We start from the raw sequence: 57,671 nt of genomic DNA, 5'->3' as shown, positions 1-57,671 counted from the left end.
CGTTGCCGCCGGCCCCGCCGTCACGGCGTTGCTCCCGCAGCTGCTGTCCGTTGAGGCGTGGGGCGGCGCAACCTACGATGTCGCCCTCCGCTTCCTCGGTGAGGACCCCTGGGACCGGCTCGCCGCGCTGCGCAAGGCGATGCCGAACGTGTGCATCCAGATGCTCCTTCGCGGCCGCAACACGGTTGGCTACACGCCGTACCCCGAAGAAGTGACGGAGGCCTTCGTGAACGAGGCCGCCGCCACCGGCATCGACATCTTCCGTATCTTTGACGCCTTGAACGACGTCAGCCAGATGGCCCCGGCCATCCGGGCGGTCCGCGCCACCGGCACCGCCGTCGCCGAAGTGGCGCTCTGCTACACCGGCGACATGCTGGACCCGGAAGAGAAGCTGTACACCCTTGACTACTACTTGGAGTTGGCGCAGAAGATCGTGGACGCCGGCGCCCATATCCTGGCCATCAAGGACATGGCGGGCCTGCTCCGCCCTGCGGCCGCGGCAAAGCTCGTGGCCGCCTTGCGGGAACGGTTCGACCTGCCCGTCCACCTGCACACGCACGACACGGCGGGCGGCCAGCTGGCCACCCTGCTCGCCGCTGTCGACGCCGGTGTGGACGCCGTGGATGTCGCAGCGGCATCGCTGGCCGGCACCACCAGCCAGCCCTCGGCGTCGGCCCTTGTAGCGGCCCTGGCCCACACGCCGCGCGACACCGGCATCAGCCTGGACGCGGTCAGCTCGCTGGAACCGTATTGGGAAGCGGTGCGCCGCGTGTATGCCCCGTTCGAGTCCGGCCTGCCGGGCCCCACCGGCCGCGTATACAAGCACGAAATCCCCGGCGGCCAGTTGTCCAACCTCCGCCAGCAGGCCATGGCGTTGGGCCTGGGGGAGCGCTTCGAAGCGATCGAGGACATGTACACGGCCGCGGACCGGATCCTGGGCCACTTGGTGAAGGTGACGCCGTCCTCGAAGGTGGTGGGTGACCTCGCGCTCCACCTGGTGGGCCTCAACGCCGATCCCGCGGATTTTGAAGCGAATCCACAGAATTACGACATCCCCGACTCCGTCATCGGTTTCCTGTCCGGCGAGCTCGGTGATCCTCCGGGAGGCTGGCCCGAGCCCTTCCGCACCAAGGCCCTGCAGGGCAGGAGCGTAAAGGTCCGCGATGCCGAGCTCAGCGCCGAGGACAGCGCGGCCCTGAAGTCCGATTCGAAGACCCGCCAGCACACGCTGAACCGGTTGCTTTTCGACGGACCCACCAAGGACTACCTCAAGAGCGTGGACACGTACGGCAACATCTCCGTGCTGGACACCCGGGACTACCTCTACGGACTCCAGCGCGGCACCGAGCACGAAATCCAGCTGGAACGCGGAGTCCGCCTCATCGCCTCCCTGGAAGCCGTCTCGGAGCCGGACGAGAAGGGCATGCGCACGGTCATGTGCACCCTCAACGGCCAGTCCCGGCCGGTCGTGGTGCGGGACCGTTCCGTGGTCAGCAACGTCAAGGCGGCCGAGAAAGCCGATCCCGGCCAGCCGGGCCAGGTGGCCGCACCCTTCGCCGGCGCCGTCACTGTCACCGTCAAGCCCGGCGACACCGTCAAGCCCGGAGACACCGTGGCAACGATCGAAGCGATGAAGATGGAAGCTTCCATCACGACGCCGGTAGCCGGCAAGGTGGCCAGGCTCGCCATCTCCGCCGTCGAGCAGGTCCAAGGCGGGGATCTGCTGCTGGTGATCGAGGAGTAGACGGGCCACAGCCAGGTAAACGAAGGGGGCCTCCCGGCAACGGGAGGCCCCCTTCGTCTGCTGGCGCCTTGCTACGAACGCGGCGCGGAGTACATTTCCTCGATGACCGTTTCGAAGTCCTTTATCACCTGGGCCCGCTTCACCTTCATGGAAGGGGTCAGGTGCCCGGAAGCCTCGGTGAAGTCCGCCGGAACGATCCGGAAGGACTTGATGGCTTCGGCCTGCGAGACCGACGTGTTTGCCGCGGTGATCAGGTCCTGCACCGCCGCCTTCACTACCGGATTGCCCGCGGCCTGCTCGAGCGTCGTGTCCGCTGGAAGGCCGTGGCGCTGGAGCCAGCCCGGCAGTGCTTCCTGGTCCAGGGTCACCAAGGCGCCGATGAAGGGCCTGTTGTCGCCCACCACCAGGACCTGGGAGACCAGGGCGTCGGCGCGGATCTGGTCCTCCAGGAGGGCCGGGATCACGTTCTTGCCGCCGGCGGTAACGATGATCTCCTTCTTCCGCCCGGTGATCCACACGAAGCCTTCCTCGTCCAGCCGGCCGATGTCTCCGGTGTGGAACCAGCCGTCGGTGAACGCCTCGCCGGTGAGGTCCTCCCGTCGGTAGTAGCCCCGCATGACGCAGACGCCCTTGGCCAGGATCTCGCCGTCGTCGGCGATCTTGACCGCGTTGCCCGGCAGCGGCTTGCCCACCGATCCGATCTTGATCCGTGACGGCGTGTTGACCGTGATGGGAGCGGTGGTCTCGGTGAGGCCGTATCCCTCCAGCACCTGCAGCCCGATTCCTTGGAAGAAATGACCCAGCCGCTCGCCCAGGGGGCCGCCGCCGGACACGGCGTGCGCGACGTGTCCGCCCATTGCCGCCCGCAACTTGCCGTACACCAGTTTGTCGAACAGGGCGTGGCGCAACTTCAGGCCCAGCCCCACCCGTCCGTCCTGGCGTGCCTTGGAGAACGCAATGGCGGTGTCGGCTGCCCGGTGGAAGATGGCGCCCTTGCCGCCGTCCTCCGCTTTGGTCAGTGCGGAGTTGTAGACCTTCTCGAAGACCCTCGGTACCGCCAGGATGAAGGTGGGCTCGTAGCTCTGCAGGTCGCCCAGGAGGTTCTTGATGTCGGGGGTGTGGGCCACGGTGGTGCCGGCGGCCATCGCAAGCACGGAAATGAAGCGGGCGAACACGTGGGCCATCGGCAGGAACATGATGGTCTTGGCGTTCTCGTGGACGATGTCGCCGATGATGGCCAGGGCGTTGTCCGAGAGCTCCACGAAGTTCCCGTGCGTCAGCTCGCAGCCCTTGGGCCGTCCCGTGGTTCCGGAGGTGTAGATGATGGTGGCGACGTCGCCAAGGTTCGCTGCGCTGCGTCGCTTTTCGAGTTCTTCATCGCTGACGTCCCGGCCGGCATCGCGGAGCGCGTCCAGTCCCTGGCCCTCAAGCTGCCAGACGTGCTGCACGTCGGTGAGCCCCTCAGCCGTAACGGCCTGGCGGATGACGTTCTCGTGGTGCGCGGATTCGCCGAAAGCGGCCACAGCGCCCGAATCCCCGAGGTTCCAGGCGACCTGGGACGGGGACGACGTTTCATAGATGGGGACCGACACTGCACCGGCGAACCAGATGGAGAAGTCGACCAGTGCCCACTCGTAACGGGTGCGGGACATGATGCCCACGCGGTCGCCTGCAGCAACGCCGCTGGCGATCAGGCCCTTGGCCAAGGCTCTGACATCTGCCAGGAAGTCCGTGGCGGCAACGTTCTGCCACGCGCCCCCGGCATCCAGGCGCGAAAACAGTGCCGGATTGCTGGCCTTGCCTGCCTGCCGCAACACCAGGTCGGTGATGTTGGATTCGGGTGGGACAACAACCAGGGGCGGAACACTGAATTCGCGCACTATAGCTCCTTTGATATCTGAAGTCCCGCGCAGGGGGTTGCCTAAAGACTAATACCCCGGGCGGGACTGTGCAGTACATAAACCTACTGGCGAGTAACTTAGCCGTCAATGAGAGCCGTGTGCGGCCGCGTATGTCAAGACAATTCCGGTGCCCGCCTAGAATGGTGGACTATGTACGGAGCGTTGCCCGGCGATCAGGCCGGCCCCCTTGGAAGACCGGCTCCCTGGCGGCGCCGTCCCGCCATCCAGCGCGCCGGACGGTTGCACGGCGGCGGCGTCCGCGGGCACCTCCGCCTTGGCCGCAAGGGATTGGCCATCGGGATCGATATCGGGGGGACCAAGGTCGCCGCGGGCGTTGTGGACGCCGAAGGCCGGATTCTCAGCGAAGCGCGCCGGTCCACGCCTGGCACCGACCCGCGGGCGGTGGAGCAGGTCATTGTCGAACTCGTCGAGGAACTGGGCCGGGGCCACCGCATCTGGTCGGTGGGAATCGGCGCCGCAGGGTGGATGGACCTGGCCGGCGGAACCGTCCTCTTCAGTCCGCATCTGGCCTGGCGCAACGAGCCTCTCCGCGAGAACCTGCAACGGCTCCTTCGCCGTCCCGTACTCCTGACCAACGACGCCGATGCTGCGGCGTGGGCGGAATGGCGCTTCGGTGCCGGCCAAGGGGAGGACCGCCTGGTGTGCATCACCCTTGGGACTGGACTCGGCGGGGCCATGGTGATGGACGGCAGGGTGGAACGCGGCCGCTTCGGAGTTGCCGGCGAGTTTGGCCACCAGATCATCATGCCCGGCGGCCACCGGTGCGAGTGCGGCAACCGCGGATGCTGGGAACAATACGCATCGGGCAACGCCCTGGGCCGGGAGGCCCGGCTCCTCGCCCGGGCAAATTCGCCCGTAGCCCAGGACCTGCTGGCGGCTGTGGGCGGCCGTCCGGAAGCAATCACGGGTGCCATCGTCACGGAACTGGCCCTGGCAGGCGACCGTGCCTCGCGCGAACTGATCGAGGAAGTGGGCGAATGGCTTGGCCTGGGACTGGCCAACCTGGCCGCAGCCCTCGATCCAGGCATGTTCGTCATCGGCGGGGGCTTGTGCTCTGCGGGTGACCTGCTGGTGCAGCCGGCCCGCAAGGCGTTCTCCCGGAACCTCACCGGCCGTGGCTTCCGGCCGGAAGCGGCCATCGAACTGGCGGCCCTGGGTCCCAATGCCGGCCTGATCGGCGCAGCCGACCTCTCCCGCGTCAGCAGCCGCGTCAGCAGCTGACCTGGCCGGGGAGCCCTGCTAGACCCTCGCGCCGTCGTCGTCGCCGTTCTTTTCCTGCGGCAGCTTCATGATCAGGTAAACGGTCGCGAGCACGAAGACGGCAACAATGCCGACGATCGCCAGCAGGGGTGCCGACCGCCAGAACATTGCCGACAACAGCAGCGCCACCGGTCCGCCCACGGCTCCCAGCCACGCCAGCATGGTCAGCGGATCGGTGCCGGCCAGGCTGGGCGGCTCCTCGGGCACGAACTCACCGCCGTCGTCGTCAACCTCATAGTCGCGGGGTCCCTCGGACGGGCCGGCAGGCTCCGTGCCCGTCCCGCCGGCGGCTGCCGCCTGGCGCTCCGCCGCCGGCATCCCTGCCAGCCCCAGGGGGTCGAAGTCCTGGAACGACGGCGGCTGGTGGGTTTCCGGCGCTCCGGACACCTTCCCGGACGGTGGCAGCTGGCCGCCTGCCGGGGTATCAGGGCGCGTTGCCACGGTGTCCGATTCGAGCCGTGCCACCAGGTCCAGCCAGACGGCGTCATCCTGGCTGGCCCCCGGATCCGGCTGGCCCGGGTCATGCCTGTTCATGGCGGCCCTCCTGCCCAGCAGCGGCGGGACTGGCCGGGGGCGCGGCGTTCAGGACCCGCCGAATGAAATCCACCGAGCCCTCGAAAATCAGATCTGCGTCGTTGTCCAGGGTGGCGACGTGGTAACTGTTTTCCAGCCGGACCACGTCCAGGGGTGCGTTCGCCAGCCCGCGCCGAAGGACAGCCATGCTGGCATCGGACACCACATGGTCCACGGTTGACCGGTACACCTGGACCGGGGCGGTGATCCGGGGGAGGAGCCGGACGGTGTCCTTGAACATCTTGTTGAGTTCGTGGGCGGCGGCCACCGGGGTGCGTGCGTAGGCGCCCTCATCCACGCCGGCTTTGAGGATGTCGTTGCCGATGGACGGGGTGCTCTTCAGGACCAGCTTCAGGATGCCCGCCAGCGGCGCGCGGGGGTCGTCGACCACCAGGCCGGGGTTCACCAGGACCACTCCCGCCACCGGCCTGGTTGCGGCAATCCTCAGCGCCAGGGCACCGCCCATGCTCAGCCCGGCAGCGAAAACCCGGTCGCACTGGGAGTCCAGCTCGAGGAACGCTTCATCGAGGGCGCTGTGCCATTGCTGCCAGCGGGTCCGGGAGAGGTCCTGCCACGTCGTGCCGTGGCCCGGAAGCAGCGGCATCCGGACGGCGAACCCAGCCTCGGCGAACGCCGTGGCCCAGGCGCGCAAACCATGCGGGCTTCCCGTGAAGCCATGGGACAGGACGATTCCGGTGCGGGGACCCTCGCCGCTGAAGGCACTGGAGAAGGGGCTGTGGTCGGGGCCGGAGGTCATGGGGTCTCCAAGGTACTGGTGCGGCGGGCGTGGGCGGCGACGAATGCTTCCGATTTCTCGAAGATCGCGGGCGCGTCCACGTCCAGAGTAGCCACATGTCCGCTGCTGGCAAGCTCCACCACCTCGGCGAGGTTTCCCCGCAGCCCTTTCTCCAGGAGGGCCAGGGATGATGGCGGGACCACGGCGTCCGTCCGCGATTTGAAGACCTGGACCGGGGCGTCCACTTTCGGCAGCCCGCGGATTGCGGCACCAAAGAGCTTCTTGAGCTCATGCACGGCCGCCAACGGAGTCCGCGAATAGTCGCCGTCGTCCGTTGCCGCCGCCGTAGGTTGGTCCTCCTGGATGGGAATCGTGGTCCGCTGGAAGTACTTGAGGACACCGATCACGCGCACCCGGCGGTCATAGAAGCTCAGGCCCGGGTTGACGATGGTGACCCCCGCAGCGTGGTGGCGGGAGGCCGCAAGCAGGGCGATCGCGCCGCCCATGGAGAGGCCGGCGGTAAACGTCATTTCCGTCCGCGCGGAAAGATCCAGGAAGGCTTCCTCGTAACTGCGGTACCAGTCCTGCCACCCCGTTCGGGCGAGCTGGCGCCAGTGGGTCCCATGTCCCGGCAACAGGGGAACGGACACCGCGTATCCCTGGTCCGCCAGGTGGGTTGCCCACGGCAGCACGCTTAGCGGGCTGCCGGTGAACCCGTGGCAGATGGCGATGCCAATCCGCGCATTGGGGCCGTGACCTGGATAGCTGAAAGCGGCCGGACGGGGCGGGGTGCTGCTTTCAGTCATGACTCCATCGTGTCACTGTTCCTGCCAAATCTCACTAGAGTAGGGTTGCATTGAATCGCTGGCCAGGCCCGACGCCGGGGCTGGAAGCCGCCTTCCGGAGAGGTTCGCCACGTGTTCTATTGGGTCATGAAAAGGATCTTCCTCGGTCCGGTGATCAAGATGCTTTTCCGGCCGTGGGTCAAGGGCCTGGACAACATCCCTGCGCAGGGGGCCGCCATTATCGCCTCCAACCACCTGTCATTCTCGGATTCCATCTTCATGCCGCTCATGGTCCGCCGCCCGGTGGTGTTCCTGGCAAAGTCGGAATACTTCACGGGAACCGGGATCAAGGGCAGGTTGACGGCGGCGTTCTTCCGCCTGACCAACCAGCTGCCCATGGACCGGTCCGGCGGTGCGGCCTCGGCGGCGTCCCTGAACGCCGGGATGGACGTGCTCACCTCCGGCGGCTTGCTGGGCATCTACCCCGAGGGCACGCGCAGCCCGGACGCCCGGTTGTACCGCGGGAAAGTGGGTGTTGCCCGGCTGGCGCTGCAGGCGGGAGTTCCCGTCATTCCGGTGGCCATGATCGGCACCGACAAAGTCCAGCCCATCGGCAAGCGGCTGCCCAACATCCGCAGGATCGGCATGATTTTCGGCGAGCCGCTGGATTTCAGCCAATACCGCGACCAGGCGGAAGACCGCACCGTGCAGCGGCTTGTCACCGACGAGATCATGACCAACCTGATGCGGCTGTCCGGCCAGGAGTACGTGGACGAGTACGCCGCCGTGGTCAAGCTGCGGCTTGCCGGCAAGCCCGTGAAACCCCAGGCGGCAGCCGAGCCACTGGCCGCGCCGGTCGCCGCCGACGGCGAGTTCGTCCAAGGCAGCGGCCCGATGGCCCCGGTGGAAGGCACTCCGGCCCCGGAGGACGACGCCGGGACATCCGCCGCCAAGTAACAGCACTGGGCTTTCCTGTGCTGTTATGACGCCGGTGCCGGGCTGAGTGACGACGCTGTGCCCGCCGGTCCCGCCCGGACGCTAGTCTTAGATGGTGACTGAGCTATCCGCAAAACCTGCCTTTTCGCTGTCCAGTACCGCCCAGAGCGGGGCGGCCAACTATCCCGGACTCGACAATTGGCGGGACCTTCCCATCTCGCAGCAGCCCAGCTGGCAGGACCGCGGCGTCTTCGAGGCCTCGGTAAAGGAACTTTCCGTCCTCCCCCCGCTGGTTTTCGCCGGTGAAGTGGACGTGCTGCGCGAGCGGCTCGCCGCCGCGGCCCAGGGCAAGGCCTTCCTGCTGCAGGGCGGCGACTGCGCCGAAACGTTCGAGGCCGCCACGGCGGACAAGATCAGCGCCCGCGTCAAGACCATTCTGCAGATGGCGGTGGTGCTCACATACGGGGCGGCAATGCCGGTCATCAAGATGGGCAGGATGGCGGGCCAGTTCGCCAAGCCCCGTTCCTCAAACGACGAAACCCGCGACGGCGTCACGCTTCCCGCCTACCGCGGCGACATTGTCAACGGCTACGATTTCACGCCCGAGTCCCGCGGCCATGACGCCGCCAGGATGCTCCGCGCCTACCACACCTCGGCGTCCACCTTGAACCTCATCCGGGCCTTCACCCAGGGTGGATTCGCGGACCTCCGCTCGGTACACCAGTGGAACAAGGGGTTCACCGAAAACCCGGCCCACGCGCGCTACGAGTCACTGGCCCGGGACATCGACCGCGCCATCAAATTCATGGACTCCTGCGGCGCCGACTTCGAAGCCCTCAAGCGGGTGGAGTTCTTCGCCAGCCACGAGGCATTGCTGCTTGATTACGAGCGCGCCCTGACGCGCATCGACTCCCGCACCGGTTTCCCCTACGACACCTCGGCCCACTTCTTGTGGATCGGGGAGCGCACCCGGGAACTGGACCACGCACACGTCGACTTCCTCTCGCGGGTGCGCAACCCCATCGGGGTCAAGCTCGGCCCGTCCACCACTGGTGATGACGCCCTGCGCCTGATCGACAAGCTGGACCCTGACCGCGAGCCCGGCCGCCTGACCTTCATCACCCGCATGGGTGCCGGCAACATCCGCGAGAAGCTGCCTGCCGTCGTCGAGAAGGTCACAGCGTCCGGTGCCCAGGTGCTGTGGGTCACCGACCCCATGCACGGCAACACCGTCACGTCGCCCAACGGCTACAAGACGCGCAATTTCGACGACGTCATCGACGAAGTGCGCGGCTTCTTCGAAGTGCACCACGGGTTGGGCACGGTACCGGGCGGCCTGCACGTGGAGATGACCGGCGACGATGTGGCCGAGTGCCTGGGCGGCGCGGACCCGATCGACCAGGATGCCTTCCTGGACCGCTATGAATCCGTGTGCGATCCCCGCCTGAACCATATGCAGTCGCTGGAAATGGCGTTCCTCGTCGCCGGGGCCCTCGCCAAGAACTAGGCCAGGTTGGGGCCGGCACTGCCGGCCCCAACCTCCTACACCACGGTGATGGTGATGACGGAACCCTCCGGGACCTTCCGGTTAACCGGTTCCTGGTCCCGGACGGTGCCGAAGAAGCCGCCGAGGATGTTGTTGACCCGGACCTGGAAGCCCAGCGCTTCCAAGGCCTTCCGCGCGTCTGCAGCCTGCTTGCCGATGAAGCTGGGGACATCCACCATCTTTGGCCCCTTGGAAAGGGTCAGGGTGACCGTCCCGCCGCGGGTCAGTGTCCCGGTGGCCGGAGTCTGGCTGACCACGGCGCCCTCGGGAACGGATTTGTCGAACACCGCATCGGGTGATGTGTCGGCAGTGAGCCCCGCGGCCTTAATTGCGGCGACGGCGTCGTCCTTGGCTTTGCCCACGACGGAGGGAACGGGGATCGGCTGCGGTCCCTTGGATACCACCATCTCCACAGGCGTGCCGTGCCGGGCTGGAGTGCCGGCCGCCGGATTTTGCGAGAGCACCGTGCCGGCCGCGGTTTGGTCGTCATACTGTTCGTTGACCGGGCCCAGCGCCATTTGGGCTGCGTTGAGGGCGTTCTTCGCGTCCGTCAGGGTTCCGCCCGTGAGTTTGGGCAGGGGGAAGAGCTGCGGTCCCTTCGAGACCAGCAGGGAGACCGGTTGGAATTTCCGGATCTCCGTTCCGGCGGACGGATCGCTGCCCACCACCAGCCCGGTGGGCACCTGGTCATCGAAGACATCGCTGGTGGTGGAATGGAAACCCACCCCGTTGAGCAGCTGCTGGGCCTGCGCCACCGTTTTATTGGCGACGGCCGGCACCTCGGCCGCGGCGCCTGGTCCCATGCCGAAAAACCATCCGGCGCCCGTGGCCAGCAGGGCGGCAACAATAAGCACGACAATCCACACGATGCCGCGTCGGCGGGGGTTGCCCTCCCGGAGTGTCCGCGCCGGAGTGGCGGCCGCCCGCGCGCGGACCTTTTCGTCCTCCCTGTCCGACCGGCGCTGCGCCCGCTTGCTGAGCCGGGGCGGCGGCGCAGTCCAGGCGTCGTCGGCGTCGTCGGCGTCGTCGGGAAGTGCGAGGTCCGGCCGCCTGGAGTGGAACATCAGGGCTTCCGTAGCAGCCCCGCCGTCCGTGCTGTCCTGCTGCAGCGGTTGCCGTCCGGGGGGATAGCCGGGGGCAGCCGGCCGTGCGGGGGGGATCAGCGTTGTGGGATTGCTGGCGCGGGCCAGGACCTCGGTCTGGTGCTGGGCCGTTGCTGCTGCAGCTGCGGGCGGCTGCAGGTCAAGTTCGGCATCCGTGAGGTTGGTCCGGATGTGGCGCAGCTCCTGGAGCAGCGCATTGCCGTCGACCGGCCGGTTTTCCGGATCATTGGCGGTGCACCACTGCACCAGCTCATCGACTTCCGCTGCGAGGCCGGGAACCAAGGCCGACGGCGGCCCGACCGTTCCGTTGACATGCTGGTAGGCGACCTGGATGGGGACGTCACCCTCGAACGGCTGCCGCCCCGTCAGCATTTCGTACAACATGATGCCCACGGAATAGACATCGCTGCGCTCGTCCGCCGGTTGGCCCAGGACCAGCTCGGGGGAGATATAGGCGACGGTGCCGATCAGCGCACCGGTGCTGGTGGAACTGGTGACCGCGCGGGCCAGGCCGAAATCGCCAATCTTTATCCTGCCGTCATCGGCGATCAGGACATTCTCCGGCTTGACGTCCCGGTGGATGAAGCCTGCTGCGTGCGCGGCTCCCAGGCCCTCCACCACGGGGTCGATCAGGGCCAGCGCCAGCCGCGGCGAGAGGGCGCCCCGTTCCCTGAGGACGTCCCGAAGCGTGTGGCCCTTGATGTACTCCATGACGAGGTAGGCGGTGTTGCCGTCGTTGCCCTGGTCCAGGACACCCACCACGTGCGGGTGCGAGAGGCGCGCGGCGGCCTTCGCTTCGCGGCCAAGCCTGCCAAGGAAGCTTTCGTCGGCGGCGAGGTGCGGGTGGAGCACCTTGAGCGCCACTTCGCGGTCCAGCCTCTGGTCGACGGCCAGGTAGACGGTGGACATTCCGCCGCGGGCGAGTCTGGAGGCCACTGCGTAGCGGTTGTCCACCAGTGTCCCTGCAAGGGGGTCTGTCACGTGTTCCTGCACCTTACGATCCTAATCCCGCGGCAAAAGGCATCCGAAACGGAAGCGGGTCCGAACCGGTAACGGTTCGGACCCGCGGTGTTTCATCCGGAGCCGGTGATGCCCGGGGGCTCAGCTGTAGTTTTTCTGGTTTGCCTTGATAGCGGCTACGTAGGCCTTGGTGTCGTCGTACATTCCGTACTTGCTCACCGAGTACTGGCCTTGGTAGTACCCGGCGATGGCCGTGTCCTGGTCCTTGCTGGTTGCCAGCAACTGGCGAAGGATGGCGATGCCTGCCGTCGCGTTGTCGTAAGGGTCGAGCAGGTTCAGCTTGCGCCCGACCAAGTCGGATGCCCACTGCCCGGAGCTGGGAATGACCTGCATGGTTCCGATCGCGTTCGCCGGTGACACGGCCCGCTGGTTGAAGCCTGACTCCTGGTAGGCAAAGGCGAGGGCCAGCGAAGTATCCACGCCCATTCGACGGGCGGTATCCGCCACGATGTTCTTCATTTCATCCCTCGAAGGGACGGGGGACGCGTTGAGGAGGGCTTTGTTCTCGTTGGCCGAACTCACGACCGCTGCCGGGTAGCTGAAGCCGAGGAAGGTGCTGGGGACCAGGGGAGCGGGGGCAGGCTGCGGGGCTGCGGGGGCGGGCTGCGGGCCTGCCTGTCCGGCGCCGCCGGGGATGATCAGTTTGCTGCCGGGGTAGATGACGGTGGTCATGCTCAACTGGTTCGCGGAGAGCAGGTCCGACAACTTGACCCCGTGCCGGGAGGCAATGGCTGAGAGGGTGTCACCGGCCTTGATCGTGTAGGAACCGGAGGCCGGAGCGGACGTGACGGCCAAGGCGGGTGCAGGAGCAGCCGGGGCGGGAGCCGCCGGTGCCGGTGCAGCAGGGGCGGGAGCGGCGTTTCCGGCGCTGACCTTGATCTTCTGGCCCGGGTAGATGATGGAGCGCATCGACAGGTTGTTCCAGGCAAAGACGTCGGAGAGGCCCACATTGTGCCGCGCGGCAATGGCACCCAAGGTGTCTCCAGGCTTCACCGTATAGGTTGCGCCGCCCGGGGCTGCCGGAGCCTGCGCTGCCGGAGCCGGCGAGGGGGCTGCCGGTGCTGCCGAGCCGGACAGTTTGATCTTCTGGCCGGGGTAAATGATGGTGTTCGGCTGGAGGTTGTTCAGCTTGAGGATTTCCCCTGTGTCCAGTCCGAAGCGGCCGGCGATCGCGCTCACGGTGTCGCCCCGGACGATGGTGTACTCCGCAGGGGGCGCCGGCTGTGCAGGCTGCAGGGTGGCCGGAATGGTGGTGGAGACAGAAGAGGCGGGGATGACCGCGCCGGAAACCTGGGCAGCTGCCTGGGCTTTCATGGCCGCTGCAAGGCTGCTGGGAATGGTGCGTACCGGCTGCGCTGCCGCTGCGGGTTGGGCAAGGGCCAAGGATGACAGGACAACCGCTGGCAGTGCCGCGGTGGTGGCGGCAATCATCGGCAGGCTCGGCTTGGGGGGCTGCTTGGGCGAGCGGGACATCGACATGGAAAGAATCCTCTTCTCAACTGCGGGCGCGGACGCGGGCGGGGATGCCGCTGTCAATCTTGATACTACTGTGACTTAAGTTATTCGTGTTACAACTGTGATCAAAGTGAATCTCTCACGAATTTGCGATTAGCACAAGAAGCCGGAGAATGCCCGGAATGGCCACTTTCATGGAGTGTCCCGGGGCGGCCAGGCAAATGAATTGCCCCGACTAGGCGACAAGGTACGCAGCGTGGCAACCTTGGTCCGTGAGTAATGTAGAAAACCTGGTGGGTGAGTGGTTGCCGCTGCCCGACGTCGCACGTTTGTTGGATGTTTCCGTCACGAAGGTCCATGGCCTGATTGACGACCATGCTTTGGCCGCGGTGCGGGTTGGGGAGCGGAAGATCCGTTCGGTTCCCGCAGAATTCATCCAGGATGGCCAGGTAGTGGACAGCCTTAAAGGCACCATTGTGGTGCTCTCCGATGCAGGTTATTCGGATGAAGACCTCATTGTGTGGCTGTTTACCGCCGATGAATCATTGCGCGGCCGCCCTATTGATGCATTGCGGGAAGGTCGCAAGACGGAAATCAGGCGCAGGGCCCAAACTCTCGCCTGGTAAATTGCCGCTTTAGGAGGCTCGGCTGACGGTTGCTTCAGCCAGCCTCCGCAGGGCGGTCTTGGGCAGGTCTTCCAGTTCGAGTTCCTCGAGGGCATCAAATGCCGCGGCACCGAATTCCCCGATCAGGACCTCCGTAGCCTGCAGCGCGCCGGAATCCTCGATGATCCGCCTGATGTCGAGGATGTCCGCCTCGGAAAGATCGGGGCTGCCGAGGCTGGCGTCGATAAAGGCCGACTCCGCGGGTGATGCCTGGTCCAGGGCCAGCGCCACCAGGACCGTGCGCTTGCCCTCCCTTAAATCGTCCCCCGCGGGCTTGCCCGTGGTCAGCGGATCGCCGAATACCCCCAGGACGTCGTCGCGGAGCTGGAATGCTTCGCCGAGCGGCAGGGCGAACGCCGAGTAGCCGCGGAGCAGCTCGTTGGACGCTCCAGCCAAGGCTCCGCCCAGTGCCAGCGGATGTTCGGTGGAGTACTTGGCGCTCTTGAACCGGATGATGGACTGGGCCCTGCCGACCGCTCCGGCGCGGTCCCGGACCGGCCCTGCCACTTCCTCTAGGATGTCCAGGTACTGTCCGGCCATTACCTCGGCGCGCATGAGGTTGAAGATCAGCCGTGCCCTGCTGCCTGAGGCTGCACGCTCGCCGATGTCGGTGAACGCTTCCTCGCTGAAGGACAGGCAAAGGTCGCCGGCAAGGATGGCTGCTGCCTGGCCGAAGCGTTCGCCGTCCAGGGCCCAGCCCTGCGCGGTATGCAGCTGGCTGAAACGCCGGTGCACGCTGGGACCGCCACGCCGGGTGTCCGAACGGTCGATGATGTCATCGTGGATCAGGGCAGCGGCCTGGAACAGTTCAAGGGCGGCACCTGCCGTCACAACCTGGCTGGCTCCGGCCTCCCCGCCGGCGCCGCGCCAGCCCCAGTAGCACATGAGCGCCCGCAGGCGCTTGCCGCCGGTGACCAGGTTCGAGATGGAGCCCATGATGGGCTCGATGTCCGGCGAGATGCCGGACATGATGGACTGTCGCTGGGTCAGGAAGCCGGTCAGTTCGCCGGCCACTCCCGCCACGAAGTCTGCCTGTTCATTCCTCAGCTGCTCCGCGGCCGTCACTTGGCCGACTCAGCTGCGACGTTCGCGCCGATCGTGAACGTGGAAACGCCGGAAGCCTCCACCACCGCGAGGTTCACGGTCTCATTGTCGCCACGGACGAAGTCCTTGGAAGCAACCCCGCCCACGGTATCGCCCGGCACCGCCTTGAAGCCCTGGCCTTCGAGGGCCTTGGTGTAGAAGTCGATGACGGCGCTGGTGGGAGCCGATACCGTGCCCACCAGTGCGGCCGCTGCCGGGGTGGATGCCTTGTCAAAGCTGCTGGACACCACCGTGGCCCCGGTCATCAGGGGAAGAAGCTGCTGGGGAAATCCTTCGACGACGGCGCCGACCGTTGCCGACGTGTTGGGGGATGCCGACGGGCTGGGCGAGGCCGTGAGGGTGGACTGCGTGGCGGCAATGGAAGCGGTCTGGGAGGACTCTGCCTGGCCTGACGGGGCTTGGCTGCACGCGGCAAGGGCGAGGACCCCGACGGCGGCAAGCGCGGCCAGGCCAGCTGGCTTAAAGTTTCCAATAACCGTCACAGAGACTTTCCTCCTGGTGTTGTGGGCGGAATCAGCCTCCAGTTTAGCCAGCCTCCGGAGGGGGCGGCGCAAACCGATAGGATTGCAGCCGTGGTGCCCGCAGGTATGAACCAGCCAGCCGCCGCGCCCCTTCCGGGCCGCCGGCGTTCCTGCATCATGCATGTGGACATGGATGCCTTCTTTGTCTCTGTCGAACTCCGTACCCGCCCCGAACTCCGCGGCAAGCCCGTGATCGTTGGGTTCCCGGGGGAACGGTCCGTGGTCCTGTCGGGTTCCTATGAAGCCCGGGCTTTTGGAGTGAAGTCTGCGATGCCCATGGCCGTGGCGATGCGGATGTGCCCGCAGGCCGTGGTGATTGAACCCCGGCACAAGCTCTACTACGAGGTCTCCGGGCAGCTGATGGCGATTTTCGAATCCATCACCGGGCTCGTGGAGCCGTTGAGTGTTGACGAAGCCTTCCTTGACGTCACCGGTGCGCTGCGCCGGCTGGGGCCGCCCCGGGGGATCGGGGAGCTGATCCGGCGCAGGGTGGCCTCGGAGCTGGGGATCACCGCCTCGGTGGGGATAGCGGAAACGAAGTTCGTGGCCAAGATCGCCTCCACCCGGTGCAAGCCCGACGGGCTCCTGATGATTGGGCCCGACGAAACCGTTCCGTACCTCCACAGCCTCCCGGTTGGCGCACTGTGGGGCGTCGGCGCCAAGACGGGTGAGGCGCTGGCGAACATGGGCATCAAGACCGTGGCCGACGTCGCGGCAACCCCGGTCTCCTCGCTAAAGAAGGTCCTCGGCGCCGCCGGGGAACACGTGCACCAGCTCGCCTGGGGCATTGACCCCCGTCCCGTGACCCCGGTGCGGCTGGAAAAGAGCATCGGGGCGGAAGAGACGTTCGCCGTGGATACGGCCGACGACGCGCTCCTGAGGCGGGAACTGCTCCGGCTGTCCCACCGGACGGCGACGCGGCTGCGCAGCTCGGGCATGGTGGCGCGGACCGTAGCCTTGAAGCTCCGGTTTGCAGACTTCTCCACCATCACCCGCAGCAGGACGGTCCACACCCCGGTCGACAGCGCCCAGCTGATCTATGCGGTGGTACTCCAGCTGTTGGAGTCCCTTGGAACCAGGGCAATGACCGTGCGGCTCGTGGGGGTCCGGGCCGAACAGCTTGAGGAAGCGGCGCGGACCTCGCTGCAGCTGAGCATCGACCGCAGGGATGAGAACTGGCGGGCCGCCGAGCAGGCGCTGGACGAGGTAACGCGCAGGTTTGGCAGCAAGTCTGTCCTGCCCGCACGCCTGATGGAGCCGGACATCCCTTCAGGGGACGGAACGGCAGGTCCGGCCTGACCGCCGAAGTCATTGCCGTCTTTCAGATCAGGCCTCAACAATCTATCCTTGGATATACATAGTTTTCGAGTGAATGGACTTACTGCCGGACCCTCTTGGACATGCTCCCGCCCCCGCGACTGCATGTAAGGTTCCCGTCTTGGCCGCCGCCGGCCGGACGGGAACTTTCCAGCTACAGCAGACGTTCTAGGGGTCAGAAGTAGTGGCTGGGATCAGCCCGGACGTTGGCCTACAAAAGGAGGTCGTGATGCCGCTGTCGGAGCACGAACAGAAGCTGCTTGAGCAGCTTGAGAAGCAGCTTCACGAGGACGATCCGAAGTTCGCGAACTCGATGGGTTCGGACCCCGGGCGGTCATGGTCCACGAGGCACGTGGTCATCGGAGTCCTGTGCGCGCTTGCCGGCGTCTTCCTGTTACTGGTTGGCGTAACCCTGCAGAACATTTTCGTCGGCGTCCTGGGCTTTGTGGTCATGGGCGGCGGAGTATATTTTGCCACCATGCGCAGTTCCCGGGGCCGCCCTGGTTCCAAGGCCGGAACGGGAAAGGCCGGCAAGCCCCGGAGTTCCTTCATGAGCAGCCTCGAGGAACGATGGGACGAGCGCCGCAGGGGAGAGTCCTGAGCGGCCTCCCGGCTAAGCCGCCCCGCCCCTCCATTTCGCTCCCCTGACGTCGGGGAATCGCACGTAAAGGCCCGCTTCGGCGGGCCTTTCCTTGTTTAACCGGCGGGTGGCCGCCTCATGGTCCCGAGTGGGCCGGTTTTGGGTAAAAGTCCTCCACTTTCCACCACCAGGGCATTTTCCGCATCTTTTCAGGGGTGACATCCCATAAACGCCGCGCTGGAAAGGCCGTTTTGCGTTGACTGTGGTGGAAAGTGGAGTAATGTGGAGGACATAAGAGGGTGGTTGCAACACAGGGGATGTGCAGTTCCTGACGGCGGACAGGCGGTGGGCCAGTGTTTCTGGGCACTCACTCGCCACGTCTGGATGAAAAGGGACGGATCATTCTCCCCGCAAAGTTCCGGGAGGAGCTTGCCAGCGGGCTGGTGCTCACAAGGGGCCAGGAACGTTGCATCTACGTCTTCAGCGAGAAGGAATTTGCACGGGTCCACGAGCAGATGCGGGAGGCGCCAATCTCCTCCAAGCAAGCACGTGACTACATCCGCGTTTTTCTCTCTGGAGCCTCGGACGAGGTACCTGACAAGCAGGGGCGCGTGACCATTCCACCAGCGCTCCGGGAGTATGCAGGACTCGGAAGGGAACTTGCCGTGATCGGCGCCGGTACCCGCGCCGAGATCTGGGACGCCCAGGCTTGGAATGAATACCTTGCGGAGAAGGAAACCGCCTTCTCCGAAACTGACGATCCCATTCCTGGCATTCTCTGAATCCGGAACGGGCAGCAGGTGGCTTCTTGGATGAGATCTCCAGCCGGCCCATCGGCTGCCAACCTGGCTCAACTTCCCCTGAGCCAGGCGGGCAGGACGGTAGGCGCGGATGGGGATCTGGTCCCAGAAGCAGAAGGTGACAACGACGGCGGGAAAGGACCAGGCATGACAGATGAACCGAAGCCCACGTCCGAACGCCATGTGCCGGTCCTTCGGGACCGGTGCATCAATTTGTTGGCACCGGGATTTGAAGCTGCGAGGCTGCGGGGCCAGACTCCTATAGCCGTCGACGCGACCCTGGGCATGGGCGGTCACTCAGAGGCGATGCTCCAGCGGTTTCCCGACCTCCACCTCATCGGGATCGACCGCGACGAAGAAGCGCTGGCCCTCGCGGGGGAGCGGCTGGCGCCTTTTGCAGGGCGCACCGACCTCGTCCACGCCGTCTATGACGAAATCCCGGAGGTGCTGGCAGACCTCGGCGTAGCCGAAGTACACGGGATCCTCATGGACCTGGGGGTCTCCTCCCTGCAGCTGGATGAGCGTGAGCGCGGCTTCGCGTACTCCTTCGACGCACCCCTGGACATGCGGATGGACACCAGCCGGGGCCAAACGGCGGCGGATGTTGTTAACACCTACAGCGAAGCGGACCTGGTCAGGATCATCCGCAAATGGGGCGAGGAAAAGTTTGCAGGACGCATAGCAAACCGGATTGTCGCCGCCCGCGCCGTCAAGGAGTTCACCACCACCGGCGAGCTCGTGGAACAGATCCGCTCGGTTGTCCCTGCCTCGGCCGCGAAGTCGGGCGGACATCCCGCCAAGCGGACGTTCCAGGCGTTGCGGATCGAGGTCAACGAGGAACTGGACGTCCTGGAACGGGCCGTACCTGCCGCCGTCGACTCCCTGGCCATGGGCGGGCGCATCGTGGTGATGTCCTACCACTCCCTGGAAGACAAGATCGTCAAGGGCGTGTTCCAGGCGCGGTCCAAGTCATCGGCTCCCCTCGGCTTCCCGGTGGAGCTGGAAGAGCACAAGCCCGAGCTGAAAACCCTCACCAAGGGCACCGAGGTGCCCACCGCCGTCGAAATCGCCGAAAACCCGCGCGCTGCCTCCGCCAGGCTTCGTGCCGCAGAACGAATCAGAGCCAGGAGAGCTGCATGAGCACCGCCGCCGTCAAGAACTTTCCCGTCGTTTCCGGCAGCTCGGCGCCCGCCAGCAGGCCCGCGGGCCGGCCTGACGAAGTTCGCAAGGGACGGACCCCGCTCTCCGTGGTCCGCACGGCCCCGCGCAAGCGCCGGGCCCCGTTCGTCGTGATGTGCTTCGCCATGCTGGCCGTCGCGCTGGTGGCAGTGCTCGTCCTTAACATTTCGGTCTCCACGGCCCAGTACCAGCTCGTTGAGCTCCGGGCCAAACAGAGCTCCTTGACCAAGGCAAACCAGGACCTCACCCAGCAGGTGCAGAACTTCGAGGCACCGCAGAACCTGGCCGCCAAGGCAACTGAACTGGGCATGGTGGCCTCCACGGTCAAAGGCCAGATCGACTTGTCCACATTGTCCGTGACCGGAAAGGCGACGCCCGCGGTCAAGGGCGCACCGGCAGGGGCAGTCATCCCGTCGCCGGCTGTGGCGGGCCAGCTCATCGTGCCCCCGGCGGCCAATGACGCAACGGCAGGCAAGGCGACGCCGCCGGACGCCGGCAGGACGTCCTCGGCCCCGGCAGCGGAGGCGGCCCAAGCCGCGGCACAGGCACAAGCCGCCGCGCAGGCCGCAGCAGCGGCCGCTGCAGCGGCTCCGGCGCCTGAACTGCACGGGGGCTCCATCCCGGCGCCGCAGCAGAAGGTCCCCGGACAGTAAGTCGCCAGGCAGGACAAGCAGCAGGTCGAACAGCAAGGAATATCACGGTGGCGCAAACGACCGGCAAAGCCGGAAAAGGCAAGGCACCCAACGCCACGAAGCGCTTGCGCCTGGGGCTGGGAATCATGCTCACCCTCCTGCTGGTGGTGGGCGGGAAGTTGTTCCTGGTCCAGGGACTCGACGTCGGCGGCATGGCGGAAGCAGCCCTGAACAGCCGGATGACCTCGGCGATCCTGCCGGCCGAACGCGGCAGCATCCTGGACTCCCGCGGCACCGTGCTCGCCAACAGCGTGATCCGCTACAACATCGTGGTGGACCAGCGCGTCAACACCAAGACAGACTCCTACAAGCGGTACGAACCGCAGGCTGACGGCCACGACAAACTGGTGGACATCAGCCGCGACCAGGCAATCTCGGAACTCGCTGCAGCCCTCGGAATGGACACCGCCGCTGTCCGGGACGCCGTGACCGGCCAGCAGCCCTATTACATCGTGGCCAAGGACGTGAAACCCGACGTCGAGGACCGCATCTCCAAGCTCCAGGTCCCGGGCATTGTTGCCGAGGGCGTCAGCAAGCGCGTCTACCCCAACGGCGCGGTTGCGGGCGGCGTGGTGGGATTCCTGCAGGACGGCACCACCGGCCAGGCCGGCATCGAGCAGACACAGGACGACAAGCTGAAGGGCACGGACGGCAAGCGGCTGTTCGAGATCGGCGCGGACGGACTGCGCATCCCCGTGGGCCTCGACCAGCTGACACCGCCCCAGAATGGCAAGGACGTCAAGCTCACCCTCAACTCCGACCTCCAGTACTTCGCCCAGCAGGCCATCCAGAGCCAAGCGGACAAGCTCAGTGCCGAATGGGGCGTCATCATCGTGATGGATGCCAAAACCGGCAACCTCCTTGCCCTGGCGGACACCAACGCACCCGATCCCAATAACCCGGGGCTGGTGGCCGCGAAGGACCGCGGCACACGTTCAGTGACCGCGGCCTACGAGCCCGGATCAGTGGAAAAGATGATGACCGCGGCGGCGGTCATCGATGAAGGGCTGGCAAGCCCGCTGGACAAGTTCACCATTCCGCCTACGTACACCGTGGACGGCCAGACCTTCAGTGACGCCTTCACCCACGGGACCGAGGAACGGACCCTGGCCGGCATCATCGGGTATTCCATGAACACCGGAACCGTCATGGCCGGCCAGCGGCTCAGCAAGGAACAGCGCTACGACTGGCTGAAGAAATTCGGCATCGGCGAAGCGCCCGACATCGGACTGCCCGCAACGGCAGCGGGCATCCTGTCGCCGGCTGACCAGTGGGACGGACGCCAGCAGTACACCGTCCTGTTTGGACAGGGCGTTTCCCAGTCCACGCTCCAGACCGTCCGCGCCTACCAGAGCATCGCCAACAACGGTGTCATGCTGCAGCCGCGGCTGATCGATTCCTACATTTCCCCCGACGGCACGGAAGAGAAGGTCCCGGCCCAACCCTCGCGCCAGGTGGTTTCGGGAAGCACCGCGCAGCAGGTCAAGGACATCCTGGAGAGCGCCGTCACAGAAGGCGAGATCAAGGACGCCGGTATCGACGGCTACCGGGTGGGTGCCAAGACCGGCACGTCGGAATCCCCGTGTGACGACGGCAAATCAGGCTACTGCGGCTACACGGCCTCCATCGTTGGAATGGCGCCGATGGATGATCCGCGGTTTATTGTGGAGGTGGTGCTCCAGCGGCCGAAGGGCAGCATCTACGGCATCACCAACGGGCCGGTCTTCCGGTCCGTCATGAGCCAGACGCTGCGGACCTACAACGTACAGCCTTCAACCGGAGCGCCGGCCAGGTTGCCCCAGTACGCGAAGTAGCCGCTGCGCCACGCTGGAAACACCAGCAGCATCCAGCGCATCACAGTGCCCGGCGCGAACCATGGCGGGCACGCACTAGCACCATCGGAGATCCCCTTGTCAGAGTTCACGACGCCCGGCGGCGACGCTGCCCGGGATGAAAACCCGGCCCGCTTCCGGCCTTCTGCCGTAGCGCCCGTCCCGCTGGCCGCCGTCGGCAATGCCCTGGGAGTAGCAGTTCCCGCTCCGGCCGCCGAGGTGCAGGTAAGCGGCATCTCCATCAACTCCCGCACCGTGGAGCCCGGCGACCTGTATGTGGCACTGCCCGGGGCAAGCCGGCACGGCGCGGACTTCGCCACGGACGCCATCGAAGCCGGTGCGGCCGCAGTGCTGACAGACGACGCCGGCGCCCGGCTCCTTGCCCTTGCCGCGGACACGCCCGTCCCGGTGCTGGTGGTGGACAGCCCGCGGAACGAGGTGGGGCCCCTCTCCGCGTTGATCTACCGGAGCCAGTCCGCGGCTGGCCGTCCGCTGCAGCTTTTTGGGGTTACCGGAACCAACGGGAAGACCACCACCACCTACTTCATCACCTCGCTCCTGCGGGCCCTTGGACGGCAGGCGGGCCTGATCGGCACCATCGAAATCCAGGCCGGGGGAGAACCTGTTCCCAGCCTCCTCACCACTCCTGAATCACCCGAGGTCCACGGATTGCTGGCGCTCATGCATGAGCGCGGGCTCGACGCCGCAGCCATGGAAGTGTCCTCCCACGCCATCTCCTACCAGCGGGTGGACGGGCTGCTCTTCGACGTCGCCGGATTCACGAACCTCACCCAGGACCACCTGGACCTGCACGGAACCATGGACGGCTACTTCGCCACGAAGGCGGAACTGTTCACCCCCGCGCGCGCCAGGAAGGCCGTGGTGACGGTCGACGACGAGTGGGGCCGCCGGCTTGCCGGCGATGCCCAGGTGCCGGTCACCACGCTCAGCACCAGCGGCAACACGCCCGCCGACTGGCGCGTGACATCGACGTCGCCGCGCGGGCTCGGAACCGACGTCACCCTCACGGGGCCGGCAGGGGCCGTCCTGAACCTCCACACCGGGCTGCCGGGCAGCTTCAACGTTGCCAACGCGGCCCTTGCCGCACTGATGGTCCTTGCCTCCGGCGTAGACGCCGCAGACCTCCAAGCCGCACTGGACAGTGCCGACCCCTTTACCGTTGAAGTCCCGGGCCGCATGCAGCTGGTCTCCGACCGGCCCGCCGCCGTCGTCGACTTTGCCCACAACACCGACGCACTGGCGCGGGCACTGGAAGCGGTCCGCTCACCCGAGCCCGGCTCACGGCTGATCGTGGTGTTCGGCGCCACAGGGCAGCGGGACCAAGGCAAGCGTCCGGCGATGGGCGCCATTGCCGCGCGGCTCGCTGACACCGTGATCATCACCGATGACGACCCGCACGACGAAGATGCCGCGGCCATCCGCGCGGACGTGCTGGCGGGGGCCCGGGAGGCCGTGCAGAATGAAGCGCTTGGAACAGAGCTGCTGGAAGTCTTCCCGAGGGCGGAGGCCATCCGCCGAGCCGCAGAACTCGCACGCCCGCAGGACACCCTTCTTGTCGCAGGCCGCGGCCACGAGGTCTGGCAGGAGGTAAAAGGCGTCAACCTCGCCCTGGACGACCGGGTGGAACTGCGCAGCGCCTTGACAGCCAGGGGATTCAACGTTCTCCATGACGACCGGATAGAGTCCTAGACCGAGATGATTGCATTTACTGCGGCGGAAATCGCCGAAATCACCAACGGGCGCCTGGACGCCGATCCCGGAATTACGCCCCTTTCGGTGGTGACGGATTCACGCGAAGCCACGCAGGGTTCGCTTTACGTCGCGAAGCCGGGCGAACAGGCCGACGGCCACGATTTCGTGGACGCCGCCTTTGCTGCCGGGGCCATTTTGGCCCTCGTTGAACGCCCGGTCGCTGCGCCGGACGGCCGGGTCTACCCGACAGTCCTGGTTGCCGACGCCGTCCTCGCCATGGGCGCCCTCGCCGCCGAAGCAGTCCGACGGATCCGCGCCGCTCGCTCGGCAGCAGGTGACCAGCTGACGGTCGTTGGCATCACCGGTTCAGCGGGTAAGACCACCACCAAGGACCTCCTGGCCGGCATACTCTCCACCCAGGGGGCAACCGTAGCGCCACAGGGTTCCTACAACGGTGAGGTTGGCGTCCCGCTGACAGTGTTCCGGGCCGGAACCGACACCCGCTACCTGGTCATTGAAATGGGTGCCACGGGGATTGGCCACATCCGCTACCTGGCGGAGATGGTCAAACCCGACATCGGAGTTGTGCTCGCCGTAGGAACGGCCCACGCAGGCGAATTCGGGGGAGTGGAGAACATCGCCCGGGCCAAGGGCGAGATGGTTGAAGGACTCACCAGTGCGGGCACCGCGATCATCAACCTCGACGACGAACGCGTGGCTGCGATGCGCAGCCGGACCTCCGCGACGGTCCTCGGGTTCTCCGCGGAAGGCCGCCCGGATGCCGTGGTGCAGGCGCTGAATGCCGACACGAACGCTGAGGGCTGCCCGGAATTCGATCTCCAGTTGCCGGACGGCGAAGCGCCACGGCCCGTCCGCAGCCGGCTCATCGGCGCCCACCACGTGGGTAACCTGCTGGCGGCAGCCTCAGCTGCGTGTGCCGCAGGGGTGCCGGGGGACCGCATCGCTGAATCACTGAGCCAGCAGGCCGCCGCGAGCCGCTGGCGGATGGAACGCACCGAACGCCCGGACGGCGTCACGATCATCAACGACGCTTACAATGCCAACCCTGAATCAATGCGTGCCGCCTTGCGCACCCTGGCCGACCTTGGCCGGGGCCGCCGGACCTGGGCGGTCCTGGGCGCCATGCTGGAACTTGGCGAAGATTCCATTCGCGAGCACACCGCGGTGGGCACCCAGGTGGTACGGCTCAACATCTCCAGGTTGCTGGTGGTTGGACGCGAAGCCCGTGCACTCTACGTTTCCGCCGTCCAGGAAGGATCCTGGGGCGACGAATGCCTGTTCGCCGAAACCGCCGAAGAGGCCTACCAGATCCTTGACGCCGAACTGCAGCCAGGGGACCTGGTGCTGTTCAAGTCGTCCAACAGCGTCGGGCTTCGCCATTTGGGCGATCGGATAGCATTACCCCCATCCCCGACACCTGCCGATGAAAGGAGCACTCTGCTGTGATTGCTCTCCTGATCGGTGCGGGCCTCGCCCTGCTGTGCGCCCTCGTCGGCACCCCCTTGTTCATCCGGCTGCTGGTTCGCCGCGGCTATGGCCAGTTCATCCGGGACGACGGCCCCACCTCGCACCACACCAAACGCGGCACGCCCACCATGGGTGGCACCGTCGTCGTTGCCGCGGTCCTGCTCAGCTACGGGCTCACCCACCTCATCATGCTGATGATGAACCCCGACTCGCCCGGTCCCTCCGCCTCTGCCCTGATCCTGCTGTTCCTGATGGTGGGCATGGGCCTGGTGGGATTCCTGGACGACTTCATCAAGATCTCCCGGCAGCGGAGCCTTGGTTTGAACGCGAAGGCCAAGCTGATCCTTCAGGCGGCCGTAGGCATCATCTTCGCCATCCTGGCGCTGAACTTTCCCAACGACGCCGGGCTCACGCCGGCGTCCACCAAGATTTCCCTGGTCCGGGACCTGCCATGGCTGGACCTCGCCTTCGGCGGGACTGTCCTGGGGGCGATCCTGTTCGTCATTTGGTCCAACCTGATCGTCACGGCGGCCACCAACGGCGTCAACCTCACCGACGGCCTGGATGGCTTGGCCGCCGGCGCCTCCATCATGGTGTTCGGTGCATATACGCTGATGGGCATATGGCAGAGCAACCAGGCCTGCGGCTCGCCCCGGGAAGCCGGCAGCGGCTGCTACCTGGTCCGGGATCCTCTGGATCTGGCACTGCTTGCCGCCATCCTGAGTGCAGCACTGGTGGGATTCCTCTGGTGGAACACCTCGCCGGCCAAGATCTTCATGGGCGACACCGGCTCGCTGGCCATCGGTGGAGCGGTGGCCGGATTCGCCATCCTGTCCAGGACGGAACTGCTCCTGGGGATCGTTGGTGGCCTCTTCGTCCTGATCACCCTGTCCGTCATCATCCAGGTGGGCTACTTCAAAGCCACGGGCGGAAAGCGAGTGTTCAAAATGGCGCCGCTGCAGCACCACTTCGAACTGAAGGGGTGGGCCGAGGTCACCGTTGTGGTCCGGTTCTGGATCCTGGGCGGCCTCTTCGTCGCCGTGGGCCTGGGCATCTTCTACGCTGAATGGGTTGTACTGCTGTGACCGTTTCCCCCCGCCTGGCCCACCTCGTCTCCTGGGACTCCGACTGGGCCGGCCTGCGTGTTGCCGTCACCGGCATCGGCGTCTCCGGGTTCGCAGCGGCAGACACCCTGATCGAACTTGGCGCACGCGTCGTGGTGGTGGATGCCGCCACCAGCGACACAGCGCGGGCCCACGCCGACACCCTGAAAATCGTGGGTGCGGCCGACGTCCTGCTCGGTGCGGAAGCCGTCAACCATGTTCCGCTGATCGACGGCGAACTCCCTGAACTCATCGTCACCTCACCAGGCTGGCGCCCGGACCAGGCCCTCCTCGCCGCTGCGGCCCGTGCGCACATCCCCGTGTGGGGAGACGTCGAGCTCGCCTGGCGGGTCCGGATCAGGGAAGGCCGCAAGACTGCCGACTGGCTGGCGATTACGGGAACAAACGGCAAGACCACCACGGTCGGCCTGACGGAATCGATGCTCCGGGCTGCCGGGCTCAAGGCCATCGCCGTGGGCAATGTCGGGACACCCATCCTCGATGCCCTTCGCGATCCGGTTGACTACGACGTTTTCGCCGTCGAGCTCTCCAGCTTCCAGCTGCATTGGGCCGAATCGCTCTCCCCGGTGGCCAGCGTGTGCCTCAACGTGGCCGAGGACCACGTTGACTGGCACGGCTCCTATGACTCGTACCTGGCGGACAAGGCCAAGGTTTACGAACACACCCAGAAGGCCTGCATCTATAACGCCGAGCAGATTGAAACCGAACGCATGGTGGAAAACGCCGACGTCGTTGAGGGCTGCCGTGCAGTGGGCTTCACCACGGTCACGCCCGCCGTCAGCATGCTCGGAGTGGTGGAAGGGCTGCTCGTGGACCGGGCGTTCATTGAAGAACGCCGCGACAGTGCAGCGGAACTTGCCTCCATGGCCGATCTCGGTCCGCTGGCACCGCGCCACATGGTGGCCAATGCCCTCGCCGCCGCGGGCCTGGTCCGTGCCTACGGGGTTGAGGCCAAGGCTGTCCGCCAAGGCATCCTCGACTATGTGCCGGGGGACCACCGCATCCAGCCGGTGGCTCGCATGAACGGCGTCCTCTGGGTCAACGACTCGAAAGCCACCAACCCGCACGCCGCGTCGGCATCCCTCTCCGCCTTCACCAAGGTGGTGTGGATAGCCGGTGGGCTCTCAAAGGGCGTCAGCTACGACGACCTTGTCAGGCAGCACGCCGCCCGGCTCAAAGCGGTGGTCCTGATCGGAACAGACACGGGCCCGCTGCGTGAGGCCCTCCAGCGACACGCGCCGGATGTCCCGGTCATCGAGCCGGACGCGGGCGACACTGAAGAGGTGGAGACTGCTTCGGCGCCCGGTGCCACACCGGCCGGTTCCCCGGCCAACGGACAACTGGTGATGACCCGGGCCGTCGCGTCAGCAGCCCGGCTCGCCGAATCAGGCGACACCGTGCTGATGGCTCCGGCAGCGGCCTCCATGGATCAGTTCTCTTCCTACGCTCACCGTGGTGGTACATTCATCGACGCTGTCCGCGAGCTGGTGGAAGGGCAGGCCCAGACCGGCGAGGAGTAACAATGGTCAGCACGCCCACCCGGCCGCCGGGCAGCAAGTCGCGCTCCGGTTCCACAGCCAAGGACGCGCGGCCGCCGGCTTCAGCCCGGATGAGACTGCAGGCACTGCACCACAAGTTCTGGTCCGCCCTGGAGGGTACCGGAACCTCCAGGAACGGCTCCACCTACTACCTGATCCTCGGAGCCACCCTTGCGCTGACCGCCATCGGCATCATGATGGTCCTCTCCGCTTCCAGCGTCGAATCGATCGCAGCCGGCAAATCCCCCTATGGGGACGCCATGAAGCAGGGCGTTTTCGCGGCGATCGGTATCTTCACCATGTTCGTCCTTTCGCGCATCAACGTCGTGTGGCTCAAGCGGCTGGCATGGCCCGCCGTCGGTGCCGCCGTGCTGCTGCTGGGGCTGGTCCAGGTAGTCGGCTCGGAGATCAACGGCAACAGGAACTGGATCGACGTCGGCGGCATCACCTTCCAGCCCTCGGAAGCGGCAAAGCTGGCCCTTGCCCTCTGGATGGCCACCGTCCTGGCCATGAAGGGCAGGCTGCTCAGCCGGTGGCAGCACGTGCTGGTTCCGGCGGTCCCCATGGCCGCGGTCGTCATCGTCCTGATCCTGGTGGGCAACGACCTCGGCACGGCCATGATCATCATGATGATCGTGGCCGCGGCCCTCTTCTTCGCGGGCGTACCGCTCTATCTGTTCGGGATCGCGGGCATCATCGCCGCCGCCGGCACCGCCTTCATGGCCGTCACCAGTTCCAACCGGATGTGCCGGATCACCTCCTGGTGGACCGGGCAGTCCTGCGCCGACGGCATCGACGCCAACTACCAGGCAACCAACGGCCTCTACGGCCTCGCCTCCGGAGGCTGGCTCGGCGTGGGCCTGGGCCAGAGCCGGCAAAAGTACAGCTGGATCCCCGAGGCCCACAACGACTTCATCTTCGCCATCATCGGCGAGGAACTCGGCTTGGTGGGGACCGTCGTCGTACTGGTCCTGTTCGCCATCCTGGGCGCCGCGATCTACCGCGTCGTGGTGGCACAGGAGGACATGTTCCACCGCGTCCTGGCCGGCACCATCATGGTCTGGCTGCTGGGGCAGGCCACCGTCAATATGTCCGTGGTCACCGGGCTGATGCCCGTCATCGGCGTGCCGCTGCCGTTCATTTCCTACGGCGGCTCGGCCCTGCTGATGTCACTGTGCGCCATCGGCGTGGTTCTTTCCCTTGCCAGGGAACAAATGGCCCCAGCCATCCGGCCCAAACGGATGCTCAAGCTCAAGGCCCGGAAAGACCGCCACAAGAGCCAACCCAAGAATTCCAGAAAGCGTGCCTAACCTCAGATGACACCTGCCACACCCTCTATCGTCCTGGCCGGCGGCGGAACCGCCGGCCATATCAGCCCGCTGCTCGCCATCGCCGCGGCGCTCCGGAGCGAAGCGCCGGGGGCGGACATCCTTGCCGTCGGAACACCCTCGGGGATGGAAACGCGGCTGGTGCCGGCGGCCGGCGTCCAACTGGCCACCATCGACCGCGTGCCCTTCCCGCGGAAACCGTCAGCGGACCTGTTGCGCCTGCCCGGCAGGCTGGCCGGCGCCGTCCGCCAGGCCGGGGCCATCCTGGACCGGGCGCACGCTGATGTTCTGGTGGGAGTGGGAGGGTATGTCTGCACCCCCATGTACCTGGCCGCCCGAAAGCGCCGCATTCCCGTGGTGATCCACGAGGCCAACGCGCGCCCGGGACTGGCCAACCGGGTCGGGGCATTCCTCAACGGCAGGGTGGCCGTGGCATTCGAAGGCACCCCGCTCCGGAACGCCGTCCACGTGGGAATGCCCATGCGGAAGGAAATCTCCGGGCTGGACCGCAAAGCTGCCAGGACTGCGGCCAGGGCAGCCCTGGGGCTTGATCCCCAGCAGCCCACGTTGATTGTGACGGGCGGTTCCTCCGGGGCGCAAAGCATCAACCGGACCATCGCCGCCGCCGTGGGCCGGCTTGCCGACGCGGGCATCCAGACTCTGCACGTCACCGGCCGCGGCAAGACCGTGCTGGACGGGGCCGGCCAACCCCTCACCGCAGCCGGGTACCGGCAGGTGGAGTACATTGACGGCATGGAGCTCGCCTACGCCGCGGCGGACCTCCTGCTGGCACGCTCGGGCGCCGCCACCGTCTGCGAGGTCGCCGCCGTGGGCGTTCCCGCCGTCCTGGTACCGCTGCCCATCGGCAACGGTGAACAGGCCCTCAACGCCGCCGGCCTGGTGGCCGCAGGCGGCGCGCTGCTGGTGGCCGACCGTGATTTCACGCCCGACTGGGTGGAACGCGAATTGATCCCCCTGGTCACCGACAAGGCCCGGCTCGCGGCCATGGAAGCCAAGTCCTACCGGCTCGGTATCCGAAACGCCGACCAGCGGATGGCTGGTCTTGTCCTGGAAGCGGTATCCGCATGAACCCCCACACCAACGCAGGCACGGACATCCTCGGCAAGGTGCACTTCATCGGCATCGGGGGAGTGGGCATGTCCGCCGTGGCACGGATCATGGTGGCCCGCGGCGTCCCGGTCAGCGGATCCGATGCCAAGGACCTTCCCGTCATGTCGGACCTCGCGGCGGCCGGTGCCCGCATCGCGGTTGGGTACGACGCGGCGAACCTGGGGGACGCGGAGACGGTGGTGGCCGGATCGGCCATCAGGGACGATAATCCGGAATTGGCTGCCGCGAGGCAGGCAGGGCTGCCAGTCCTGCACCGCTCCGAGGCCCTCGCCGCCACCATGGGGGATGACGCCGTAGTGACGGTGGCGGGAACGCATGGAAAATCCACCACGACCTCCATGATCACCGTATTGCTGCGGGCCGCCGGGCTGGACCCCTCCTTCGCCGTGGGGGCCAACATTCCGGCGCTTGGCGTCAATGCCGCCCACGGGACATCGGGCATCTTCGTGGCGGAGGCCGACGAATCCGATGGCTCCTTCCTCAATTACCGGCCACGGATCGCCGTCGTCACCAACGTCGAGCCCGACCACCTCGACTACTACGGCACAGCCGAAGCCGTCTACGAGTCCTTCGACCGGTTCACCGCCCTGCTGCCCCCTGACGGGCTCCTCATCGCCTGTGCTGACGACGCCGGGGCGCTGGCCCTTGCGGAAAGGACCAAGGCCCGCGGCGCCACGCGGGTGGTCCTGTACGGCACGAACGAAGCCGCGGATGTTCGGTTGCTTGACGACGGTCCTGGCCGCGTCGCCGTGGCAAACCCCGCCGGGCAGTTTCCGCTGGCCTTGCAGGTTCCCGGCCGGCACAACGCACTCAACGCCGCGGCGGCGTTTGCCGTGGCCCTGGAGCTGGGGGTGGAGCCGGCGGCCGCCGCAGCCGGGCTTGCCAGCTTCTCGGGAGCGTCCCGCCGCTTCGAACTGAAGGGCACGGCGAGGGGGGTTCGCGTCTTCGACGACTACGCCCACCATCCCACGGAAGTCCGCGCTGCCCTTGCCGCGGCCCGCTCCGTCGCCGGAGACCGCAAGGTGCACGTCCTGTTCCAGCCGCACCTGTTCTCCCGGACCCGGGAGTTCGCCGCCGAATTCGCCGATGCCCTGAACCTGGCAGACACCGCCCTGGTCCTGGACATCTACCCTGCCAGGGAGGACCCCATTCCGGGCGTCACCAGCCAGCTCATCGCCGACCACCTCACCGGGGGAGGACGGCTGGTAGCCGCCGATGACGCCGTCGCCACCCTGGCGGCAGCTGCTGGCGACGGCGACGTCGTCCTCACTGTCGGTGCCGGCGACGTCACGGCCTACGGTCCCCGGATCGTGGAGGCGCTCCATGCCTAGCTCGCGCCGGCCCACCTACGCACCTCCGAAGGGCAGCAATCGTGCCGACACCACGGCGGGCACCGCTTCCCGGAAAGACCCGGCGAACGGGGCGCCCCGTGCCACCGGTGGGGACGTCATCACCGCCTCCCGCGGCATCCAGGACCCGGCCCCGGAACAATCGGCGACAGCGCAGGAACCCGCCGGCGCGACGGTCCTGGCGTTCCCGGAGCCCAAAGCCAAACGACGCCGGAAGAGATTCCTCATTGCCCTCGGAACCGTGTTGGTGCTGGTGGCAGGCATCCTGGCCGGTGCCATCTATTCACCCGTCCTCGCCCTGCAGACGATCTCGGTCAGCGGCACCCGGCTCCTGACGCCCGCCCAGGTCCAGGCGGCCCTGGAGCCGCTCCGCGGCAAGCCGCTGCCACAGATCAGTGAAGACGACGTACGGAGCCTTCTCGGGCCCCTGGTCCAGGTCAAGTCCGTCTCGGTCGAGGCACGGCCGCCTTCCACGCTCGCCATTTCCGTGCATGAGCGGGTTCCGGTAGCCCTGGTCAAGCAGGGGGAGCAGTACCAGCTGGTGGACGTCGACGGCGTCCAGCTCGGTACCACGGCCGACCCGGCATCGGCCTCGCTGCCGGTGATTGACGGCGGTGCCGGAGCGATCGGCCAGGACCTGTTCCGTGCCACGGCGGCAGTCCTGGGTGCATTGCCCGCGGACGTGCTGGCCAAGCTGTCCAACGCCTCAGCCCAGTCCGTGGATGCCGTGGAGCTGAAGCTTGTGGACGGCCAGACGATCGTGTGGGGCAACGCGTCGGAGAAGGAACTCAAGGCCAAGGTGCTGGCCGCGCTCCTGAAGGTTCCGGCGGATCCGAAGAACCCCGTCAGGGTCTACGATGTCAGTGTGCCCCGGCACCCCGTGACGCGCTGAGCGCTTTCTTTCCCCGTATTAATCCGACACGCGGACCCGGTCATTGAATGTCGGAACCAGAGGAAATACCGTCACAGACATGAGTTACTTGACATAACTATAACCTTCAAGTCGAAGGTTAAGGTTGCAGGCTTCAAGCTCACCATCAGTTTTCGCAATACAGACACGAACAAGGGACACGTAACGTGGCAGCTCCGCAGAATTACTTGGCCGTCATCAAAGTCGTCGGCATCGGCGGCGGTGGCGTGAACGCAGTCAACCGCATGATCGAGGTCGGCCTCAGGGGTGTTGAGTTCATCGCCATCAACACCGACGCCCAGGCCCTGCTGATGAGCGACGCCGACGTCAAGCTCGACGTCGGGCGCGAGCTGACCCGAGGCCTGGGTGCCGGCGCCAACCCGGAGGTGGGCAAGCAGGCTGCCGAGGACCACGCTGACGAGATCGAAGAAGTCCTCCGCGGCGCCGACATGGTCTTCGTGACCGCCGGCGAAGGCGGCGGAACGGGCACGGGCGGCGCTCCCGTCGTCGCCCGGATCGCACGCTCCCTGGGGGCCCTGACCATTGGCGTGGTCACCCGACCGTTCACCTTCGAGGGCCGGCGCCGCGCCGGCTCCGCCGAGGCCGGCATCGACGCCTTGCGCGATGAAGTGGACACCCTGATCGTGATCCCCAATGACCGCCTGCTCTCCATCAGCGACCGCAACGTTTCGGTGCTGGACGCCTTCCGCTCCGCCGACCAGGTCCTGCTGTCCGGTGTCCAGGGCATCACCGACCTCATTACCACCCCCGGCCTGATCAACCTCGACTTCGCGGACGTCAAGTCCGTGATGCAGGGTGCCGGTTCCGCGCTCATGGGCATCGGGTCGGCCCGCGGCGAAGACCGCGCCGTCAAGGCTGCCGAACTGGCCATTGCCTCCCCGTTGCTGGAAGCCTCCATCGACGGCGCCCACGGCGTGCTGCTCTCCATCCAGGGCGGCTCCGACCTGGGCCTGTTCGAGATCAACGAAGCCGCACGGTTGGTCCAGGAGGTGGCCCACCCCGAGGCCAACATCATTTTCGGTGCCGTCATTGACGACGCCCTGGGCGACGAAGCACGCGTCACCGTCATCGCCGCCGGCTTCGACGACGTCAAGGCCACCTCACCGTCCATGGACCAGTCACAGCCGCAGACCGCCCCCCAGCGGCCCGCTGCCCCCGCTGCCGCCCCCGCCTCGGCCCACTCCCAGGGCGGAAACCACCAGGGCAACGGAAGCCACCAGCAGAACGTGCAGCCCATCCACGCCGGCGTTGGTGCGGCGGGCCTGAGCAACTGGGGCCAGCAGCGTCCGTCTGCCGTCCCGGCCGACTCCGGCTTCGACGTCGACCTCCCGTCCGTCGTGGAGCCGGACCTGACCGGCAACCACCCGGACGACCTGGATGTCCCCGACTTCCTGAAGTAGGCACCGGCTTGTTCCATTGGCGCGCCGACATCCTGCCCGGGGTGTCGGCCGCATTCACCGACGCGAGTGCCGGAAACCTGGCCCTCCACGTGGGAGACGACCCCGCCCGGGTCATGGAGCGCCGGAGCCGCCTGGAGGAATCCATCGGCGCCGCTCCGCGGTCACTGCGCTTCATGAACCAAGTCCACGGCACCACCGTCGCTTTAATGGACGCGGACTCTCCCGTTCCCGAAGCCGACGCCATGGTGTCCCAGGGCATTCCCCTGGCCGTCATGGTGGCGGACTGCATCCCGGTCCTGCTCGCGGGGGAGTCGGCCAACGGGCCGGTTCTCGCCGCCGTCCACGCCGGCCGTCCCGGGACCGCCAACGGTGTGCTCCCGGCGGCCGTGGAGGCCATGGAATCCCTGGGGGCGTCCCGCGTCCGTGCCTGGCTGGGGCCCTCCATCTGCGGTGCCTGCTACGAAGTACCCGCCGCGCTGCGCGAGGAGGTAGCCGCCAAGGTGCCCGCAACGTGGAGTACCACCTCCTGGGGGACCCCCGGGCTGGACCTCCCGGCCGGTGCCCGGAGCCAGCTCAAGGCCGCCGGCGTGGAAGTGGCCTACTCCGGTCCCTGCACCCTCGAGACCGACACGCTGTTCTCCTACCGCCGCAACCGGAACACCGGCCGTTTCGCCGGACTGGTGTGGTGCCATGACTGAGTATCCGCAGGACCCCCGGGACCCGGCGTCCGATCCCCGCGCCGCGGAACTCGCCATCAGGCTGGCCGCGGTACGCAACCGGATCGCGGCCGCCGCCGAGGCGAGCGGCCGCAGCGGCCGGCCGCCGTCGCTCATCGTTGTCACCAAGTTCCACCCGGCCGCGGACATCCGCCGGCTCGCGGCCCTCGGGGTCACCGATGTGGGCGAGAACAGGGACCAGGAGGCAGCAGCGAAGGCCGCCGAACTGGCCGGACTGGCCCTCAACTGGCATTTCGTGGGCCAACTGCAGAGCAAGAAGGCAAAATCGGTGGTCCGGTACGCCGCCGCCGTCCACTCAGTGGACCGCCTCCAGCTCGTGGACGCCCTCGCCAAGGCAGTGCGGAACGAGATGGATTCCGGCGGGCGGGACCCTTTGGCGTGCTTCATCCAGGTCAGCCTGGAGGACGACGGCGGCACGCACCGCGGCGGGGCGGCCCCGGCCGATGTGCCACTCCTGGCGGAGAGGATCGCGGCGTCAGCCGGCCTCCACCTTGCAGGCGTCATGGCCGTTGCGCCGCTGGGCGCGCCACCGGAGCCGGCCTTCGAGAAGCTCGCCGCGGTCTCGGCCCGCCTGGTGGCCGACCACCCGGGGGCTGCGGCCATCTCGGCCGGCATGAGCCAGGACCTGGAGGCGGCCATCAAGTTCGGGGCGACACACCTGCGGATCGGTTCCGATATTCTCGGTTCGCGTCCCGCGGTGGGGTAGCGTCGGACCTGTTGGAAGTGATGGGCGGGGGACTCCAGTGCTGTCAAGTCATTGGGCGGCCCGCTTACGGGACACGATTAGGAGTCGACCATGGCCGGCGCTCTGCGCAAGACAATGATCTATCTTGGGCTCGCCGACGGCGATGAGCATTACGAGTCCGAGCAACAGACCACACGTAAGGATGAGGACGAACCCATGGAAGTCGACCGCGAGGAACGCCGTGCCCCGGCACCGGTCCGCGAAGTCAGCCGTGAGGCGTCCTACACCCCTGAAGAGGAATACCGCGCCCCAGTGACCCCGATTAAGCGTGCGGCCTCGAGCCGTGAAGAAAACACCGGACTTCGGCAGATCACCACCATCCATCCCCGCTCCTACAACGATGCCAAGCTCATCGGTGAGAGCTTCCGGGACGGTATCCCGGTGATCATGAACGTCACGGACATGGGCGAGGCGGACGCAAAGCGCCTGGTGGATTTCTCGGCCGGACTCGTCTTCGGCCTCCGCGGCAGCATCGAACGGGTGACCAACAAGGTGTTCCTGCTCTCACCGTCCTACGTCGAAGTGATCGGTGACGACAAGAAAGTCAGCGACACCCAGGCCAGTTTCTTCAACCAGAGCTGACGGCCAAGGCCGACGACAGATGCCAGGCAGGGACACCTGTCTGGCATCTGTGCTGAAATAGACAAGACAACTGCAGCACACCGCGGCATCCGAACCGGATGGTCCGCACGAAATATGGAGATATGAAATAAGTCATGGGAATTGTTTTCGGACTTCTCTATCTCGTGTTGCTGCTGTTCTTCGTGGCCCTCATCATCCGCCTGGTCTACGACTGGGTGCAGATGTTCGCGAGGGAATGGCGGCCACGCGGTGCGGCCCTCGTGGTGGCGCACGCTGTGTATTCCATCACTGATCCGCCGCTCAAGGGGCTGCGGCGGTTGATCCCGCCCCTTCGGCTTGGCGGCATCTCCCTGGACCTGGGCTTCCTGATCCTGTTCATCGGCGTCAGCATTGCGATGAGCATCACCAGGAATCTGGCCTGATCCACCAACAAAGACTTGGCAATGCAGGATGATCCTCCCGGGAACAGCTACTGTAAAGCGAAGAAACCTCCCGTTTGACACCGCGGTGTTGAATTAGAGTAAGCAGACCAAATTTAGGTACCGTAGTTTTGACGGCCGGAAGGCCTACTGACTAACCAGACCAGTGAGGTGACCAGATGGCTTTGACGCCAGAAGACGTTGTCAACAAGCGCTTTCAGCCCACCAAGTTCCGCGAGGGCTATGACCAGGACGAGGTTGACGACTTCCTGGACGAAATCGTCGTCGAACTCCGCCGCCTGAACCAGGAAAACGACGAGCTCCGCAAGAAGCTCGCCGACGCCGGCTCCAGCGTCCCGGCAAGCACCACCGCCGCACCTGTGGTTGAGAAGGTCCCCGCCCCGGTCAAGTCCGACAAGGATGAGTCCCGCGAGAAGGCTGAAGCCGAAGCGAAGGCCGCCGAAGCCAGCAAGAAGAAGGACGTCGAGCCGGCCGCTCCGGTTGCAGCCGCCCCCGCAGCGCCCGCCGCCTCCACTCCTTCCGCCGAGTCCGCTGCCGGCCTGCTGGCCATGGCGCAGCAGATGCACGACCGCCACGTCGCCGAAGGCCAGGCCCAGAAGGACAAGATCATCGCCGAGGCGCAGATCGAAGCCAGCAGCCTCGTCAACGACGCACAGGAAAAGTCCCGCAAGATCCTGGGCGCACTGGAGCAGCAGCGTTCGGTCCTCGAGCGCAAGGTGGAGCAGCTCCGCGGCTTCGAACGCGACTACCGTTCACGCCTGAAGGCCTACATCGAAGGCCAGCTCCGCGACCTGGACGCACGTGGTTCCGTTGCGACGCCGGAAGTCAGCGAAGCAAACTAACCCTGGCAACACGTATTCTGAAAGCCGGTGGCTGAGGATTCCTCGGCCACCGGCTTTTGGCATTGACACCTAAGTTTTTCGAAGTGAAAGCACCATGACTGACGAACTCGCAGCCGACGCCGCACGGCCGGCCCCCTCCTCTCCGCGCCCCCGACGGGCTGTGCTGCTGTCCCTCTTCGGCGGGTTCGCGGTCTTTGCCTACGTCCTGGACCAGCTCACCAAACTCTGGGTGACGTCCACCATGGTGGAAGGCGAAAGGATCCCGGTCCTGCCGCCCCTGCTGCACTGGTACTTCATCCGGAACTCAGGTGCCGCGTTTTCGATCGGGGAGAACGTCACCTGGGTGTTCTCGATCATCATGGCCGGCGTCGCAATCGCCATTCTCTTCCAGGTCCGGAAGCTGGGCTCGGCCTGGTGGTCCCTGGCTCTCGGGCTGCTGCTGGGCGGCGCCCTGGGCAACCTCACCGACCGGCTCTTCCGCGAGCCCTCCTTCGGCATGGGCCATGTGGTGGACTTCATTCAGCTTCCCAACTTCGCGATCTTCAATATCGCGGACTCCGCAGTCGTGTCTGCCGTCGCCATCATCTGCATCCTGACCATTCGCGGAATCGCGCTGGACGGAACGCGCCTCGGGACTGCACACAAGGACAAGCCCGGCCATGAGTGAGCGAATCGTCGTGGCCGAGGAATTCGGCGGGACCCGGGCCGACGCCGGCCTGGCCGGCCTCCTGGGCGTGTCCCGGTCCGTGGCCGCATCCTTGCTGGCCGAGGGCCATGTCCTCACCCGGGGGAAGGCGCTCGGGAAATCGGCAAAACTTGTGGCGGGGGATGTCCTTGACGTCACCGTCCCGGAGCGGCGGGACCCGCTGGAAGTCGTGGAGGAAGTTGTGGAAGGCCTGAAGATCCTGCTGGACGACGAGGACTTTGTCGTCGTCGACAAACCCGTGGGTGTCGCGGCGCATCCCTCGCCCGGCTGGGTTGGCCCCACTGTGGTGGGCGGACTGGCCGGTGCAGGCTACCGCATCTCCACCTCCGGCGCACCGGAGCGGGCGGGGATCGTGCACCGGCTCGATGTCGGCACCTCCGGGGTAATGGTGGTGGCGAAGTCCGAGCGGGCCTACACAGCCCTCAAGCGGGCCTTCAAGGAGCGCACTGTGGACAAGGTGTACCACGCGGTGGTCCAGGGCCTCCCGGACCCGCTGACAGGCACCATCGACGCGCCCATCGGACGGCATCCCGGCCACGACTGGCGCTTTGCCGTCATCGAGGACGGCCGGCCCTCGGTAACCCATTACGAAGTCCTGGAGGCTTTCGGGAAGGCAAGCCTGGTGGAAGTGCACCTGGAGACGGGCCGGACGCACCAGATCCGGGTCCACTTCTCAGCCCTCCGCCATCCCTGCGCCGGTGACCTCACCTATGGCGCCGACCCGCGCCTCGCGGCCACCCTCGGGCTCACCCGGCAGTGGCTCCACGCCCGCCAGCTGGGATTCGACCACCCGGTGACAGGGGAACGCGTCACTGTCACCAGCGACTATCCGCAGGACCTGTCCTACGCCCTGGAACTGCTGGAGTCGGGACAGGCCTGACACGGCGGCCTGGCCGGGCCGCCAACTGCCAGCGCTTAGAATGGTGCGGTGAGTTCCAGCAAAGATTCGTTTGTCCACCTGCACACCCACACCGAATATTCCATGCTGGATGGAGCTGCCCGCCTGGGCGAACTGTTCGATGAAACCGAGCGCCTGGGGATGCCGGCCCTTGCCACCACAGACCACGGCTACTTGTTCGGGGCGTTCGATTTCTGGCGCAAGGCCACGGACAAGGGCATCAAGCCGATCATCGGCGTCGAAGCCTACGTAACCCCCGGCACGGCCCGCACGGACAAGGAACGCGTCCGCTGGGGCGACGAATCCCAGCGCAAGGACGACGTCTCCGGTGGTGGCTCGTACACCCATATGACGCTCCTGAGCTACAACAACGTGGGCATGCGGAACCTCTTCCGGGCCTCCTCCATCGCCTCCCTCGATTCGGTGTTCGGCAAGTGGCCGCGGCTTGACCGCGAACTGCTCAACACCTACTCCGAGGGGCTGATTGCCACCACCGGATGTCCCTCCGGCGAAGTGCAGACCAGGCTCCGGCTCGGCCAGTACCGCGAAGCGCTGGAGGCGGCCGCCGAGTTCCGGGACATCTTCGGCGCGGAAAACTACTTCTGCGAGCTGATGGACCACGGGCTGGACATTGAGCGTCGGGTCACCGGCGACCTCCTGAGGCTCGCCAAGGACCTCAACCTGCCGCTGGTGGCCACCAACGACCTCCACTACACCCACGAGCACGATGCAAAGGCCCATGAGGCCCTGCTGGCCATCCAGTCGGGCTCCACGCTGCTCGAACCCACGTACGACAACGGCGGTTCGCGGTTCGCCTTCTCCGGCAGCGGCTACTACCTCAAATCCCCGCAGGAGATGCGCGAGCTTTTCCGCGACCACCCGGAAGCCTGCGACAACACCCTGCTGATCGCTGAGCGCTGCGAGGTGTCCTTCAATACGGACGCCAACTTCATGCCCAGGTTCCCCTGCCCGCCCGGCGAGGACGAGACCTCGTGGCTGGTCAAGGAAGTGGACAAGGGCCTGCAGTACCGCTACCCGGGAGGCATCCCGGACGAGGTCCGCAAGCAGGCGGACTACGAGCTCGGCGTCATCACGTCCATGGGGTTTCCGGGCTACTTCCTGGTGGTTGCCGACTTCATCAACTGGGCCAAGAACAACGGCATCCGCGTTGGCCCCGGCCGTGGTTCGGGTGCCGGTTCCATGGTGGCCTACGCCATGCGCATCACCGACCTCGACCCCCTGCGCCACGGCCTGATCTTCGAACGGTTCCTGAACCCGGACCGCGTCTCCATGCCCGACTTCGACGTCGACTTCGATGACCGGCGCCGTTCCGAAGTCATCGACTACGTGACCCGCAAGTACGGTGACGAACGCGTCGCCATGATCGTCACCTACGGCACCATCAAGACCAAGCAGGCCCTCAAGGACTCCTCCCGCGTCCTGGGCTACCCGTTCAGCATGGGTGAACAGCTGACCAAGGCCCTGCCTCCGGCCGTGATGGCCAAGGACATTCCGCTCGCGGATATCCAGAACCCCGAAGCCAAGCGCTACAGCGAGGCAGGCGATTTCCGGCAGCTGATCGCCACCGACCCGGAAGCCGCCAAGGTCTTCGAAACGGCCCTGGGCATTGAAGGGCTGAAGCGCCAGTGGGGCGTGCACGCAGCCGGCGTCATCATGTCCTCGGACCCCATCATCGACGTCATCCCGATCATGCGCCGCTTCCAGGACGGCCAGGTGATCACCCAGTTCGACTACCCGACGTCCGAGGGCCTTGGCCTGATCAAGATGGACTTCCTGGGCCTGCGGAACCTGACGATCATCTCCGATGCCCTCGAGAACATCAAAATGAACCGTGGCATCGACCTCGACCTGGAAAACCTGGAGCTCGACGACGCCCCGTCCTACGAACTCCTGGCCCGCGGCGACACCCTGGGCGTGTTCCAGCTCGACGGCGGCCCCATGCGTTCCCTGCTCAAGCTCATGAAGCCTGACAACTTCGAAGACATCTCCGCCGTGCTGGCGTTGTACCGGCCAGGCCCCATGGGCGCCAATGCCCACACTGACTACGCGCTGCGCAAGAACGGGATCCAGGAAGTCATTCCCATCCACCCCGAGCTGGAGGAACCGCTCAAGGAGATCCTCGGCGGCACGTACGGCCTGATCGTGTACCAGGAGCAGGTGATGGCCGTGGCGCAAAAGCTGGCCGGCTACTCGCTGGGCCAGGCAGATATCCTCCGGCGTGCCATGGGCAAGAAGAAGAAGTCGGAACTGGACAAGCAGTTCGCCGGCTTCTCCCAGGGCATGCAGGACAACGGTTACTCCATGGAGGCCGTCAAGACCCTGTGGGACATCCTCCTGCCCTTCTCCGACTACGCCTTCAACAAGGCCCACTCCGCCGCGTACGGGGTGATCTCCTACTGGACGGCCTACCTGAAGGCGCACTATGCGCCGGAGTACATGGCTGCACTGCTGACCTCCGTCGGTGACGATAAGGACAAGTCGGCAATCTACCTGAACGAATGCCGCCGCATGGGCATCACGGTGCTTCCGCCGGATGTCAATGAGTCGGCCCTGAACTTCACCCCGGTGGGCAATGACATCCGCTTCGGCATGGGCGCTATCCGCAACGTGGGTGCGAACGCCGTCGATGCCATGGTCACCGCGCGCGAGAGCGAAGGTGCCTACACGTCCTTCAAGGACTTCCTGATGAAGGTTCCGGCGGTGGTGTGCAACAAGAGGACCATCGAATCCCTGATCAAGTCCGGGGCCTTCGACTCCCTGGGCCATCACCGGCGTGCGCTGGCCATGATCCATGAAGAGGCCATCGATTCCGTCATCACCTTGAAGCGGAACGAGGCGATCGGCCAGTTCGACCTCTTCGCCGGCTTTGAGGAAGCCGAATCGGAAGCGTCGCTCAGCATCGAAATCCCGGACCTGCCCGAGTGGGAGAAGAAGGACAAACTGTCCTTCGAACGGGACATGCTTGGCCTGTACGTCTCGGACCACCCGCTGCAGGGCCTCGAGGGGCTGTTGAGCCAGCACGCGGAGATGAGCATCACGACCATCATCGGCGAAGACGGGCCGCAGGACGGCGCCATCATCACCATCGCCGGCATGATCACCTCGTTGAGCCGCCGCATCGCCAAAGCCAGCGGCAATGCCTACGCCCGGGCCGAGATCGAGGACCTCGGCGGTTCCATCGAAGTGATGTTCTTCGGCCAGGTCTACGGGCCTATCGCCTCCGTGCTCGCCGAGGACCTGATCGTGGTGGTCAAGGGCCGCCTGCAAAAGCGCGACGACGGCGCAATCACCCTCAACTGCATGGAGTTGTCCGTTCCGGACCTGAGCGAAGGCCTGCACGGGCCGCTGGTCATCACCATGCCCACCTACAAGGCAACCGAGGCAGTGGTGACGGAGCTGGGGGACGTGCTGCGCACGCACCGGGGCAACTCGGAGGTGCGGCTGCACCTCCAGGGCGACACCCGCACGGAAATCATGGGCCTGCCCGTCCACCTGCGGGTGAACCCCAGCCCGTCGCTGTTCGGCGACCTGAAAGTGCTGCTGGGGCCGGCCTGCCTGGACGCCTGAGGCAGGGGAGCACGACTCCGGAAGCCGGCTTCCGGCGTCGTCCGCGCCTTTGGCGTCTGGTCGCTTCAGCCCGGACCCGGGACGATGGACTGCGCTAGATTTCGTAGTCCAGCGGGACAGGCTGCCCGTAGGCGCCCCCGTGGTAGAGCAGCGGCGCACCATCGCCGCCCACCTGGCCGTCCACCACCTGGACCACCACCACGGCGTTGTTTTCGAACGACAGCCGCATCTGCACCTCGCCGATGAGCCAGCCGGCCACATCCTTCAGGATGGGCACCCCGTGCGGTCCGATTTCCCAGTGGTTCCCCTCGAACCGGTTGCCGGGCCGGGCGAACCGGGCTGCCAGTTCCTGGTTTTCGAGGCCCAGCATGTGGACGCCCAGGAACTGGGTGTTGGCAACGGCGGGCCAGGACCTGGAACTGCGGGCCATGTTGAACGTGAATCGCGGCGGTTTGGCCGACAGGGAGGCCACCGATGTTGCGGTGAATCCGTAGGGCTCGTCCTGGTAGTTCACGGTGATGATGGCGACGCCCGCGGCATGCCGCCGGAACATCTCCCTGAACGTCTGCTCAAAGGGCTCGCTGTTGTCGGTCACCGGAACTCCTGCACTAAGTGGCATATCTCTTTCCCCAAGCGTATTGGCCCGCGGGCCAGGCGGGAAAACACAGAGCCCTTGAACCGCTGACGGGCTCCGCAGGAACCTTTGTTAAGGTGTCTGTCATGACGAACTTTGGCCGCCCCGCGCGGCGGCTGCCCTGGTCCCTGCTGCTGGTCCCGGCGGCGGCAGGCGTTCCGGCCGGGCTCCTCTGGTGGCTGCTTGCCCCGGGCGGCCTGAACCTGATCACCCGGAACCCCGCCCTGGCATCGGGAACGGCACCGCTGGTGTGGCTGCCACGCGACCTGACACTTGCCGGGATTATGGTGCTGGCCGGTTGCCTGCTGGCCGTGTTCCTGGCCGACGGCAAGCGTCCGGACCCCCGGACGGCTCTGCTGGCGGGCCTGGTCGGCGCGGTGGCCGGCAGCCTGGCCGCCTGGGGAACCGGCCTCCTCGCGGCCCGGCTCTGGGGCCCGGCGGTGGACACCTCGGCCAATGCCAGCATCGCCTTCTCGCTCCGGGCGTTGCCGGTGCTGCTGCTGTGGCCGGCTGCCACGGCGGTCTCGGTCTTCGTTTTGGAGTTGGTGGGGATGGCAGGCCGGAAACCCGCCGGCATCCCCGGCGGAACGGCGGGCGGGAACAGCGCCGTAAAATAGTCCGGTGACCACTTCCCCGCAGCCTCCTGCCCCCGCGACTACCGCCGTCGACTTCCGCACCATCGACCTTCGCGGCCGCACCCTGACCCTGGCGGCCCTGCGCGCCGCCGTTCCGCGCGCCAAGGGCCAGACCGTGGCGGACGCCGAGGAAAAGGTCCTGGACATTATCGCCGCCGTCCGGCAGCGCGGCTTCGCGGCGTTGTCTGACCTTGCGTCAAGGTTCGACGGCGTGGATCAGCGCCATCCGCTGGTTCCCCGCGAGGCGATCGCCGCAGCCCTGGACGGTCTTGACCCGAAGGTGCGGGCAGCACTGGAGGAATCCATCAGCCGGGCACGGAAATTCGCCGACCGGCAGCGGCCCCGCAACGTTGACGTCGAACTGGGCGACGGCGCCGTCGTCAGCCAGAACTGGGTCCCCGTAGCGCGCGTTGGGCTGTACGTTCCGGGCGGCCTGGCAGTGTATCCGTCATCGGTGATCATGAACGTGGTGCCGGCGCTGGCGGCAGGGGTGGAATCCATTGCCCTTGCTTCGCCGCCCCAGAAAGAATTCGGCGGCCTGCCGCACCCCACCATCCTCGCCGCTGCGGCGCTGCTGGGTATCACCGAGGTCTACGGCATCGGCGGCGCACAGGCCATCGCCGCGTTTGCCTATGGGGTGGACGCCGGCGACGCGGGCCCCGCACTGGAACCGGTGGACGTGGTGACCGGGCCCGGCAACATCTTCGTCGCCACCGCCAAGCGCCTGGTCAAGGGAGTGGTGGGCATCGATTCGGAGGCAGGAACCACGGAGATCGCCATCCTTGCCGACGACTCCGCCCAACCGGCGCTGGTGGCCGCCGACCTGCTCAGCCAAGCCGAGCACGACCCCAAGGCAGCATCGGTGCTGGTCACCGATTCGGAGCCGTTGGCCATGGCGGTACGGGACGAGCTCGATCGGCAGGCCGCCGCAACCAAGCACTCCGCCCGCGTCCGGGAGGCCTTGTCCGGCCCCCAGTCCGGCGTCGTCCTGGTGGACAACCTGGACCAGGGAATCGCCGCGTGCGATGCCTACGCCGCCGAGCACCTGGAGATCATGACGCGGGACGCCGCCGCCGTGGCCGCGCGGATCCGGAATGCCGGCGCGATCTTTGTGGGCGACTACAGCCCCGTCAGCCTGGGGGACTACTGCGCAGGCTCGAACCACGTGCTGCCTACCAGCGGGACCGCTGCGTTCTCGTCCGGGCTCAACGTCACCACGTTCCTGCGCGCCATCCAGGTGGTCAATTACAGCCGGGAGGCCTTGGCGGAGGTCAGCGGCCACATTGTGAGCCTGTCCCGCGCCGAGGACCTGCCGGCCCACGGGGACGCCGTCAGCGCGCGGTTCCCTGCACAGGACTAGCCACTACATATAGGCTGCCGGGCACTACATGTAGTAATTACAGGCTTGTTATTACCCGGGATGCAGCCGTAAACTGGGACGGTAACACTGCGGTCCGGCGGCACTGCCGGTTTCGTTGCCGTTAGACGCCGGAAGGGAAGGGGAAACGCCATGTATTGTCCGTTCTGCCGCAACCCCGATTCCCGCGTCGTTGACAGCCGGATGGCCGATGACGGCTCGGCTATCCGACGCCGGCGCCAGTGCCCCGAATGCGGGCGCCGGTTCACCACCGTCGAAACCACCAGCCTCTCCGTCATCAAGCGCTCCGGCGTGGGCGAGCCGTTCAGCCGCAGCAAGGTGATCAACGGCGTGCGCAAAGCATGCCAGGGCCGGCCGGTCAGCGAAGACGACCTCGCCATGCTGGCCCAGGAGGTGGAAGAGCAGATCCGTTCCTCCGGCGCCGCCGAAATCGACGCTCACGAGGTAGGCCTGGTCATCCTCGGACCGCTCCAGAAGCTGGATGAGGTAGCGTACCTGCGCTTCGCCAGCGTGTACCAGGCCTTCGAGTCCCTGGAGGACTTCGAATCGGCCATTGCCCTGCTCCGCCACGAAGCCGTGGAAGGCGCCAAGGGCGCCTCCGGCCCGAAGAGCTCCGAGAAGAGCCCGCTCTAAGCTCCGGTGGCGGCAGCGGAGGGGAAGCCGCAGCCGCCACCGGCACCACCTTTACTTGGTGAGCTTGTGCTGCAATGCGATTTCCAGGGCCGCGCCAACGATCCCGGCCTCGTTCCGCAGGACGGCCGGAACAATCGGCGTCCTCAACTTGAGGTTGGGAAGGTACTCGTCCGCGCGCTTGGAGATTCCGCCGCCGACGATGAACAGCTCCGGGGAGAACAGGAACTCCACATGCGAGAAGTACCGCTGCAACAGCACGCTGTACTCGTCCCATGAGAGCCCGTCCCGTTCGCGGGCCACGGCGGAGGCCTTCGATTCGGCATCGAAGCCGTCGATCTCCAAGTGCCCCAGTTCCGCGTTCGGTACCAGTTTCCCGTCGAAAATGAAGGCGGAGCCGATGCCCGTGCCCAGGGTGATGACCAGGACGGTGCCGGCGACACCTTCGCCGGCACCGTACCGGGCTTCGGCCAGGCCGGCGGCATCGGCGTCGTTGATGACCTCCACGGGGCGGCCCAGCCGCTCGGTGAGGAGGGCGTCAATGTCCGTATCCAGCCAGCTCTTGTCCACGTTGGCGGCGGAGTGGACCACGCCGTGCTGGATGATGCCGGGGAACGTCACGCCCACGGGGGAGCCGGCCTCCGGGGCCTCGGGGCGCGCAGAGAGCTCGGCGACCACCAGGGCCACTGCTTCGGCAACGGCCTCGGGCGTGGCGGGCTGCGGGGTGGGCACCCGGAAACGCTCGCCCAGGAGCTTGCCCTTCTTCAGGTCGACAATGCCGCCCTTGATGCCCGTACCGCCGATGTCGATGCCGATCAGTGGTGCGTTCTTGTGCGACTTCTCGTCCTTCTTGGCCAATGGGATTCCGTTCTAGGCTGGGGCGGGCAGGGAAGGGGCGGCCGGGGGCAGCCCCACAACAGGGTGGGTCCTGCACCGGCATCGGATGCCGTGTGCGGGCAGGGGACAGACTACGGCAGGGTGAGGATTTCCGCACCGGTCTCGGTAACCAGCAGGGTGTGCTCGAATTGGGCGGTGCGCTTGTGGTCGCGGGTCACCACGGTCCAGTCATCGCTCCACATGTCCCACTCGACGGTGCCGAGGGTGAGCATCGGTTCGATCGTGAACACCATCCCCGTTTCGATCACGGTGTTGTAGGCGGGGGCGGCGTCGTAGTGCGGGATGATCAGTCCGGTGTGGAAAGCCTCGCCGACACCGTGGCCCGTGAAGTCCCGCACCACGCCGTAGCCGAAACGCTTGGCGTACGACTGGATGGCGCGGCCGATCACGTTGATTTCCCGGCCCGGTGCCACCGCCTTGATGGCCCGGTTGAGCGACTCTTGGGTGCGCTCCACCAGGAGCCGTGATTCCTCGTCCACGTCACCCACCAGGAACGTGTAGTTCGTGTCGCCGTGGACCCCGTTGATGAAGGCGGTGATGTCGATGTTCAGGATGTCGCCGTCCTGGACCACGGTGCTGTCCGGGATGCCGTGGCAAATGACCTCGTTCAGCGACGAGCACAGGGACTTGGGGAATCCGCGGTAGCCGAGCGTGGAGGGGTACGCGTGGTGGTCCAGCAGGAATTCGTGGCCCACCCTGTCCAGTTCATCGGTGGTGACACCGGGCTGGATATGCTTGCCGACCTCCACGATGGCCTGGGCCGCGATCCGCCCGGCGACGCGGATCTTCTCGATCGTTTCGGCGGACTTGACCTCCGAACCCGTGAATTTGGCCGGGGCAGGCTTGCCGACGTACTCCGGACGGGGGATGGACGCCGGGACGGAACGCTGCGGGCCTACGGTACCCGGGGTGAGGGTTCCGGTGGGTGCAGTAGAGGCAAGGGAAGGCATAGATTGATCATATAAGGCACCGCAGAACGCCTAACAACCGACAAGCGGCGGAGGGCACACGTAAGTATTTGTGTTACGTGCATCACCCCGCGGCTTTCCTGTCGCCGGAACGAGGAGCAACGATGACTGAGTACTGGTTCAACGTCAACACCCACGAAGTGGAAGAAGACCGGCTCTCCGACTGGAGCCAGCTCATTGGGCCCTACAAGACCCGGGAAGAAGCTGAACACGCCATCGAGAAGGTCAAGGCGCGCAACGAGGCCTGGGAAAAGGGCGACGACGACTGACCGGTTGGGTGGGCAGGCCGGCCGGGTGCCGGCCCGCCTGTTCCGCCCGCGTCGGCGGGGTGAAGTTGAAAGCTAGAAGGAATGTTCCGGGCCGGGAAACTGGCCGGAGCGGACGTCGTCGCCGTAGGCGGTGGCGGCGTCGAGCAGGGTGGTGCGCAGGTCCGCGTACTGTTTGACGAACTTGGCCATCCGGCCGCCCCGCAGGCCGGCCATGTCCTGCCAGACAAGGACCTGGCCCGTGGTCGCGTTCCCGGCGCCAATGCCGATGGTGGGGACGTCCACGGCAGCGTCCACCGCGGCCGCGGTGTCGGCCGGGACCATTTCCATGAGCACGCAGAATGCGCCTGCGTCGGAGAGGGCGCGGGCATCGTCGATCAGGCGTTGGGCGTCGTCGCCCCGGCCCTGCACGCGGTATCCGCCCAGTGCGTGTTCGCTTTGCGGGGTGAAACCGATGTGGGCCATGACCGGGATGCCCGCCTGCACCATTGCTCGCACCGTTGGGGCGTAGTACGCGCTGCCCTCGATTTTCACAGCATGCGCCAGGCCTTCCTTCAGGAAGCGGACACCGGTGGCGACGGCCTGTTCGGCACTGACTTCGTAGCTGCCGAAGGGCAGGTCCGCGACCACCATGGCGCGCTTCGCGGTCCTGGCCACGGCGCGGCACAGCGGCAGCAGTTCGTCCACGGTGACCGGAAGGCTGGTTTCGTTGCCGTAGACGTTGTTCGAGGCCGAATCACCGACCAGCAGCACTTCAATGCCGGCAGCGTCAAAGATCTCCGCCGTATATTGCTCGTAGGCGGTGAGCATGGCGAACCTGGTGCCGTCCCGCTTGGCCTGCTGCAGGTGGTGGATCCGGACCTTGGCCGGTTTTCGTCCGGCGGCAGGAGCCTCGTGCTGGCCGGGTCCGCTGCCGTACGGGGCGGGTACTTCGGCGGACGCGCTGGAGTCGGAGCTGTTGCTGGTGGCCATGGGATGAGCGTAGTGCGGGACCTGCCGTGCTTTCTACCGCAGCCGGTTCCGGGCAAAGGTGATTAGCGTCATAGCGGCCGTGCCGGAACGCCGTTGACGTCCCGCATGGAAGCCGCCAGGGCACCTCCCGGACCGCTCCGGAGGTTAATGCTGTGTTACGCACGGCTCAGGCTCAAGCATCGGCGCCGAATGATTAGTACAGTGTTGATGAACTGCTGCCGGCTTTCCCCTTTGCGCGGGCCCCGGAGCATGAACGTTGACCGGAGAAGAGGCCATCATGGACCGCCAGCAAGAATTTGTCCTGCGCACGATCGAAGAGCGCGACGTACGTTTCGTGCGCCTGTGGTTCACCGATGTCGTGGGATCGCTGAAGTCCGTAGCCCTGGCGCCGGCCGAGGTCGAGGGTGCCTTCGAGGAAGGCCTTGGCTTCGACGGCTCCGCCATCGAAGGGCTGGCCCGGGTCTTCGAATCCGACATGCTGGCCCAGCCCGATCCGTCCACCTTCCAGATCCTGCCGTGGCGTGGCGAGACGGAACAGACTTCACGCATGTTCTGCGACATCCTAACTCCCGACGGCGAACCCTCGGCAGCGGACCCCCGCAACGTCCTTAAGCGCACGCTGGCCAAGGCCGCGGACATGGGCTTCACGTGCTACACCCACCCCGAAATCGAGTTCTACCTCCTGAAGTCCCAGGAACCGGGCCCGAACGGTGCACCGGTGCCGGTTGACGAGGGCGGCTACTTCGACCATGTCCCGGGTGGCGTGGCCCAGGACTTCCGCCGCACCGCCGTAACCATGCTGGAATCGGTGGGCATCTCGGTGGAATTCAGCCACCACGAGGCCGGACCCGGACAGAACGAGATCGACCTCCGCTACGCCGACGCCCTGCAGACGGCGGACAACATCATGACCTTCCGTACCGTGATCAAGGAAGTGGCCCTGCAGCAGGGCACGTACGCCACCTTCATGCCCAAGCCGTTCACCGACCACCCGGGCTCCGGCATGCACACGCACTTCTCCCTGTTCGAAGGCGATACCAACGCGTTCTTCGAAGCCGGCGCCGAGTTCCAGCTGTCCAAGACGGCCCGGCAGTTTATTGCCGGCATCCTCAAGCACGCCCCGGAATTCACCGCCGTCACCAACCAGTTCGTCAACTCCTACAAGCGCCTTTGGGGCGGGGGCGAGGCTCCGAGCTACCTGAGCTGGGGTCACAACAACCGGTCCGCGCTGGTCCGCGTGCCGCTGTACAAGCCGGGCAAGGGCCAGTCCGCACGGATCGAATACCGTGGAATCGACTCAGCGGCCAACCCCTACCTGGCCTACGCCGTCCTGCTTGGTGCAGGCCTGAAGGGCATCGAGGAAGGCTACGACCTGCCTGCGGCGGCCGAGGACGACGTCTGGTCGCTGAGCTCGGCCGAACGGCGCGCCATGGGCCACGATCCGCTCCCGGCCAGCCTGCACGATGCCATCCGTTCCATGGAAGATTCCGAACTGATGCCGCAGATCCTGGGCGAACAGGTCTACGAGCACTTCCTGCGCAACAAGCGAGCCGAATGGCAGGACTACCGCCTGCAGGTGACGCCCTACGAGCTGCAGCGCAACCTCGGCATTCTCTAGGTGCCCGGCGTGAGCCTGGCACGCCGCCTCATCGCGGCCGGATTCAGCGACCTGGAGAAGGGCGAACGGTTCCTGGCCGCGCGCGAACTCGAGGGGCTGGACCAGGACAGGCTCTTCGCCGGACTGCAGCTTGCTGCCAGCCCGGACACTGCACTGCAGTCCTTGGTCCGGCTGATCGAAAGGCACCCGCAGCTCCGGGACCTGGCGGGCGCCGAACTGGAGGCCAGCGAACCGCTGTACCGCGTCCTGGGAGCCTCCGAGGCGCTGGGGGAGTTCCTCATCCGGCACCCCGAACACCTGGCCGCATTCCGGGTCCGGGCCAGCCCCGAACCGCTGCCCGCCGATCCTGACAGGCTGCGGGCCACACTCCTGCAGTCAGTGGGTGCCGACCCGCGCGCCGCCCGCCCCGTCGCCGCAGTGACCGGCGCCGACGCCTATGCCGCTCTGCGCACGGCGTACCGGCGCGGCCTGGTGGACCTGGCCGTCAAGGACCTCTGCGCCGCCGATCCGCTGGACTTCCTGCCGTCCGTGGGCCGTGAACTGGCGGACCTCGCGGCCGCTGCCATCGAAGCCGCCCTCGCGGTGTCACGCGCCGAAGCGGCCGGCCAGTTCGGCGCCGCCGACGTCGCGGACGTGGGCCTCGCCGTCATCGGCATGGGCAAATGCGGAGCCCGCGAGCTTAACTACATCTCCGACGTCGACGTCATCTACGTGGTGGACGCCGGAAGCCTGGAAGACGCGCACGCCAACACTATCGGCACCACCCTGGCCAGCGGCATTTCGCGGGCCATCTCGTCGGTGGCACGGGAGCCCGGGCTGTGGGAGGTGGACGCGAACCTCCGTCCGGAAGGGAAATCCGGTCCGCTGGTCCGCACCCTCGCCTCGCACGAAACGTACTACGCCAGGTGGGCTGAAAGCTGGGAATTCCAGGCGCTGCTGAAAGCACGGGCCATGGCCGGCGACGCCGCGTTGGGCCGGCGGTACGAGGAAGCCGTGGCACCGCTGATCTGGAACTCGGCGGGGCGCGAAGGCTTCGTTGAATCCGTCCAGGCCATGCGGCGAAGGGTGACCGAGCACATCCCGCCCGCGGAGGAACAGCGGCAGATCAAGCTGGGCCGCGGCGGGCTTCGTGACGTCGAATTCACCGTCCAACTCCTTCAGCTGGTGCACGGCAAGGCTGATGAGTCATTACGACGACGGGACACCACCTCGGCGATCGCCGCGTTGTCCGCCGGGGGGTACATCGGCCGGTCTGACGCCGCCGCGTTCGACAATGCCTACCGGTACCTGCGCCTGCTGGAACACCGGATCCAGTTGTTCCAGCTGCGCCGTACCCACCTCATGCCCGTGGCGGAGCCGGCCCTGCGCTCCCTGGCAAAGGCCGTGCTGGGACCGTTCTCCAATGAGCGGCCCGGACCCGATGCACTGTTGGCCGCGTGGCAGCGGACCAAACGCTCGGTCCGGGAACTGCACGAACGTATTTTCTACCGGCCGCTGCTGAACACGGCAGCCAAGCTCAGCACCGAGGACGCAAAGCTGACGCCGGAAGCCGCCCAGGGGCGCCTTGCCGCCCTCGGCTACCGCGACCCGCAGGGGGCGATGCGCCACATCGAGGCGCTGACGGCCGGAGTCAGCCGCCGCGCGGCGCTCCAGCGGCAGCTGCTGCCCATCCTGCTGGACTGGCTCGCCGAGGGGGTCGACCCCGACGCCGGCCTCCTCGCGTTCCGGCGCGTCAGCGAGGCGCTCGGCACCACGCACTGGTACCTGGGCATGCTCCGGGACTCCAACGCCGCCGCTGAACGACTGTGCCATATGCTCTCCAACTCCCGGCTGATCGCCGACCTGCTGGAAGTATCGCCGGAGTCCGTGGCATGGCTGGGGCAGGACAAGGACCTGGTGCCGGTGGGCTTCGAAGCCCAGTGGCATGAAATCACGGCCAAAATGTCCCGGCACGCGGACCCGGAGAGCGCTATGCGCCTGATCCGCCTGATCCGGCGCCGGGAGATCCTGCGCATTGCCATCGCCGACTCGGCGGGCCTCCTTGACCAGGACCAGGTGGGCCGGGCGCTGGCGGATACGGACCGTGCGGCGGTCCTGGGCGCACTCAGGGTGGCAGAGGGGATCGTTTCCGCCGGCGGGCCACTGAAGACCACCGTCCTGGTGGTCGCCATGGGACGCCAGGGCGGCCGGGAGATCGGCTACGGCTCCGATGCCGATGTCATGTACGTGCACCGGGCCCTCCCGGGCTTCACGGAGGCCGAGGCACAGGAACAGGCCACCCGCCTCGTCGCAAAGGTCTCCAGCCTGCTCACCCAGCCATTGAAACCGGCCATCATGGCCGAACGCGTGCTCCAGATGGATGCCGACCTCCGGCCGGAGGGCAAGAACGGGGCCATGGTGCGCTCCTTGGACTCCTTCGCCGAGTACTACCGCAGGTGGTCCCTGGTGTGGGAGGCGCAAGCACTGCTGCGGGCACGTCCGATGGCCGGCGACGATGCACTCGCCGCCGATTTCCTGGACCTGATCGATCCCATTCGGTATCCGGCGTCGCTGTCCGACCAGGACGTGCGTGAGATCCGGCGCATCAAGGCCAGGGTTGAATCGGAGCGGCTGCCGCGCGGCGCCGACCCCGCACGGCACCTGAAGCTGGGCCGCGGCGGCCTAAGCGACGTTGAGTGGCTGGTGCAGCTGCTGCAGCTCCAGCACGCCGGGAAGCATCCGGAACTGCGAACCACGTCCACACTGGAAGCCCTGTCCGCAGCGGCCGGCCTGGGGCTGCTGGACGATTCCGACGCGGTCCTCCTGGCAGATGCCTGGCGGCTGGCAAGCCGGATCCGGTCCGCCAACGTCATCTGGAGCGGCAAGGCCTCTGACCTCCTGCCATCCTCCCGCCGGGACCTGGAAGCCGTAGCGCGCTGGTGCGGCTACGAGCCGGGCCGGGCCGCAGCGCTGGAAGAAGACTACCTGAGGGTGAGCCGGCGGGCCCGGGCGGTCTTTGAACGCGTCTTCTATGGGCAATGAGGCTCCGGGCTGGGTCTGGCTCATCCCGCTCGGCGACCTCGACCCGGACGCCCGCGCCATCCAGCTCGGTGCCGTTGCCGGCCTGGGGCTGCTGCCAGGCCAAGAGCGCTTCGTCGGCGACCCCCTGCGCATGGCACTGGCAGGGCTGGAAGAAGAATCCCGGCGCCCGTACGTCGTCGAGTCCTCCGGGTCCGCCGTTGGGGTGTTGACGCTACAGCTGGGCGCCGCTCGGCTGGCCGGTTGGCGTGACGACGATTCAGCCTGGCTGCTTCGCGGTTTCCTCATTGACCGCAGGTTCCAGGGAAAAGGGCTGGGGACGCTCGCCGCCGTTGCCGCCGTGGACGCCGCCCGGCGGCTCACCGACCGGCACCACAGCGGTGAGGCCGGCGTCGTGCTGTCCGTCAATGAGGCAAACCTGGCAGGACTGTCCGCCTACCGGCGGGCCGGTTTCGCCGATGCCGGACAGTACCTGGGTGGCTCCGCGGGGCCGCAACGGACCATGTTCCACCGTTTCGGCTGCGCGGCGCGGCCGTAACTCGCCGGACCGGCATTGCGCTCAGCAAGCGTTTGCCCGATCATGTGGATTGGCGGTGTTCTTCAACCTTGTTGGGGGGAAGGCTGTACTGAGTCTTCGTCTCGGGGGGCATTCGTCAGGGGGTCCGGCTCCCGGTCTCAGCACGTCTGGAGCCGGGCCCCCACCTTTCCGCTCACCGTTCCCGCGGGCTTGCGCCAGGGTACGGAAAAAGGCGGCCACCGGATGGTTCCGGTGGCCGCCTTTTTCGTTAGGTCAGCAGGCCTGGCAGGCAGGCTGCCGGCTAGACGCCGTAGTAGAGCTCGAACTCGTAGGGGTTCGGGCGCAGCGACAGCGGGCGGATCTCGTTCTCGTACTTGTACTCGATCCAAGTGTCGATCAGGTCCTGGGTGAAGACGCCGCCGGCCTGCAGGAACTCGTTGTCCTCGCGCAGCGCCTCCAGGGCTTCCTCCAGCGTGCCCGGAGCCTTCGGGATGTCTTTGGCTTCCTCGGCCGGGAGCTCGTAGAGGTCCTTGTCGATCGGAGCCGGCGGCTCAATGCGGTTGCGGATGCCGTCGATGCCGGCCATCAGCTGGGCCGCGAAGGCCAGGTACGGGTTGGAGGAGGGGTCCGGAGCGCGGAATTCGATGCGCTTGGCCTTGGGGTTGGAGCCCGTGATCGGGATACGGATACCAGCGGAGCGGTTGCCCTGCGAGTAGACCATGTTGACCGGTGCTTCGAAGCCCTTGACCAGGCGGCGGTAGGAGTTCACCGTGGGGTTGGTGAAGGCCAGGACGGCGGAGGCGTGCTTGAGCAGGCCGCCGATGTACCAGCGGGCGGTGTCGGACAGGCCGGCGTAGCCCTTCTCGTCGTAGAACAGCGGCTCGCCGCCGTTCCACAGCGACTGGTGGCAGTGCATGCCCGAGCCGTTGTCACCGAAGACGGGCTTGGGCATGAAGGTGACGGACTTGCCCCAGGCGTCCGCGGTGTTCTTGATGACGTACTTGAACTTCTGCAGGTCATCGGCCGCGTGGGTCAGGGTGGTGAACTTGTAGTTGATCTCGGCCTGGCCGGCGGAGCCAACTTCGTGGTGGCTGCGCTCGACCTCGAGGCCGGCTTCGTCCAGGGCAACGCACATGGCATCGCGCAGGTCGGCCTGCTTGTCGGTGGGGGAGACCGGGAAGTAACCACCCTTGACCGGGGTCTTGTAGCCCAGGTTGCCGCCCTCTTCCTCGCGGCCGGTGTTCCAGTGGGCTTCCTCGGAGTCGATCTTGTAGAAGCTGCCCTGCGGGGAGGACTGGTACTGGACGTTGTCGAACACGAAGAACTCGGCTTCGGGAGCGAAGAACGCGGTGTCGGCGATGCCGGTGGAGGCCAGGTAGGCTTCTGCCTTCTCGGCCACGCCGCGGGGGTCGCGGTGGTACGGGTCGCCGGTGCGCGGGTTCACGATCGAGAAGTTCAGCGCGAGGGTCTTCTCCATGCGGAAGGTGTCCAGGAACGCGGTGGTCACGTCCGGGATCAGCTGCATGTCAGATTCGGCAATGCCCTGGAATCCGCGGATGGAGGAACCGTCGAAGAGCTGGCCGTTGACGAAGAAATCGGCGTCAACACTCTTGGCGGGGACGTTGAAGTGCTGCTGGACGCCCGGAAGATCGGTGAAGCGGATATCGACGAACTTTACATCTTCGTCCTTGATGAACTTGAGGACTTCGTCCGCAGTCTTGAACATCTATGCTCCTAACGCATATGTAAATATCTGGCATGCAAGCCATGTGGTCCAGCGCAATCCAAAGGCAGGGAGAACGCAAGGTTTTCCCTGCTGGTACACCTGCCGTGGGGATTTGCTTGAAACTTCTCACAGCCTATGGATCAGGCATTTCCCGTCCGTGTCCGCATTGTTTCGGGCAGGTTACAGAATGCCCTGCTATGGAAACGCTATCGCCCGTCCACAGTGTGGTCCAACCCCATCCACACTGTGGGCGCCCCTGCCGGCCGCAGGGCCGGTAGGCTTGGACGGTGGTAGATCGCAAAGACATTGGCTCCTGGCTCAGCGGACCGGACACCTCCGGCGTCTCGAAATATCCGGGGGAGCGGCTGGGCCTGCCGGAGTCCGGTCCCGGCTCCATCGCACGGGCAGGGCGGCGGATCGTCGCGATCATGATCGACTGGGGCATTGCGCTGCTGATCAGCAATTTCGCCTTCGGTGGCGACTCCTGGGCGACGCTCGGGGTCTTCGCGATCGAGCAGATCCTGCTGGTGGGAACCCTCGGCTACAGCATCGGCCACCGGGTGATGGGCATCGCCGTGGTGAGGCCCGGCGGCGGTACCCCGGGACCGCTCGCGGCCCTGGTGAGGACGGTGCTGCTCTGCCTGGTCATCCCCGCCGTCATATTCGACCCCGACCAGCGCGGCCTTCATGACAAGGCCATGAATACGCTGCTGGTCCGCCGGTAGCCGCTGCCCTTGCTAGGTGCGGCTGGACGTGAGGCGGGCCGGGGTGCCCTCCGGCGCGGGGGCGCCAAGGTAGCCGCGGCGTCCGGCCCAGCGCTCGAACAGGATGGTCGCGAACGGGAAGATCGCGGAGAAGCCCGCCAGCGCCGCCACCCGGAAAGGCCACCGCTGCACACGCCATAGCGTGAGCGCTGCCAGGCCGTAGCCGATGAACAGCGCGCCATGGACCGGGCCCGCCACCTGGACGCCAACTTCGGTGGTTCCGGCGATCCATTTGAAGTACATCCCGGCCAGCAGTGCTGCCCAGCTGCAGGCTTCGGCGATGGCGAGGATCCGGAAAGCCCGGATCACGGTGGTCCTCAGCGGCATGGTGGTGTTCCTGTCGTTGGTAGGTGCACGGTCCGTCATACGGTGGCCGCCGCGTGGGCGGCAAGAAAAAACGCCCCGGCAGCCGGCTGTGCCGGTTCCGGGGCGTTCGGCCAGCTAGCGTCCGCGGTTGGGACGGGCCTTGTACGGGTCGATGCCCTTGGGGATCGGCAGCCGGGTGCCCATGGAGGCAATGCGCTTGGACACGGTGCTGACCTCCAGCTTGGTCAGTTCGTTCTTCATCTTGCCCATCTTCTTGGCCACCTGGCTCAGCGGGACCTGGCCTTCGCCGTGCCCGGTCTGGATCGTATGGACCGGAACGTTGGGCAGGATCCGTGCGAGGCGCTTGCGCTCGGCATCCAACAGGGGCTTCACGCGGTGGGTGGGGCCTTCACTGACAAGGACGACGCCGGGACGGCCTACCGCACGGAACACGGCATCCTGCGTGCGGGGGTTGACAGCCACAGGCTGTTCCTCGGTGATCCAGCCACGCCGCAACGTGCCCAGCGCGGCACCGGAGGCGCCGGGCTGGTTTTCGATTTGCGCGAACGCTGCGCGTTCGGCACGGCGGGAGAGAATGAAGGTGGCCGCCAGCAGGCCCAGCGGAATACCGATGATCAGGCCGGTGATCCAGTTATCCAGCCAGAAGCCCACCAGGAAGCTCACGGCTACAACGCCCAGGAACACCAGGAGCATCAGCCACGGAACCATGGGGTCGTGGCGGCGGGTCATGGTGAAGACCTCGCCGATCTGCTTGAGCCTGCTGGGCTTCTTGGCCTTCGCTTCCTTCGGCTTGCGCGAGAACAGGCCGCGCTTCACCGCGCTTGGGCCCGCCGGGGTGGAGTTGCTGGAGTCAGGGGATTTAGCCATAGTGCCTCAATTCTACGTGACTTAAACGCCAAGGCCGGACGCCGGAATCGTCCGGTGTCCGGCCTGGGGCCAGCCAGTGCGGGGGCGCGTCAGGAATGCGCTCCGAGGAGGGTGCTGGCTTCTTGGCGGGTGGTGCCGGAGTCT

At 66.5% G+C, this 57,671-nt stretch carries 51 protein-coding genes (1 of these 51 running past the window's edge); 36 read left to right on the top strand and 15 right to left on the bottom strand.

The genetic code is table 11. The features are described 5' to 3' along the window. Window positions 1-1,744, top strand: partial view of a pyruvate carboxylase gene (locus DC347_RS20830; RefSeq protein ID WP_109864339.1) — the 3' portion only. 1,655 nt of this gene lie to the left of the window's left edge; the window shows 1,744 of its 3,399 coding nt (coding positions 1,656-3,399); its start codon lies beyond the left edge, outside the window; its stop codon occupies window positions 1,742-1,744. 71 nt (window positions 1,745-1,815) lie between these two features. Here DC347_RS20830 and DC347_RS20825 read toward each other — a convergent pair whose 3' ends face one another. Further along, window positions 1,816-3,624, bottom strand: a complete 1,809-nt coding sequence (locus tag DC347_RS20825) for a long-chain fatty acid--CoA ligase (RefSeq protein WP_109864338.1) — start codon at window positions 3,622-3,624, stop codon at window positions 1,816-1,818. Window positions 3,625-3,795: 171 nt separating this feature from the next. Between DC347_RS20825 and DC347_RS20820 the strand changes: the two genes are divergently transcribed. Further along, entirely contained in the window at window positions 3,796-4,887 is a 1,092-nt protein-coding gene (locus tag DC347_RS20820; protein ID WP_240617889.1) for an ROK family glucokinase, read from the top strand. Window positions 4,888-4,905: 18 nt separating this feature from the next. Here the strand turns inward: DC347_RS20820 and DC347_RS20815 are convergent, their stop codons facing one another. From DC347_RS20815 to DC347_RS20805, 3 genes are read right to left on the bottom strand one after another with little or no spacing between them, the layout of a single operon-like run. Further along, the gene (locus DC347_RS20815; protein ID WP_109864336.1) at window positions 4,906-5,460 is read right to left on the bottom strand and encodes a hypothetical protein; all 555 of its coding nucleotides are present in this window, start codon (window positions 5,458-5,460) and stop codon (window positions 4,906-4,908) included. Then, complete coding sequence (locus DC347_RS20810) at window positions 5,447-6,256, bottom strand: carboxylesterase (RefSeq protein WP_109864335.1); 810 nt, start codon at window positions 6,254-6,256, stop codon at window positions 5,447-5,449. Before DC347_RS20810 ends, DC347_RS20815 begins: the two co-directional genes overlap by 14 nt. Continuing rightward, window positions 6,253-7,041, bottom strand: coding sequence for a carboxylesterase (locus DC347_RS20805; protein ID WP_018763535.1), 789 nt, complete (start codon window positions 7,039-7,041; stop codon window positions 6,253-6,255). The genes DC347_RS20810 and DC347_RS20805 overlap by 4 nt, the downstream gene beginning before the upstream one ends. 111 nt (window positions 7,042-7,152) lie before the next feature. Here DC347_RS20805 and DC347_RS20800 point away from each other — a divergent pair, with 111 nt between their 5' ends. Further along, window positions 7,153-7,977, top strand: coding sequence for a 1-acyl-sn-glycerol-3-phosphate acyltransferase (locus DC347_RS20800; RefSeq protein WP_109864334.1), 825 nt, complete (start codon window positions 7,153-7,155; stop codon window positions 7,975-7,977). 91 nt (window positions 7,978-8,068) lie between these two features. Further along, entirely contained in the window at window positions 8,069-9,463 is a 1,395-nt protein-coding gene (locus DC347_RS20795; RefSeq protein WP_018763537.1) for a class II 3-deoxy-7-phosphoheptulonate synthase, read from the top strand. A 35-nt stretch (window positions 9,464-9,498) separates the two neighbouring features. Here DC347_RS20795 and pknB read toward each other — a convergent pair whose 3' ends face one another. Both pknB and DC347_RS20785 read right to left on the bottom strand, forming a co-directional pair. Next, window positions 9,499-11,598, bottom strand: coding sequence for a Stk1 family PASTA domain-containing Ser/Thr kinase (gene pknB / locus DC347_RS20790; protein ID WP_109864333.1), 2,100 nt, complete (start codon window positions 11,596-11,598; stop codon window positions 9,499-9,501). 108 nt (window positions 11,599-11,706) lie between these two features. After that, complete coding sequence (locus tag DC347_RS20785) at window positions 11,707-13,104, bottom strand: lytic transglycosylase domain-containing protein (protein WP_109864332.1); 1,398 nt, start codon at window positions 13,102-13,104, stop codon at window positions 11,707-11,709. Window positions 13,105-13,352: 248 nt separating this feature from the next. Between DC347_RS20785 and DC347_RS20780 the strand changes: the two genes are divergently transcribed. Continuing rightward, on the top strand, window positions 13,353-13,706 hold the full coding sequence (locus tag DC347_RS20780) for an Rv2175c family DNA-binding protein (protein WP_026265088.1): 354 nt from the start codon (window positions 13,353-13,355) through the stop codon (window positions 13,704-13,706). Between the two features lie 9 nt (window positions 13,707-13,715). On the opposite strand, the gene DC347_RS20775 is transcribed toward DC347_RS20780, so the two are convergent. Both DC347_RS20775 and DC347_RS20770 read right to left on the bottom strand, forming a co-directional pair. Beyond that, entirely contained in the window at window positions 13,716-14,810 is a 1,095-nt protein-coding gene (locus tag DC347_RS20775) for a polyprenyl synthetase family protein (RefSeq protein ID WP_109864331.1), read from the bottom strand. Beyond that, window positions 14,807-15,331, bottom strand: a complete 525-nt coding sequence (locus DC347_RS20770) for a hypothetical protein (RefSeq protein WP_109864330.1) — start codon at window positions 15,329-15,331, stop codon at window positions 14,807-14,809. Before DC347_RS20770 ends, DC347_RS20775 begins: the two co-directional genes overlap by 4 nt. 105 nt (window positions 15,332-15,436) lie before the next feature. Between DC347_RS20770 and dinB the strand changes: the two genes are divergently transcribed. The 23 genes from dinB (at window position 15,437) to dnaE (ending at window position 42,310) form a co-directional block, all read left to right on the top strand. Continuing rightward, complete coding sequence (gene dinB, locus DC347_RS20765) at window positions 15,437-16,669, top strand: DNA polymerase IV (protein WP_018763543.1); 1,233 nt, start codon at window positions 15,437-15,439, stop codon at window positions 16,667-16,669. Window positions 16,670-16,916: 247 nt separating this feature from the next. Continuing rightward, entirely contained in the window at window positions 16,917-17,288 is a 372-nt protein-coding gene (locus DC347_RS20760; protein ID WP_018763544.1) for a DUF3040 domain-containing protein, read from the top strand. Between the two features lie 332 nt (window positions 17,289-17,620). Continuing rightward, a complete protein-coding gene (gene mraZ / locus DC347_RS20755; RefSeq protein ID WP_018763545.1) occupies window positions 17,621-18,049 on the top strand; it encodes a division/cell wall cluster transcriptional repressor MraZ in 429 nt (142 codons plus the stop codon). 165 nt (window positions 18,050-18,214) lie between these two features. Further along, window positions 18,215-19,207 carry a 16S rRNA (cytosine(1402)-N(4))-methyltransferase RsmH gene (gene rsmH / locus DC347_RS20750; RefSeq protein ID WP_109864329.1) on the top strand — a complete coding sequence of 331 codons (993 nt, stop codon included), beginning with the start codon at window positions 18,215-18,217 and terminating at the stop codon, window positions 19,205-19,207. Further along, the gene (locus DC347_RS20745) at window positions 19,204-19,899 is read left to right on the top strand and encodes a hypothetical protein (protein ID WP_109864328.1); all 696 of its coding nucleotides are present in this window, start codon (window positions 19,204-19,206) and stop codon (window positions 19,897-19,899) included. The genes rsmH and DC347_RS20745 overlap by 4 nt, the downstream gene beginning before the upstream one ends. A 47-nt stretch (window positions 19,900-19,946) precedes the next feature. After that, entirely contained in the window at window positions 19,947-21,752 is a 1,806-nt protein-coding gene (locus DC347_RS20740) for a penicillin-binding protein 2 (protein WP_018763548.1), read from the top strand. Between the two features lie 96 nt (window positions 21,753-21,848). After that, window positions 21,849-23,480 (top strand): UDP-N-acetylmuramoyl-L-alanyl-D-glutamate--2,6-diaminopimelate ligase, encoded by a 1,632-nt coding sequence (locus DC347_RS20735; protein ID WP_109864327.1) that lies wholly within the window; start codon window positions 21,849-21,851, stop codon window positions 23,478-23,480. Window positions 23,481-23,486: 6 nt separating this feature from the next. Further along, window positions 23,487-24,950 carry a UDP-N-acetylmuramoyl-tripeptide--D-alanyl-D-alanine ligase gene (murF, locus tag DC347_RS20730; protein WP_109864326.1) on the top strand — a complete coding sequence of 488 codons (1,464 nt, stop codon included), beginning with the start codon at window positions 23,487-23,489 and terminating at the stop codon, window positions 24,948-24,950. Then, window positions 24,947-26,056 carry a phospho-N-acetylmuramoyl-pentapeptide-transferase gene (gene mraY / locus DC347_RS20725; protein WP_018763551.1) on the top strand — a complete coding sequence of 370 codons (1,110 nt, stop codon included), beginning with the start codon at window positions 24,947-24,949 and terminating at the stop codon, window positions 26,054-26,056. The genes murF and mraY overlap by 4 nt, the downstream gene beginning before the upstream one ends. Next, complete coding sequence (gene murD / locus DC347_RS20720; RefSeq protein ID WP_206073978.1) at window positions 26,038-27,615, top strand: UDP-N-acetylmuramoyl-L-alanine--D-glutamate ligase; 1,578 nt, start codon at window positions 26,038-26,040, stop codon at window positions 27,613-27,615. The genes mraY and murD overlap by 19 nt, the downstream gene beginning before the upstream one ends. Before the next feature lie 2 nt (window positions 27,616-27,617). Continuing rightward, window positions 27,618-28,943, top strand: coding sequence for a putative lipid II flippase FtsW (gene ftsW / locus DC347_RS20715; protein ID WP_109864324.1), 1,326 nt, complete (start codon window positions 27,618-27,620; stop codon window positions 28,941-28,943). Between the two features lie 6 nt (window positions 28,944-28,949). Beyond that, window positions 28,950-30,050 carry an undecaprenyldiphospho-muramoylpentapeptide beta-N-acetylglucosaminyltransferase gene (gene murG, locus DC347_RS20710; RefSeq protein ID WP_109864323.1) on the top strand — a complete coding sequence of 367 codons (1,101 nt, stop codon included), beginning with the start codon at window positions 28,950-28,952 and terminating at the stop codon, window positions 30,048-30,050. Further along, on the top strand, window positions 30,047-31,423 hold the full coding sequence (gene murC / locus DC347_RS20705) for a UDP-N-acetylmuramate--L-alanine ligase (RefSeq protein ID WP_109864322.1): 1,377 nt from the start codon (window positions 30,047-30,049) through the stop codon (window positions 31,421-31,423). Before murG ends, murC begins: the two co-directional genes overlap by 4 nt. Then, window positions 31,416-32,333: a cell division protein FtsQ/DivIB gene (locus DC347_RS20700; RefSeq protein ID WP_109864321.1), complete on the top strand. Its 918-nt coding sequence runs from the start codon at window positions 31,416-31,418 to the stop codon at window positions 32,331-32,333. The genes murC and DC347_RS20700 overlap by 8 nt, the downstream gene beginning before the upstream one ends. A gap of 185 nt (window positions 32,334-32,518) precedes the next feature. Then, the gene (gene ftsZ, locus DC347_RS20695; protein ID WP_018763557.1) at window positions 32,519-33,772 is read left to right on the top strand and encodes a cell division protein FtsZ; all 1,254 of its coding nucleotides are present in this window, start codon (window positions 32,519-32,521) and stop codon (window positions 33,770-33,772) included. 8 nt (window positions 33,773-33,780) lie between these two features. Further along, a complete protein-coding gene (locus tag DC347_RS20690; protein ID WP_109864320.1) occupies window positions 33,781-34,470 on the top strand; it encodes a polyphenol oxidase family protein in 690 nt (229 codons plus the stop codon). Continuing rightward, window positions 34,463-35,215, top strand: a complete 753-nt coding sequence (locus DC347_RS20685) for a YggS family pyridoxal phosphate-dependent enzyme (protein ID WP_109864319.1) — start codon at window positions 34,463-34,465, stop codon at window positions 35,213-35,215. Before DC347_RS20690 ends, DC347_RS20685 begins: the two co-directional genes overlap by 8 nt. A 90-nt stretch (window positions 35,216-35,305) precedes the next feature. Then, entirely contained in the window at window positions 35,306-35,836 is a 531-nt protein-coding gene (locus DC347_RS20680) for a cell division protein SepF (RefSeq protein ID WP_018763560.1), read from the top strand. A gap of 134 nt (window positions 35,837-35,970) precedes the next feature. Further along, complete coding sequence (locus tag DC347_RS20675; protein ID WP_018763561.1) at window positions 35,971-36,258, top strand: YggT family protein; 288 nt, start codon at window positions 35,971-35,973, stop codon at window positions 36,256-36,258. Window positions 36,259-36,434: 176 nt separating this feature from the next. Continuing rightward, window positions 36,435-37,118, top strand: a complete 684-nt coding sequence (locus DC347_RS20670) for a DivIVA domain-containing protein (RefSeq protein ID WP_109864318.1) — start codon at window positions 36,435-36,437, stop codon at window positions 37,116-37,118. A 94-nt stretch (window positions 37,119-37,212) separates the two neighbouring features. Beyond that, complete coding sequence (gene lspA, locus DC347_RS20665; protein WP_018763563.1) at window positions 37,213-37,785, top strand: signal peptidase II; 573 nt, start codon at window positions 37,213-37,215, stop codon at window positions 37,783-37,785. Beyond that, complete coding sequence (locus DC347_RS20660) at window positions 37,778-38,704, top strand: RluA family pseudouridine synthase (protein WP_109864317.1); 927 nt, start codon at window positions 37,778-37,780, stop codon at window positions 38,702-38,704. The genes lspA and DC347_RS20660 overlap by 8 nt, the downstream gene beginning before the upstream one ends. Before the next feature lie 48 nt (window positions 38,705-38,752). Beyond that, window positions 38,753-42,310: a DNA polymerase III subunit alpha gene (dnaE, locus tag DC347_RS20655; RefSeq protein ID WP_109864316.1), complete on the top strand. Its 3,558-nt coding sequence runs from the start codon at window positions 38,753-38,755 to the stop codon at window positions 42,308-42,310. A gap of 94 nt (window positions 42,311-42,404) precedes the next feature. Here the strand turns inward: dnaE and DC347_RS20650 are convergent, their stop codons facing one another. Next, a complete protein-coding gene (locus DC347_RS20650; RefSeq protein WP_018763566.1) occupies window positions 42,405-42,905 on the bottom strand; it encodes a flavin reductase family protein in 501 nt (166 codons plus the stop codon). A gap of 125 nt (window positions 42,906-43,030) precedes the next feature. On the opposite strand from DC347_RS20650, the gene DC347_RS20645 reads away from it, so the two are divergent. The 3 genes from DC347_RS20645 (at window position 43,031) to nrdR (ending at window position 45,590) form a co-directional block, all read left to right on the top strand. Continuing rightward, window positions 43,031-43,561 (top strand): hypothetical protein, encoded by a 531-nt coding sequence (locus tag DC347_RS20645; protein WP_109864315.1) that lies wholly within the window; start codon window positions 43,031-43,033, stop codon window positions 43,559-43,561. A gap of 4 nt (window positions 43,562-43,565) precedes the next feature. Then, entirely contained in the window at window positions 43,566-44,939 is a 1,374-nt protein-coding gene (gene hisD / locus DC347_RS20640) for a histidinol dehydrogenase (RefSeq protein ID WP_109864314.1), read from the top strand. A gap of 150 nt (window positions 44,940-45,089) precedes the next feature. Continuing rightward, window positions 45,090-45,590 carry a transcriptional regulator NrdR gene (gene nrdR / locus DC347_RS20635; protein WP_018763569.1) on the top strand — a complete coding sequence of 167 codons (501 nt, stop codon included), beginning with the start codon at window positions 45,090-45,092 and terminating at the stop codon, window positions 45,588-45,590. A gap of 51 nt (window positions 45,591-45,641) precedes the next feature. Here nrdR and ppgK read toward each other — a convergent pair whose 3' ends face one another. Further along, window positions 45,642-46,445, bottom strand: coding sequence for a polyphosphate--glucose phosphotransferase (gene ppgK, locus DC347_RS20630; RefSeq protein WP_018763570.1), 804 nt, complete (start codon window positions 46,443-46,445; stop codon window positions 45,642-45,644). Window positions 46,446-46,555: 110 nt separating this feature from the next. After that, complete coding sequence (map, locus tag DC347_RS20625) at window positions 46,556-47,434, bottom strand: type I methionyl aminopeptidase (RefSeq protein ID WP_018763571.1); 879 nt, start codon at window positions 47,432-47,434, stop codon at window positions 46,556-46,558. A 122-nt stretch (window positions 47,435-47,556) separates the two neighbouring features. On the opposite strand from map, the gene DC347_RS21450 reads away from it, so the two are divergent. After that, window positions 47,557-47,721 carry an SPOR domain-containing protein gene (locus tag DC347_RS21450; protein ID WP_018763572.1) on the top strand — a complete coding sequence of 55 codons (165 nt, stop codon included), beginning with the start codon at window positions 47,557-47,559 and terminating at the stop codon, window positions 47,719-47,721. 72 nt (window positions 47,722-47,793) lie between these two features. Here the strand turns inward: DC347_RS21450 and panB are convergent, their stop codons facing one another. Next, entirely contained in the window at window positions 47,794-48,690 is an 897-nt protein-coding gene (gene panB, locus DC347_RS20620) for a 3-methyl-2-oxobutanoate hydroxymethyltransferase (RefSeq protein WP_018763573.1), read from the bottom strand. A 277-nt stretch (window positions 48,691-48,967) separates the two neighbouring features. On the opposite strand from panB, the gene glnA (DC347_RS20615) reads away from it, so the two are divergent. Genes glnA (DC347_RS20615) through DC347_RS20605 form a run of 3 tightly spaced genes read left to right on the top strand, consistent with a single transcriptional unit; the run spans window position 48,968 to window position 53,864 of the window. Next, window positions 48,968-50,308 carry a type I glutamate--ammonia ligase gene (gene glnA / locus DC347_RS20615; protein WP_109864349.1) on the top strand — a complete coding sequence of 447 codons (1,341 nt, stop codon included), beginning with the start codon at window positions 48,968-48,970 and terminating at the stop codon, window positions 50,306-50,308. A 9-nt stretch (window positions 50,309-50,317) separates the two neighbouring features. After that, window positions 50,318-53,329, top strand: a complete 3,012-nt coding sequence (locus DC347_RS20610) for a bifunctional [glutamine synthetase] adenylyltransferase/[glutamine synthetase]-adenylyl-L-tyrosine phosphorylase (protein WP_109864348.1) — start codon at window positions 50,318-50,320, stop codon at window positions 53,327-53,329. Continuing rightward, complete coding sequence (locus DC347_RS20605; protein ID WP_109864313.1) at window positions 53,319-53,864, top strand: GNAT family N-acetyltransferase; 546 nt, start codon at window positions 53,319-53,321, stop codon at window positions 53,862-53,864. Before DC347_RS20610 ends, DC347_RS20605 begins: the two co-directional genes overlap by 11 nt. A 280-nt stretch (window positions 53,865-54,144) precedes the next feature. Here the strand turns inward: DC347_RS20605 and glnA (DC347_RS20600) are convergent, their stop codons facing one another. Then, the gene (glnA, locus tag DC347_RS20600; protein ID WP_018763577.1) at window positions 54,145-55,569 is read right to left on the bottom strand and encodes a type I glutamate--ammonia ligase; all 1,425 of its coding nucleotides are present in this window, start codon (window positions 55,567-55,569) and stop codon (window positions 54,145-54,147) included. A gap of 287 nt (window positions 55,570-55,856) precedes the next feature. Here glnA (DC347_RS20600) and DC347_RS20595 point away from each other — a divergent pair, with 287 nt between their 5' ends. Beyond that, the gene (locus DC347_RS20595) at window positions 55,857-56,294 is read left to right on the top strand and encodes an RDD family protein (protein WP_018763578.1); all 438 of its coding nucleotides are present in this window, start codon (window positions 55,857-55,859) and stop codon (window positions 56,292-56,294) included. Between the two features lie 12 nt (window positions 56,295-56,306). Here the strand turns inward: DC347_RS20595 and DC347_RS20590 are convergent, their stop codons facing one another. Further along, on the bottom strand, window positions 56,307-56,660 hold the full coding sequence (locus DC347_RS20590) for a DUF3817 domain-containing protein (protein ID WP_109864312.1): 354 nt from the start codon (window positions 56,658-56,660) through the stop codon (window positions 56,307-56,309). A 114-nt stretch (window positions 56,661-56,774) separates the two neighbouring features. Beyond that, window positions 56,775-57,527, bottom strand: coding sequence for a DUF4191 domain-containing protein (locus DC347_RS20585; RefSeq protein WP_018763580.1), 753 nt, complete (start codon window positions 57,525-57,527; stop codon window positions 56,775-56,777). Window positions 57,528-57,671: the final 144 nt, after the last annotated feature.

Source organism: Pseudarthrobacter sp. AG30 (assembly GCF_003116525.1).
Taxonomy (GTDB): domain Bacteria; phylum Actinomycetota; class Actinomycetes; order Actinomycetales; family Micrococcaceae; genus Arthrobacter.
The sequence above is the reverse complement of the archived record's forward strand: the minus strand, read 5'-3'. Positions and strand labels throughout refer to the sequence as shown.

Bases quoted from the DNA above. Each gene is read 5' to 3' on its own strand.
- DC347_RS20820 (WP_240617889.1), top strand. From the start codon at position 3,796: ATGTACGGAGCGTTGCCCGGCGATCAGGCCGGCCCCCTTGGAAGACCG.
- DC347_RS20815 (WP_109864336.1), bottom strand. From the start codon at position 5,460: ATGAACAGGCATGACCCGGGCCAGCCGGATCCGGGGGCCAGCCAGGAT.
- DC347_RS20810 (WP_109864335.1), bottom strand. From the start codon at position 6,256: ATGACCTCCGGCCCCGACCACAGCCCCTTCTCCAGTGCCTTCAGCGGC.
- DC347_RS20805 (WP_018763535.1), bottom strand. From the start codon at position 7,041: ATGACTGAAAGCAGCACCCCGCCCCGTCCGGCCGCTTTCAGCTATCCA.
- DC347_RS20795 (WP_018763537.1), top strand. From the start codon at position 8,069: ATGGTGACTGAGCTATCCGCAAAACCTGCCTTTTCGCTGTCCAGTACC.
- DC347_RS20785 (WP_109864332.1), bottom strand. From the start codon at position 13,104: ATGTCGATGTCCCGCTCGCCCAAGCAGCCCCCCAAGCCGAGCCTGCCG.
- dinB (WP_018763543.1), top strand. From the start codon at position 15,437: ATGAACCAGCCAGCCGCCGCGCCCCTTCCGGGCCGCCGGCGTTCCTGC.
- DC347_RS20760 (WP_018763544.1), top strand. From the start codon at position 16,917: ATGCCGCTGTCGGAGCACGAACAGAAGCTGCTTGAGCAGCTTGAGAAG.
- rsmH (WP_109864329.1), top strand. From the start codon at position 18,215: ATGACAGATGAACCGAAGCCCACGTCCGAACGCCATGTGCCGGTCCTT.
- DC347_RS20745 (WP_109864328.1), top strand. From the start codon at position 19,204: ATGAGCACCGCCGCCGTCAAGAACTTTCCCGTCGTTTCCGGCAGCTCG.
- murF (WP_109864326.1), top strand. From the start codon at position 23,487: ATGATTGCATTTACTGCGGCGGAAATCGCCGAAATCACCAACGGGCGC.
- murD (WP_206073978.1), top strand. From the start codon at position 26,038: ATGGGTTGTACTGCTGTGACCGTTTCCCCCCGCCTGGCCCACCTCGTC.
- ftsW (WP_109864324.1), top strand. From the start codon at position 27,618: ATGGTCAGCACGCCCACCCGGCCGCCGGGCAGCAAGTCGCGCTCCGGT.
- murG (WP_109864323.1), top strand. From the start codon at position 28,950: ATGACACCTGCCACACCCTCTATCGTCCTGGCCGGCGGCGGAACCGCC.
- murC (WP_109864322.1), top strand. From the start codon at position 30,047: ATGAACCCCCACACCAACGCAGGCACGGACATCCTCGGCAAGGTGCAC.
- DC347_RS20700 (WP_109864321.1), top strand. From the start codon at position 31,416: ATGCCTAGCTCGCGCCGGCCCACCTACGCACCTCCGAAGGGCAGCAAT.
- DC347_RS20685 (WP_109864319.1), top strand. From the start codon at position 34,463: ATGACTGAGTATCCGCAGGACCCCCGGGACCCGGCGTCCGATCCCCGC.
- DC347_RS20680 (WP_018763560.1), top strand. From the start codon at position 35,306: ATGGCCGGCGCTCTGCGCAAGACAATGATCTATCTTGGGCTCGCCGAC.
- DC347_RS20675 (WP_018763561.1), top strand. From the start codon at position 35,971: ATGGGAATTGTTTTCGGACTTCTCTATCTCGTGTTGCTGCTGTTCTTC.
- DC347_RS20670 (WP_109864318.1), top strand. From the start codon at position 36,435: ATGGCTTTGACGCCAGAAGACGTTGTCAACAAGCGCTTTCAGCCCACC.
- lspA (WP_018763563.1), top strand. From the start codon at position 37,213: ATGACTGACGAACTCGCAGCCGACGCCGCACGGCCGGCCCCCTCCTCT.
- DC347_RS20660 (WP_109864317.1), top strand. From the start codon at position 37,778: ATGAGTGAGCGAATCGTCGTGGCCGAGGAATTCGGCGGGACCCGGGCC.
- DC347_RS20645 (WP_109864315.1), top strand. From the start codon at position 43,031: ATGACGAACTTTGGCCGCCCCGCGCGGCGGCTGCCCTGGTCCCTGCTG.
- nrdR (WP_018763569.1), top strand. From the start codon at position 45,090: ATGTATTGTCCGTTCTGCCGCAACCCCGATTCCCGCGTCGTTGACAGC.
- map (WP_018763571.1), bottom strand. From the start codon at position 47,434: ATGCCTTCCCTTGCCTCTACTGCACCCACCGGAACCCTCACCCCGGGT.
- DC347_RS21450 (WP_018763572.1), top strand. From the start codon at position 47,557: ATGACTGAGTACTGGTTCAACGTCAACACCCACGAAGTGGAAGAAGAC.
- panB (WP_018763573.1), bottom strand. From the start codon at position 48,690: ATGGCCACCAGCAACAGCTCCGACTCCAGCGCGTCCGCCGAAGTACCC.
- glnA (WP_109864349.1), top strand. From the start codon at position 48,968: ATGGACCGCCAGCAAGAATTTGTCCTGCGCACGATCGAAGAGCGCGAC.
- DC347_RS20605 (WP_109864313.1), top strand. From the start codon at position 53,319: ATGGGCAATGAGGCTCCGGGCTGGGTCTGGCTCATCCCGCTCGGCGAC.
- glnA (WP_018763577.1), bottom strand. From the start codon at position 55,569: ATGTTCAAGACTGCGGACGAAGTCCTCAAGTTCATCAAGGACGAAGAT.
- DC347_RS20590 (WP_109864312.1), bottom strand. From the start codon at position 56,660: ATGCCGCTGAGGACCACCGTGATCCGGGCTTTCCGGATCCTCGCCATC.
- DC347_RS20585 (WP_018763580.1), bottom strand. From the start codon at position 57,527: ATGGCTAAATCCCCTGACTCCAGCAACTCCACCCCGGCGGGCCCAAGC.